Below are 56,750 nucleotides of genomic sequence, written 5' to 3' on the forward strand. Positions count from 1 at the left end.
ATGCTCATAGATTGACGCGGCGATCGTACTGCGGCCCAATGTCTCAGTGGCCAGTTGTAAAAGCAGGAGTGAAGCAAGGCCCAGCCACCACGCGGGATGCACCTTCCCGTATCCCGGCCGCGGCCATTGTGTCATCGACGATCCAAAGATCCTTCGCCACCGGCTTCGGAATGCTGAGGGGAGGGTAACCCACATGTTGGGGTCATTCGACGCCTGCGCGCCGCGACGGGCAGAATCGGTATAGGGCCACAAGCGCCGCGCCACCAAAAGCCGCACTCGCGGCTATGTGAAGCTTCGTTCGTGATACATCGCGGCTTTCTCTTCAGCTTAAATCTCCGGTAAACCGACCAGCACCTTGTCCGGCGTGATCGGAAAGCTGCGGACTCGTACGCCGCTCGCGTTGTAGACGGCGTTCGCAATGGCACCGGCGGCGCCGCAGATACCGAGCTCGCCGACACCCTTTGCCTGCAGCGGACTGCCAGCCGGATCGCGCTCTTCGACCAGAAGCACGTCGAGGTGCGGGACGTCGAGGTTCACCGGAATGTGGTACTCGGCGAAATCTGGATTGACGATGTGTCCATCCCGAGGGTCGAAGGTCAGCCCTTCGGTCAAGGCACTGCCGATACCCCAAACCATGCCGCCCATGCACTGCGACGTGGCAGTCTTCGCATTGAGCACCCGGCCGAGGGAGAACGCTCCCGTAAAACGGCGCAGCCGCACCTCTCCCGAATAAGCATTCACCCCGACTTCGGCAAAAAACGCGCCATACATGGCAGCGGAGAACGCTTCGGTAATCTTGCCGGGTTTGAAATGGCCGAGCTGGACCACATCCACGCCCCCCAGCAGATCAGAAAGAGCGACCTTGTCGGCCCCTGAGAAAGCATGCCCATCCTTCAGTTTGAGGGCTGCCTCCTCGCAGCCCAGCTTCGCTGCCAGCGCAGCGCGAACGCCTTCGCAGGCCTCGAGGACTGCCGAACCGGTGGAGCACGCCCCCCAACTCCCCCCGGAGCCGGAGCCTGGCGGAAAGCGGGTATCACCAAGCCGCACCGTGACAACAGCAGGATCGAGACCGAGCATTTCGCCGGCAATCTGGCCAAGAATCGCATAAGTGCCGGTGCCGATGTCGGTCATGTCACTGGCGACTTCGGCGGTCCCATCTGACCGCAGGGTGACGCGGGCATAGGCTTCGTTGAGATTATGCACGCGCGTTGCCGTGGCCATGCCGGTGCCGACCCACCATTCGTCCTCGCGCCGAAGGCATGGTTTACGGGGGCTCGCGTCCCATCCGAAGCGCTCTGCGCCGCGCCGCAGGCATTCCTCCAGTTTGCGAGAGCTATAGGGAGTTCCCTCGCTGGGATGCTTCTCGGGAATGTTGCGCAGTCTGAGTTCAACGGGATCGATCCCGATCGCCTCCGCCAGCTCATCCATCGCCGCTTCCAGCACCTGCATGCCGACCGCTTCACCAGGCGCGCGCACGGACCCCGCCGTCACACGGTGGATGCGACCGAGTTGCAAATCAAGCACCCGGTTCTCGCCAGCATAGAGGAATTCGCTTGCCTGCAACACCGGCTCAGCGAACTCCTCGCCCGGCAGGTTGGTAACCCAGGCCTCGTGCCCAAAGCCATTCAGTCGGCCTTGTGCATCAGCGGCAAGGCGCACGCGCTGCCGTGTTTCGGAGCGGCGCATCACGCATTGGAAAACCTGTTGGCGCAGCATGACAACACGGACAGGTCGCTTCAGTCGGATCGCCGCCACCGCTGCGGCGACACCCTCCGGGCTGATGCCAAGCTTTGAGCCAAAACCGCCGCCGACGTATGGCGAAACGAGCCGGACCTGTTCCGGATCGATGCCCAGGGCGTCGGCCAATTCCTTGCGATTGAAGCGCAGCATCTGCAAGCTGGAATGGAGCGTGAGTATCTTGCCGTCCCAATCGGCGATACTGGCGTGTGGTTCCATCGCGGCGCTGTTGTGGCCTTCCGTCGTGTACGTCACATCGACAGTATGCGCAGCTTCGTTGAGGGCTTTGTCGAGGTCGCCCTGGATGATGGGCTCCTCGAACTGCTCGAAGGCAATCGCGTCATCCTGCGCGTCCACCAGAGCAGCGGCATCTTCGCGATATTCGATCCGCAGCGCCTTGGCGGCGTGGCGGGCTTGCTCGAATGTCTCGGCGACCACCAGCGCGATTGGCTGGCCGTAGTACCGGACCTCCCGCACCTTGCGCACCGGGGACTTGCCTGCGCCGCCCTGGGCTGCCCGGGCAGTCATGCGATCGTCGCTGATGACCGCGATCACGCCCGGAAAATCACGCACAGATGACTCATCGAGGACCGTTACTTCTCCCTTGGCAATGGTCGCAGTGACCAGAACGCCCTCGATGCGGCCGTTCATACGGTATTCCGCAGCGTAAGTGGCCGTGCCCGACGTCTTGAGCGGACCTTCAGGCCGGTCGAGGGGGCGGCCGATTACCCCTTGCGCCATGGCGTCGAGGCGATTGCGCTCGTCGGGTTCATCCATGATGTAGGAGCGCGTCATGCCTGCATCCCCGTTGCTTCGCGCAGCACCGCCTTGAGCACCCGGCGCGTCATGCCAATCTTGAAATCGTTCTGGCCGTAACTACAGGCGCCATCGAGCAGCAGATCGGCGACGGCTTCGAACAGCGTGTCGGATGGTGCCTTGCCGGTAAGCAGTTCGTCCATGTCGGAATCGTGCCAGGGCTTGTGGGCCAAACCGCCGAAGGCGAGGGCGGCGCTGGCGATCCGTCCTTCGTCCATCTTCAGCACGCAGGCAATAGACACGAGCGCGAAGGCGTAGGAGGCCCGGTCGCGCACCTTGCGATAGATTTGTGTGCCGCCGACCGGGGCGGGAAGCGTCACTGCCGTGATGACATCGCCCGGCTCCAGCACGTTGTCGCGATCCGGTGTGTCACCTGGCAAACGATGGAATTCGCGCACCGGTATGCTTCGCACCGATCCGTCCGGCGCGGTCACCTCAACATCGGCATTGAGCGCGGCCAGGGCAACGGCCATGTCACCGGGATAGGTCGCGATACAGTCCTCGCTGGCGCCGAGAATCGCGTGGATGCGATTTGCGCCCTCAAGCGCACTGCAACCGCTGCCGGGATCGCGCTTGTTGCAGGCCTGATCGCGATTGTAGAAGTAGTAGCACCGTGTTCTCTGGCACAGATTGCCGCCGGTGGTGGCCTTGTTGCGCAGCTGAAAAGTCGCCCCGGCAAGGATCGCGCGGGAAAGCACCGGATAATGGCCACGAACTCTTGGATGGGCGGCGCAGGCGCTATTGGTGACCAGCGAACCGATGCGCAGGCCGGCACCCGATTGCGCGATATTTGCGAGGTCGAGCCGATTGATGTCGATGACAACCTCGGGAACCTCGATCTCCAGCTTCATCAAGTCGAGCAGATTGGTCCCGCCGGCGATGAGGCGGGCACCATCACGCGTCTGCTGGCAGGCATGCGCTACCGCTGCGGCGCGGCTATAGGTAAAAGCCCTCATCGCTTTGTCTCCAGGATTTCTGTGACGGCGTCGACAATGTTCGAATAGGCCCCGCAGCGACACAGGTTACCACTCATGCGCTCGCGTATCTCGTCTGTCGTGAGCTTAACGGGCTCGAAAAGATCGGCAGTCACAAAGCTCGGCCAGCCGTTTGCGGCCTCATCGATCATCGCCTTGGCAGAGCAGATTTGGCCCGGCGTGCAATAACCGCACTGATAGCCATCGTGCCGCACAAACGCCGCTTGCAGCGGGTGAAGGTTTGACGCGGTACCCAAGCCTTCGATCGTCGTTACCTGATCATCTTCGTGCATGACCGCGAGAGTCAGGCAGCTGTTGATGCGCTGGCCATTGACCAGAACAGTACATGCGCCGCACTGACCGTGATCGCAGCCCTTCTTGGTGCCGGTCAGGCCGCATTCGTCCCGCAGGTAGTCGAGCAGAGTGGTCCGGGGATCGCCGATGAAGTCGTGATCGGTTCCGTTGATCGTCAGTGGCATCGTTCCCTCGCGCTAGCGCCAGCCTCTCGACCGACGGCGGGCCGGACAGCATGGCAGTCAGTCAGGCCAATCCTAGCAACTTTAGCGCTGCGGGTTTGTTGCATCCGACTAACCCAGATCAATGTGCTCGCCGCAGCGACTGTATGGGTGTTGCCGAGGCGACGTAGCTCCCATTAGTCATACTAGTGGAGCCGCGTCGTCGGCTTGTTACCAAAGCCTGGTCCAACCTGTAAGTGCGCGCCGCGCGACGGTCTCAAGTGGGTGACGAGCGACTTTCGCATCAAACTCCATGCCACGGGCAGACGTCGCGCGTTCATGGGATCTGGGTGACCGCGAACTCGCCCGTTGACGCCGGGAGGCGCCCCGGCGAGACTCCCACACATGTCTGTGGTCGCATCGTTATGTTGACGAAACAAGACCAGAGGTCGCCCGTTCCTTGAAGACCAGAATAACAAGCGTGGCAGATCACATGAGATGGATAATGGCCTTCGCCTTACCGCTTCTTCTTTCCGCATGCGAAGGTCTGCCACGGGACCCGGCCGGGACCCTGGCCAGGGTCGAGAAAAACCATATCTTCACGGTTGGATTGGTGGCGGGTGCATACGAGAGTCCTGCGGCGCGAAGACTGCTGGCGGAGATCGCGAAGCGAACACGAGCGCGTCCACAAGTCATTCATGGCCCCCAGGAGGTGCTTCTTGAGCATCTTTCGCAGGGACGAGCCGATCTCGTCATCGGCTCCTTCAGCGAGGCCAGCCCGTGGGAGACCGAGATGGCTTTCGGTCCCGCGCTCGCCTCGCAAGGAGCCGGCAAGCACGCGATTGAGCTGAAGGCCGCCATGCGTAACGGAGAGAACCGGTGGATCATGCTGGTCGAGCGGGCCTCGCGGGCCGTGTCTCGTGAAGCGAGCGGCCAATGACGAATAGTCTTCCGAACGAACTACGCGACACTATGCGCGCCGCCATCAGGCTGGAGTACTGGAACCTCTTCTGGACGGCGACGATTGTAGTCGTGATGGGGCTGGTAATGGGCCAGAGCGAAACCATGAAGACGGCCTGGGTAGAGGATACGCTGGGCGTGGTCCCCCCGATAATGTTCCTTATCGCCGCAAGGATGGAACTGACGGGCAAGCGATCGAAACGGTTTCCCTTCGGCTTCGAGCGGGTGAACGGTCTTGGCTTCTTCGTCGCCGCCGTCGCCCTTACCGCGGTCGGCCTACTACTGCTCTATAACGCCGCCACCGCGCTGGTCGCAGCCGAGCACGCAACCGTCGGCTCGATCGTTCTTTTCGGCCATGACCTCTGGCTGGGATGGCTGATGATTGCGGCCCAGCTCTATTCCCTCGTTCCTCCGATGCTGATCGGGCGCAAAGAACTTCCGCTTGCCGAAAAGCTGAACGACAAGCTGCTGCACACCGATGCATTGATGAACAAGGCGAACTGGCTGACCGGAGCCGCCGGGCTCGCTGGCATCGTCGGGCTGGGCCTTGGCTGGTGGTGGGCGGATTCGGTTGCCGCCGCCATCATCTCGATCGATGTCATCAGCGACGGGGTTAAGGCGCTGCGGTCCTCGACGGCCGAGCTTGTGGACGGTTCGCCTCGTGCGCTTTCGGGCCCGGAACTGTCGGGCGATGCGCTGGCGTTGGAAGAGCGGCTTCGTAGCGAGTTCCCTTCGGCGACCATTCGTCTGCGCGAAACCGGGCGGCTTATCCGTGCCGAAGTGCATGGCGTGCACCCTCCGTGCGAGCCCAGACATCCGCGCCACTACTGGCCGAGGGGGAAAGAGCGGGCTTGGAGGCTGGCCCAGGTGAGCTTCGTTCCGCCCGATCAGGAGTGATAAGCGCGCCTGCGGCACGCTTGCTGCTTTTCGCTCATCCTTATCCAGGCACTGGTCAGGCGATGGGCCGTGCCTTCGGGATACAAAGTTTCGCGACCATGCAACGCGTTGTTCCGCAAGCTGTTTGCTATCGCAAGAGGAGAAACAGCGTGCCCGAAATCGATGGCGATGCCGCTGCAGGTCTGAAGGCGACTACGCCGTTGGCCATTCCGTCTTCCGGATGGAAGCAGATCATCATGCGGGCCTGGCGCGAGGCAAGTAGCGACAATCTGGGTTTGATAGCCTCCGGCGTTGCGTTCTGCGCAGTCCTCGCGATGGTGCCGACGCTCGGTGCCATTGTCCTCACTTATGGGCTGGTCGCGACACCGGAGACGGTGGCGTCCAACATCGCGTCGCTTACGGCGATGATGCCGCAGGAGGCGGCACGGCTTATCGGCGAGCAACTCGGCAATGTCGTGCAGACCTCCGACGGAAAGAAAGGAATAGGTCTGCTGATCGCTATGGCCATTGCCTTATACGGCGTGATGAAGGGCGCCTCGGCGCTCATTGTCGCGCTCAATATCGCCTATGATGAAGAGGAAAGCCGCAGCTTCATGCGTCTCAACCTCGTAGCTTTTGCGATCGCATCCGGAAGCGTGCTCGTCGCAATCCTCGCGATGACGGCGATCGCCGGCCTCTCGGCGTTATCCGCGCTTTCTTCATCGGCTCCCGGTTTCGTTGCCGTCCTTTTGACGATCCTTTCCTACTTGCTGGTCGGCGCTGTCGGAACGGCGCTTGCTGCGACGGTCTACCGGTACGGCCCTGACCGGGCGCAGGCCAAATGGCGATGGTTGACGCCGGGGTCGGTTTTGCGGCGGTATCATGGATGATCATGACTTTCGGGTTCGGCCTCTACGTTGCCAACTTCGGCAACTACGACGCGACCTATGGCTCGCTGGGTGCGGCGACGGTCTTGCTGACATGGCTGTATCTCTCGGCTTACGTCCTGCTCCTCGGCGCGGAACTGAATTGCGAGCTTGAGCGACAGACAGCACGCGACACGACGACTGGCCTGGAGCAAGCTTTGGGTGAGCGCGGGGCCTATGCCGCCGATACCGTCGCGCATGTCGGCTAAAATCAGCGGGGGCCGCTTGGCCTGCCTTCGCACGTGGACACCAGAAGCACTTCGGCAGCTAAGACGAGCGGAAGCGTGACTTGGGGACGTGCGTGATGCGGCAGGCGAGATCGGCCTCCCCGGAAGCCACGACGTAGTGTTCGCCGCGATCGACGATGCCGGTCGTGAAGACGACATCGCGCACGTACATCAGGTCTTCCAGGGGGCGGGTCAGCTCCGGGTTCGCTTCCAGCAGCGGCTTATGTTCTGTCCGGATCACGCTGCTGGGATCGTCCCGGTCCAGCAGCGACCAGTACGTGCGGTAGATGCCGACAATCTCGTGCGGCTCAACGCCGTGCCATAAGGTCAGCCACCCCTCGTCGGTCAGGATTGGTGGGGCGCCGCCGCCCATGCGGGAAGTGGCGATAGTCGCGGCGTGCGGGCGGATCCCCGGCCTGTGCCACGGTTTCCAGAACAGCGCGTCCGGAGAATGGGCAAGGTTTATCGACGGACCGGCGCGCCACTCGCTGCCCGGCGGATACGCGAAGTACAGATCGCCAAGCGGACGGGTCTGCGCCCAGTACTGACCGTCGATCAAACCTTCGAAAATCAGCATGTCCTTGTTCTGGTGATCGAGCACGATTGCCTCGAAACGCCAGTCAAGCCCGTTGCGAGAACTGTACAACGTCGTGGAATGCCGCTCCGGACTGACGGAACATGTGGTCATGAGATAGCGATCGCCCACACGGCTGATCCGCGCATCCTCCACGCCATAGCACTGGAAGTCGTGCGCAGGGGCAATCGCTCGATCATAATGAAAGGCCACGATCTGCAGCCCATCCGGGGACAGTTCGACCGGCAACAGCCACGAGAGCGAGGTCAGCGCCATCACCCGCCAGCCACCCCCCCGCAGCATGAACTTGCGCGGATCAGCAACGTCGGCATGCTCCAGCGGCCATGCGTCCAGCACATAGCGGCCACCATCGCCGCTGCCCGCTTCCCAGCGGATGGAGTGTATATGCCCCTTGCCGATGGGATGACGCAGTGCTTCCGCGACCCGTACCATGGCCATTAGATTGCCGTTGGGGAGGGAGGTCAGCCCCGGGTTGAAAGCGCCCAGCACGTAAGTCTCAGCGTCCAGATGTCCTGAGAGAGGCGAGCGCAACAGGTCAATGTCGTGCGGGGTGATGACCAGGCGATCGATCGCGTACCTCATTCGCCTTCCAGCGCACGGGGCACGATCGTCAGCTGCTGCACGACCGTTCGGCGCGGCTGGGTCAGCAGATAGTGGACACCGACCGCGATGTCTTCGGCGCGCAGCATGGTCTCGGCTTCGATCATTTCGCGCTGCTTTTCGTCCGGGATGTCCGGATACTGCATGTCGGCCCCTGTCTTGCCGGGCTCGACCAGCGAAACCTTGATACCCTTTGACCCAAGCTCGCGGCGCAGCGCCTCCGAAAATCCGGCAATGCCAGCTTTCATCCCCGCGTATACGGTCGATCCTGGCCCCAGCACATGGGCGCTCATCGACCCGATGAGCACGATGTCCCCCTCGCCGCGCAAGGCATGCTCGGCGGCGTGGGCGGTCATCAGATAGGCGGTGAAGTCGCTCGCGATGGCATAGCGGACCTGCGCCGCGCTCATCTCAGACAGACTGCCGGCAGCCACCGCGGAGTTGACCACCACGACGTCGGGCGACGACACGTATCTGGCAGCGGCGTCGAAGAAACGCTGCACGCCGTCAGGCTCGGCAAGATCGAGGGCAATGCCGTCACCTTCGCCGACTTCCCTGATACGCTGCAGCGCGTCTTCCAGATGCTCAGGCGTCCGGCCGCAAATGAACACCTTCACCCCCTCGCTTGCGAGCAATACCGCGATCGCCCGACCTATGCCGGTAGTCCCGCCCGATATGATCGCCTGTCGCCCCCGAAGCGAAGGCATATGGGTATGGGCATCGGCAAGGTCGGTCATGATGGCTCCTGCGTGGTGCTGACCCTTTTCAACAGCATGCAAGGCACCGCCGTTCCCGAGGTTATGCGCATTGGAGACTCACGCGCATATTTCCTGATCGCGTTTCAATGACGCCCGCTTTTTCAGGTCGTTGAGCTCGTTTGGTTCAAAATGGCGATCAGTGGCCGAATTCGCATGGCATCCTTCCGGCACCCGCGCGAACTTAGAGGCGATAGAGACCGTGGCCACAATCGGTCTATGTTCCTCTCCTCGGCGATGATGAAAGGAGCATGCGGGCGCTGGTTCGGTGATCAGTCTTCGAGACTGGCGAGCCACTCATCCACGGACAGCTCTGATGTGGCAGCAGTCTGCGCACCCAGGCTCTGCGCCATTATCTGTAGTGCCCATTTTCCCCGCTTGTCGTCTTCGGCGGCCACGGCATCTTGCGGTACCCACAGCGTGTATTCACGCATATGCGCATCCGCAGCTGTGAACAGTACGCAGATGTCGGTCGCAACGCCAGTCAGAACGAGTCGGCGCACGCCGAGCCGGGGCAGAAGCACCGGAAGATTCGTAGAGTAAAATCCGGAGAACTGCGGTTTGATGATGAAATAATCTTGATCGGACGGCTGTAGAAGCCGGGTGACCGGGTTATCGTTTTCCAAAGCTCGGGCAATCAGCCGGGAAGGCTCTGAGTGCCATTCCCCGAAATTGTCATTGACGTAGATGACCGGCCATTCACGCTCGTGAAACTGCTGGCGCAGGCGGTCCGTGGTGAGGGCCGCCCGGAGGGCTCGCGGTTCGAGATCGTCGGCGCCTGGAAAGTCGAAGCAATTGACCATGTCCAGGATCAGCAGGCCAGCGCGGCCGCCGCTCGTTTCGAGCTTGCCGGCACTCATCTCATCGTCTCTGGGGATGATGACCTGAAAGTTAAGGCCGACCTCATCAGTCAGCCCCGACCCTATGCTCTTGCGATCCGGACCGCCATGGCATCCAGCTTCGCGCGATCGTTGCCGAGCGCTTGGGCGAAGTAATCGATCTCATACTCTGCACCGCTCGCGATGCTGCGCCGGTCCGCCGCACCTCATCTCCCATGTTTTTGCCTTTCATTTTTTCCCTCTGATGCCAACCCGCTCGAGCTCGGCCGGGTTCCCCGCGCGGTTGCCGTCATCCAGGTTCCGATTGCCGGCGAGAACCCGGTCGTTGGTCGAGTTTCCTCCAAGGGGAATTTGCGGTCACCGCCATGCCTTTCTAGCGCCATGGTTCGTTTCTTCTTCTGCCTGATCCTTGATGTGAGGCTGGCAGGATTGACTGCGGCCAATTACTTCGCCCGGTTTTATCTCTCGGTAGCGGCCGTAGACGCCCGGGAACGCCGGTCTGCCCCGATCCCGTGCACTCATAACAATGCAGGCTACCCGGGTGGGGTCTCGGCAAGAAACTTCTCCGTGGCTCACTGCTTCTGGAGCGCATCGAACCGTACAGCCCCATGCTTCGCCGGGAAAAGTCGCCTGAACAGCGTGAGGAAAAATCGCTGTGTATTGAGATCGATTGGGTAGCGCGGGTTACTGGAAAGCGCATCGTTTTTTTGGTGATCGGACGATGCTCCGGCTTGGGACTACCGTGGTGCGCCGGGCACGGCGTACCGTGATCGTGCGCGATTGCTGCGAACCTCGACCACGCTCGGCTGTTCAAGAGCAAAGGTTCGAAAAGGAAATGCGATAGTGTGTGATCCGCGCAGCGGCCAGGCAGGACAACTCCACGTTTACAACGACGGCGATGTCACTCTTCATGGCGAGATTTACCCTCCCATCGGCGCAGGCAATGGTCGCGCAGCCCTGATTGTCCATGAAGCCGATGGCATCGGTGGCAATGTTCGGCATCATGCCCGCAAGCTTGCAGAGCTGGGCTACTTCGCCTTTGTAGCAGACATGCACGGCGGGGGAGCGGTCCTGGAAGGTGAAGCGATTCCGGAGGCGTTGAAGCGCTTCCGGGCCGAGCCCGATAGGCTGCGCAGTCGAGTCCAAGCCGCGCTCGCCGCGCTCAGCGACATTTCGGGACTGGAGCCTGAAGACATCGTCGGGCTTGGGTATTGCTTCGGCGGGTTCTGTGTCCTTGAGCTCGCTCGTAGCGGCGTCCCGGTTCGCGCGGTTGCAAGCTTTCATGGCCTGTTGAACACTTCTCGCCCTGCGTCGCGCGACACGCTAAAAGCGCGGATCGCGGTGTTCACGGGAGGGCTCGATCCGCTCGTGCCGCCCGACCATATCGCGGCATTTCAGGCAGAAATGGCCCTGGCAGCAGCGGACTGGCAGCTGAGTATCTATGGCCGTGCCCTCCATAGCTTCACTAACAGCTCCGTTGATGCACTTGGCGATCCGACAATGGGATATCACGCCGAAGCGGATGAGAGCTCATGGGCCGCAATGCTGCGGTTCTTTGACATTTCGTTCAAACGCTCCGACAGGGGTTGACGTCGACCGAAGGGTGGCTTGACGGGCTGTCAGGATTGCCCCGCTGAATGCATCAGACCGGGAATGAGCGGAAGCAGGTCGCTGGCAAGGAAGCCGAGGGGCGCTATTGTTTCGGCACACCGGCGTCCGGCCTCGCCATGGAGCCAAACCGCCCACAGCGCTGCGTCCAGCGGCTCGCAACCGCGGGCAAGCAACCCTCCTGCTATGCCGGCAAGCACATCGCCCGATCCGCTGGTCGCCAGCCCAGTCGTGCCTCCATTGAAGCCGTAGATTGCCCCTGAGGGATTGGCGATGGTCGTGCAGGAACCTTTGAGTACGACAACGGCATTGAACCGCCGGGCGGCGAGCATGGCGATCGAAACTGCGTCCGATGCAAGATCTGCCCCGTCAATGTCGAGCATTGCGGCGATCTCGCCGGGATGAGGGGTCAAGAGGGCAGGGCGCGTGCGTTTTTTCAGCCGGTCCGCGTGCTGCGAAAGCGACATGAGCGCGGCAGCATCGATCACAACCCTATGGTCGAGCGTAATGCTGTCGAGGAGCGTATCGACAAGGCGCGACGCGTGATGCCGGCACGACATGGCTGGACCGACCACGATTGCATCGCACTTGCCCAAGAGCGGTGAGATTTCGGACGCAGAAGCGGCGATTTCCCCTGACGCGCTGGTGGGAAGGGCGGTAATGGCCGCTTCCGGAAAGAGCGTGCCGATCATATGGGCAATCGGCGCGACAGTCGCGATCCTGACCTTGCCGGCGCCCGAACGCAAGGCGGCCTCCGCGGTGAGACGCACGCCGCCTGGTACCTCGAGACATCCACCAATGACCGTTACCCTGCCTCGGGAATTCTTGTCGACCTCGCCCGAAGGCATCGGCAACGGGTGATCGCGCAGAGTAGCACGATCCAGCGGCGCTACGACCGGCGGGGAAACGGGCGTCCCCTTGTCAGCCACGCGCAGCAACTATGGAGTCAGGCGCCCGCGTTGTTGCCGTACCTTCGCGCTTGAGAGGCGCTGTGACATTGTATCGCTGCAGGGTGAGGTGGTCATCCGCCGGCTCCAGGTTGTACTGGGTGATGCTGCAATTGGCGACATCGCCAAGCGCGTCGATCTCCAGTATTTCCGCTTCGGACAAATTCTCCAGGACATAGCGCATGCATAACACCACGACCTGGTGCGCTACGATCATCACGCGCTTGCCTGCGTAGTGCAAGGATACGGTATCCATTAGCGCGCGCAGGCGGAAAACGACATCCACCCAGCTTTCTCCGCCCGGCGGGCGATGATAGAATTTTCCGAGAACTTGCCGAAAATGAGCCTGCTCGGGCTGGAGCTCGCGAATTCCGGCGCTCGTCAACCCGTCAAGGATACCGAACTCCTTCTCGCGAAGTCGCTCGTCCAGGCAAATGCGCAGGTCTGCCGAACATCCGCCCGCCTCGCGGAAAAGTTCAGCCGACTGGACCGCGCGAAGATAGGGACTGGACAGTATAACTTCCGGCCGCTGACCTTCATGTCCGTCCGCGAACCAGTGGCCCAGCGCACGGGCCTGCTCTTCGCCCAATCTCGATAAAGGCATATCGACGTCGCGATGCTCGAGCGCGATACGGGCATGTCCCTGTGCATGAGCCTCATCGCGCGCCACGTTACCGGCGCTCTGGCCATGACGTACCAGCCATAAGGTTCTCGGCCACCGGTGTGATGCTGGCATACGTGCCATGGGGTCAGGCTCCTCAGGCTGCCAAGCTGCGATCAGTTCCGTTTGCCCAAAGTTTGGCGCGGTACCGCTCGAAGCACATCTTGCCACACAGAAGCCGGATCAGCGCGCCTTCCGCGATCGCCGCTGCGCGGTTGCCATCTTCGGATATGAGCGGTCGCAGCGCCTCTTGATTCCAGGTCTGGCTATGCTTGACATCAAGAACTGCGTGGAGATCGAAGTATCGCCGCTCTCGATTTGACAGGCCAATCCGCCGCAGGCCCTTTGCCACTAGCGCGGAACGGCCCGGAGCTGTTAGTTCGATCACCCCCAGCGCACCGACCGAATGCCACGCATAGCGTCGTGAGGTGGCCATAGCTGTCATCGCGTTCGCAAGCGCAAGGCTTTCCGGCACCGTGGATTGTATCGAGGGTGCGACATCCAGCGCTTCAGCCACAACGTGCAGCATGGGGCCGTGCATTCCCTTGGGATTGCCACAGCCCATCTCGTCCCAGTAATTGCGGGCCAGTTCCATCTTCGCCTGATCGGGGAGCTTGATCTGCGTCATCGCCACCAAGTCGTCGAAACCAGCTTCGCCCGCAGCCTCCTGCTCGAAGAACCACCTCAAATCGTCACGGGAAGCTTCCTCGGCGAGCCACGGGAATAAGGGGTCGTTCTGTCCTGGTCCGGTTTCCGCGAGGTTCTCGAACCATTTGACAAACGCGGCCGGATCAGTGGGTGCTTCCATTGCCTGCTTTTGGACGAGCCCCCTCATGTGCTCGATGAAGTCCCCTTCGAGCATCTGCATCCGCGCGTCGTTTTGGAGCTCTTCGCGCCAGTTTTGGCCGGGAAACTGCGGTGCGAGTCTTTTCCGATTCCAGACAGCCAGCGATTGCTGAAAGTCGTCGGAAAAGTAAAAATCTATCGACCGATCGGATTGGGCGGCAAAGGCCAGCATCGGGGCATTCCTCAATTTTATTGCGGTTCGTGGGTGTTCTGAAGTCATGACGAGCGGATGCGCTCATGTCCGACACCGGGGTGGATCAAGGCCGTGGCGTGCCGACGAGGTGCGTGGATGTCGGATGGACGCGGGCCTCCATTTCTCAGGCGACCTAGCGTTGACGTACGAAACCGGGATGCCGTACCGCTCCAGATCCTCGATCAGGAGATCGAGGCAAGGGGTGCGCGGTGTCGTTCCGATGAACGCCATTTCCGGGAACGCGGTGCCGAACATGGCTAGGGCGTCCCACGCCGTTCTGGAATGCTGGACGGTATGGCCTTCACGTTCAAGCCGCGCTCTTAAGGCGTTCGTTTCCTCTGGCTGCGCTGCCAGGAGAAGCACGGGTGGTGGCATGGTTGAATTTGGCATATACGGATAAATCCGCTGCGCCCCTGCCGCTCCCCCGTTCATCTGAATAGAGGTGCCGATAAGACGAGCAGACCCAGACGAAAGACAGGATGCGGCTTGCTCTACTCGCCTCTTGCTGTCTCGTGTGCCTCCCATGAGCTGAGCGCCTTGCGGCTTTTTTGGTTGACGTGCCGACCTTATCTTTGGTGCTGTGACGAGAATATTATGAGCACGGCCGGGTGGCAGCTACGTACAGGCGCGGGATATTGTTACATAGAGGCCGGGTGATAACGGGTCTCGGTGTGCGCTTCGCGCATTCACCGGGACCCGGAAGGTCTGCAGTCGGATGGCCGTCTTCGCCATTTCGGCGAGCGCACTATCCCGACCGAATTCGCGATGAGGAAAGGCTGCTGGACCAAAAAACGGTGGGGTTGGATTGTGGTGTGAAATTACGAGCTTGAAGCGGCTCAGCAGTGGCGCCCCTTCCTATGGGCAAGTCTCGCCATGATACATGAGGAGCGCTTTCGCTTGATACATTACGGCTTTCTCGCGGTGCGCGTACACTGCAGTGAGGCACCTGCCGCGCCGGAGCGCATCCTCGGCCTTTCGGGCTTCTTTCTTTGCTCTGCGCAGCAGTCGTTCAGCAGCAAGCTTCACCGGCGTCTCCTGGCGAATCAATGTCCTGATGTTAGCGTTGGATATGACGCAGGCATTTCGATAGTGCCGAGTTGACGGGCCACTGCGCCCGACTGAGGATTGAAACGATCATTCATCGATGAGAGCGGGCTGTTGAAGGGGATCGCGACTAACCGCGAGACCTGGGTATGGGGCGTCATGCTTTCTGGGGAGGAAAGCGATTGTGGCGGGTCCCAGCTTTGGTGCAGTAACAAGGGGTCCAAGAGCGATCGTAGACGTCTCGCGTCTCAAGCCGACCGATGTCAGTGATGAGCGGAACCGACTTGCCGGGCGGGCCATGCCCAGCGATCACGTGAAGATACAATCGTAAGGCCATAGTCGAAGGGGTAAATCTTCGGACTGGCTCGCTTTGTTGCTGTCTAGCGCCGCTTAGCGCGGCGACCTCTGGATGAGGATCAGCTTAAGGGAGCCTCGCGCGGCTTGCACGTTTGAAGAAACCCGCGCCCATCGGTTCTTGGCGAATGCGTCATCGAACCGAGCCGTCCCGCCGACCCGCGCTCCAAACCGTTCGGTACCGGCGCCGGTCGCAACATGACGGTGACTCGTCGCCAGCGCCGAACCCATCCCAACATAGATCAATGGCTGTTTCGGCTTTTGTTCCTAACTAAGCTTCGCTGTCAGACCCGCGAGGGTAACCGGAGTACATAAGTTGTCGTCGCACTCACCAAAAATCCTGCGTGATGCCGCTCGAGCTGCGGCGTCATTCCAGCGATCTGCATTAGGTTACTTGCAACACTCGGAGTGGGAGGCTCGTATTCGAAAAGACGCGGACGAACTTGTGTGTGTTCTGCAGGAAATGGGGTTCCGTCCCTCCAACCTGCCGAACGATTGATCTGCGAAATGGGAGCCGTCCAAGACCAGATGTGTGCCGTGGACGGTCCAAGCGGTGATATGTGGAGAAGGTCAGCCCGACCGGCGGTGAGTGGTGGAAGCGCGGTCGGGCTAGAGGATCGCATGCTTTTGTGCTTTGCCCCAACAATTCCTCAAGGACCGAAGGGTTCCCGGGGAAATCGCTCGCGTTGAAACCGCAAGTCTGAAGAGGTGTGTCGAGGTCGGAACTACCTATGGTCGGCGATTGAGGGATGCGCGTGGGTGAGCCACCTCAGCACACGCATCATCAGGTAGCCGGGATTTGCGGCGCCAACGAGGCACCGATGGTGAGGTCCGGCTGACGTGAAAAGCGATCACGGATCAATTGTCGGAGAGATTGCCGAGTGCTTCGCGGATTGCCTGATCCTTGTCGGCATCATTGATGTCGACCGAGATCGTTATCTCGCCCGCGAGCGGGGCGTCAGTGCGCTCGTCTTCCAATTGTGCGCGAGCATCTCCTCCACTGGGTCTCTTGCCTGCACTGTTGTCCTCATTGGCCGTGGTTACGAATATGTCGCTACGAGACAAGCCACCTGCTGGACGAGGCGCTCGACAGCCCGGTCAGCTTCAGCCCGCGTGGCGTAGCTCTTCTCAATGCTGTTCTGCATGTTGCGGCTCCGCGCTCAGCTTGCGACGCCGAAAGGCTGGCGCGACGGTTCGACTGTCACCGGGCGGAGTCCTTCGAGATCCTCCGGTGGCACAGGTCCATGCAGATCTGGACGAAAATGGGGGCCGGCGCGACCAGCATGTTTACGAAGAGGGGCGCGATCGAGGTCGGTCGGGGCATGGCCAACCGAAACTGCTTTGCCAGAGGACGACGAGCGAGCAAGTATTTTTTTGCCGGCATATGTGGCGAGACCCAAAAGGGCGAGCTTGCGGATCATTCCCGTTCCTTTCGTATTTGTGAGACGCTCTCGTTAAATACGCGCGGAAGCCCGAGTTCCGTGAATTGCGCCCAAGTCGGCATCCCGCATGATCAGCCGAAAGAAAGGCGTCGTTCGATCGACCCGGCTAATCCGACATTCCCGTCGACGGAGAAGCTGGCGGGGAAAGCTACTGCCTTGCCTTCCGTCAGAGCCTGACACCGGACGGGCACCTATCCGCGAATGCCTGTCGGAAAGCCGGTAGTCAGCAACCTGCCACAGCATGCTTCCTGAAACTCAGGCACTTAACCGTGCCCAACTTGTTATCCTTTGCACAAGCGGGGCTGGGCGGATGCCAATATGCCTCGCCTCAGGAGCAGTGCCCATGACGCTTTCGCCGCCGCTACCTTATTCCCCCGAGATCGAAACGTTGCAGGATGACGAGGGCGAAACGCTTGCCTCGATCAATGCTTCTTTCGACAAGATCCTTCAGACTACTTATGAAGATTATGGCCGCGCCGTGCGCGCGGTCCATGCCAAGGCGCACGGCATACTTGAAGGTACGTTCACCGTGGCCGAGGTCCTACCGCCCGAACTGGCGCAGGGGCTCTTCGCAACGCCGGGCAGCTATCGCGTCTACTTGCGCATCTCGACGAACCCCGGCGATATCCTTGACGATGCCGTGGCACTGCCGCGTGGTCTGGCTCTCAAGGTCTTGGGTGTAGAGGGCGAGCGCCTGCCCGGTGCGCAAGGATCCACGCAGGACTTCATCATGGTCAACGGCCCGGTCTTCACCGCGCCCGACGCGAAGAAGTTTGCCGGAAGCCTCAAGCTGCTTGCCAAGACGACCGACCGGGCAGAGGGAGCAAAGGTTCTGGCGTCCAAGATACTGCAGGCGGTGAATGCAATGCTGGGCGCGGTTGGCATGGAAAGCACCGCGCTCGCAGGCCTTGGGGGTGCGCCTCAGGTGCATCCGCTGGGAGAAACCTACTTCAGCGTCACGCCCTTTCGCTACGGCGAATATGTGGCCAAATTCCGGCTGCGGCCCGTCAGCGCGAACCTTACCATACTGACCGAGAGAAAAGTTCGAACGAAGGGCCATCCCAACGCCATCCGCGAGGCCGTGCGCACCGACATGGACGGTATCGATGCCGAATGGGCGTTCGAGGTCCAATTGCGACGCGACGCCAATCGCCAGCCGATCGAAGATGCCTCGGTCGAGTGGAAAGAGGATGACGCGCCCTTCATCGAAGTTGCCCGTTTGCGGGTGCCGCGTCAGGACAGCTGGGATGCCGAACGGGTGCGTGAAGTCGACGAGGCCATGCGCTTCTCGGTCTGGACGGGCCTTGCCGCGCATCGACCGCTGGGAGGCGTCAACCGTGCCCGGCGTGGCGCATATCAGCACTCTGCCGATTTTAGGGCAACTGCCAATGGCTGTCCCATGCACGAACCCACTGCTTGAAGGGATATCGGTATGGACGAACCGGCAAAGCCAAGGAATTATGACGGTGCTACCGGAGGGTGGGGTTCGCTGAAAGGTATGGTCCGGGTCGAGCGCGACGCCAAGGCCTCCCCCGCCGCACTGCGCACCCTGGCCGAGCAGAACAAGCCGGAAGGCTACATGTGCAGTTCTTGCGCCTGGGCGAAGCCTCCCAATCCCCACGTTGCCGAATTCTGCGAAAATGGCGCAAAGGCAACCGTTTGGGACCTGACTTCCGAACGGTGTACCCCCGCGTTCTTCTCCGCGCACTCCGTGATCGAACTGGCGGCATGGTCTGACCATGATCTCGAGATGGCCGGTCGTCTGAGTGAACCCATGCGCTACGATGCAAAGACCGATCGCTATGTACCCGTCTCCTGGGACGAGGCTTTCGCGGCCATCGGTCGAACCCTGCAGCGACTGGAGCCCAAGTCGGTTACATTCTACGCTTCTGGCAAGGCGGCTCTGGAGCCATCGTATCTCTATGGCGTCTTCGCGCGCATGTACGGGCACAACAATCTGCCCGACAGCTCCAATATGTGTCACGAGACGACCTCGGTCGGACTTACGAAGGTCATCGGTTCACCGGTAGGAACCTGCACGTTCGAAGATTTATCCCACTGCGATGCCATCTTCTATCTTGGGCAGAACCCCGGGACGAACAGCCCCCGCATCCTCCATCCACTCAAGGACGCAGTAGAACGTGGCTGCAAGATCATCGCGTTCAATCCCTTGCGCGAGAAGGGACTGCTCGAGTTCGTCGATCCACAAAATCCGTGGCAGATGACGCTCGGGAAGCCGACGAAGATCGCGCACCAGTTCCTGCAGGTCCGTCCGGGTGGAGACATTGCCGCGCTCATGGGCGTGTGCAAGCGCGTCCTCGAGCGCGAAGCGCGCGACGGTAATGTCCTCGATCGTGCCTTTCTGGATGAACACTGCAAGGGCGAGACCGACTTCATCGCCGAAGCCGAGGCGACCGGCTGGCCTGAGATAGAGCGCGTGAGCGGTCTGACCCGCGCTGAACTGGAGGCGGCAGGTGACGTTTATGCGGAGGCGAATAACGTTATCGGTATCTACGGCATGGGATTGACGCAGCAGGTCCATGGCTCGCAGGCAATTGGAATGCTGGTCAACCTTCTCCTCCTTCGAGGTAATATCGGTCGGCAAGGCGCCGGGTGCCAGCCCATTCGCGGGCACTCCAACGTGCAGGGCCAACGCACCGTGGGAATTTCCGAAAAGCCAGAGTTGGTGCCCTTGGACAAACTTCGTGAAATCTTCGGATTCGATCCGCCCACTGAAAAGGGTCACACGACCGTCGAATTCCTCGAAGCAGTGCTCGATGGCAGCGCCAAAGGGTTCATCGGGCTTGGCGGCAATCTGGCGCGCGCGGTTCCGGACCAGTCGCGCATTCACCCCGCGTGGCGGGATCTGGAACTGACGGTGCATATCGCCACGCGGCTCAATCGCACGCATCTGCTACCAGGCGATGAGTCTTACATCCTCCCGTGCCTCGTCCGTGCGGAGGAGGACATGCAGGAGACGGGCCCGCAGACCGTCACCATAGAAGACAGTTTCAGCCACATCTACGGGTCGATCGGTCGCCGTGAACCAGCCAGCCCGGATCTCAAATCCGAACTCGCTATCGTCGCTGCGATCGCAAAGGCCACCCTGCCGCATCATCCGCTTTGGCATTGGGACGAATGGACCGGCGACTATGGCAACGTCCGCGATCTCATCGCCCGCACTTACCCGGACCAGTTCCACGATATGAGTGCGAGGATGAACACGCCCGGCGGATTCTATCGCGGCAACCCGGCTCGCGACCGGATCTGGAAAACACAGAGCGGCAAGGCCGAGTTTACCGTGCCCGATACGCTTAGCACCAATGCCATCAAGGACGCCGCTGGACGCTACACGTTGGTTACGCTGCGCTCGAACGACCAGTTCAACACCACTGTGTACGGCCATTCGGACCGCTTGCGCGGCCTTGAAGGCTCCCGAATGATTGTGCTGATGAACCCCTTCGACATTGCGCAGGCGGGGCTGGAAGAAGGCGCGTTGGTGCAACTCGAGACAGACAGCGAAGACGGCATCAAGCGCATCGTACGCGGACTTGCGGTAACGCCTTACGACATCCCTTGTGGCAGCCTCGCCGGTTACTTTCCTGAGCTCAATCCTCTCGTACCGCTGGATCATCATGATCGCTTGTCGAAGACTCCTGCAGCAAAGGGCATTCCCGTCCAGATCCGACCAGGCTGATCGCGCGTCCGATGTAAGGGTTGTAAGGATCAGGTGGTTACGTCACTGAGGACCCGTGAGGCCATTGCACCTTCGCGTTGACACGTCTTACCATACCCCACGAAATGCTCACATGATCCGAGCCTTTCAAGGCATGGCTAGCGGCGTGCCACATCGGCGTCGCGCGCTTGAAGCTGTGCGGCATGGCCGGCCATTCCTAGCCGCACTGCGTTGACGACGGGAGGGGATCGCTGGCGCCGTCCGGTCCGCGATAAGCGCCGTTGTCTCCACCGTAGCGGAAAAAATCTCCCGTTTTAAATCTCGAAATGCTTCGGCCTTCATCTTGTCCCACACACGCCTTTTGTAGAGTCGTCAGCTCCCTACTCCCAGCAATGCTGCTCGACCTGCGCGCCTTGGCATTATACCTGCCAGGCCATGCTGCATGTCGTTCATCATCCCGGTTATGTGGTCGAAACCGACCGCACCGGCACTTTTCCGCATGACAAGTATGCGCTGGTGATGCGCGCGCTGAGCGAAAGTGGCGTCCCAATGACGGTCCATGCGCCCGAGATCATGCCAAGAGAATGGCTCGAGGCTGTCCACGACCCCGCCTATGTCGGCGAAGTCATCAGTTGCTCGTTGCCAGCGACCAAGCAGCGTCGGATCGGCTTTGCGATCGACGAGCGGATTTCCCGGCGGTCGCAACTCTCCCCCGGAGGAACATGGCTCGCGGCTAAGCTGGCGTTGCAACATGGGTATGCTGCAAATTCCGCCGGCGGCAGCCACCATGCCTTGGCCGACACTGGCGCAGGCTATTGCGTGTTCAATGATCTGGCGCTCGCCGCCAACCGGATGATCGAGGAGGGTGACGTCTCGCGCATCCTGATACTCGATCTCGACGTGCACCAGGGCGACGGCACTGCGGCCCTTACTGCAGGGCGCAGCGAAATATTCACCCTGTCCATTCATGCCGAGAAGAACTTCCCCACCCGCAAGGCCCGCTCATCACTGGATGTCGGGCTACCCGATGGAACAGGCGATGCGGTCTATCTGGAGGCTTTGGCCGGATCGCTGCCGATGGTCCTCGATCATTTCGCACCGGAACTGATCCTTCTGCAGGCCGGCGTCGACGCGCATGCAGACGACAAGCTTGGTCGGCTGTCGCTGAGCGACGGGGGCCTTGCGGAACGCGATCGATTCGTGGCGACAGAAGCCAGGCAGCGCGGCGTTCCGTTGGCGAGCACGCTGGGCGGCGGTTACGGCGCGGACCGCGAAGCCGTGGCCATGCGGCACGCCCATACGATCCTCACGCTTTGCGCCGCGATCAGCGCCGGGGATGCTGCCCGATTGCGCGGGGATAGGAGATCTTGGGCTCGGATTTCATCTCGAGATTGATCTAAAAACCGGCACCGGGCGGCACCGGGCTCGGCGGACAGCAATAGACCTCGCATCGATCGTATTGGGTGATACGCCTCGCCGCCCGTTGATCGTTTACCTAAAGGCGTGCCCGGGCTGGGCGCGAGGTATTGCAGGGGGACGATGCGCCGAACTTCAACGGCGCCGAAAATCGTTGATCACGCGGAACATGAGCGCGCCTCGTAAGGAAAGCGCTACATTCGCACTGAGATAACCTGGATGAATGACAGAACCAGCCGATGAGCCCTAACTTGGTTCAAACGCTGGAGGACGCATGTGTGAAGTAAAGCTTCGTGCCGCTACTGAAGCCGACGTTATCGCGGCACTTGGAAATACCTCGCTTTCCCATTGGCTAAAACATGAGCGTGAGATTTTGGAGGTGGTCAACCTCGTCATCCGCGAACTTGAGCCGGACGTAGCGCCTACTGGTGCAGCTGGAGACCCATACCGATTTCTCTCCCGAATCCGTTAACGCAAAGAATCGGGGCCATTGCGGGCAAACATTCGACACCCGCACGCGTGGCGCATTGAATCTGTCGCATGCGGGCAGCGTCGGGCGGTTCCGCAGGGAACTTCGCATGCCGCTATTGCACTATCGCTTAAGCGAAGGGGAAAAGTCGTGACAAGGACGAGAGTTTGCAAACATTCCATTTCAACGCCTTCAACGGAAGCGCCACGCCGGACCCAACCGGAACGGAACTGGAAGACGTAGTCGACGCAAAGTGCAATGCGATGCGGTATGTTGCGGAGATTCTCACTGAGAAGGCCTCGAAGCGACAGGGATGTGACGATCTTCGCGTTGAGGTGACAGACGACTCGGGATTGATCCTGTTCACCGTGATTGCGTCGATCATCGACGCACCCGCCATGGGAGCAAAGACGGACTGATGTCGTCAGGCGATGGTATCGCGGTTTCCATTTTCAGCGTGAGCATCGGGCCTTTCAGGAGCGCGTCGCCGAGTGCGGGCTACCTGCCTCGCGCCACTGCATAGGGGCTCTCAACCAGCAGCCGGCGCGCGAGTTTGCCGAGCAGTCGACACATCAGATGATCAGTAGGACCGAAAGCGTGAAGTAAGTGGCAGGCCCAGGTACTGGTGGAAAATAAGCCTGACACCCACGATACTGTGAACCGCTCGGGTCACATTATTTCCCGGCGCATGTACGTCGGGATATCTGGCATGCATGCTGCTCTGTCCTCTTAGAAAGGGGAGCACAGAGCCGTTTCTGAAGTGAGTAAAATGGTGGCCCAGTTCCAACGGAGGGAGTGGTGGGAGCAATAACCGGGCCACGAGGCTGCGACTGGTTTGGTCTGTTTGATTTATAAACGGGTCTTAAAGCATCCCCGTTCCCGACTCGGTCATCGGTTCGTCGCGTACTGGAAGCCCTCTGGGCCCAAGTGTCCAGCCTTTGGATGAAGGTCGTCGGCGCAACAGATCCGGCGCATCTTTTGTTGGTCAACCGGCACGCAAAATTTTTGATGATAAGTGGGTCAGGCGAGCGCCAGACCGAGTGCGATTGCCGCCACGCCAACAGCCCTGAGGACGATCCTGCCCCACAGCGGCAAACCAAAGTCGCCCATTATGGTGCTTGCCACGGCAATCACCCCGGCCGCGCTAAGTGTAAGCATTCCTGGGGACAGTGAATCGATATGTGACATGCGCCCCCTTTCACACCCGCAACCCACTACTCGTGCAGCTCTCTTATTCGGCGGCGCAATAACATAGATCATGAAGCCGGAATGCTCTTAGTCAGATCAGCGATATCGCGAGCTTGAGAGATTTTTGCCCGGTGATCGCACCTGCAAGTCAAATGAAATTCGCAGCATCAATAGGCGTGGTCTGGCATTGCCTTCGCCTTTTTCTTCCGGTCCGAGATAGAAACAACGTCCAAACCGATGCCAATTGCGCACAGCTGAACGACGATTTCTCAACCGAATCCGGCGATACAAATGTAATTGAAATCTGGCTGGACGTTTCTTGGGTTGTCCGAAGATTTTCGTCCCGTTAGAGGCGCAACCCGGACGGCACCGCGAAGCGCGACCACGCTCAGTGCCGTCCACCCCCCGATGTGATTAGATCAGTTGCGCCGTCATGACCTGCGCGATCACGTGCGCGCGATTTCGCGAACGCGTCTTGAGCCTTAAGTTCTCGACATGACGCTCGACGGTGCAGGGGGCAATTTCGAGACGAATTGCCGCCTCTTTCGCGGAGAATCCATCGGCACCAAGCGAATGACTTCGGTCTCGCGTAGAGTAAGTGTCAGCGTTGGTAGCAAAGACATGAGTGGCCCCTCATTTAAGGAGGCGGTGTTGTGCGCACGAAAACGAATTAAAGGATATCAGTATTTTTTGCAGTTAACGATAAGGTTAGGAAATGTGGCGGAAAATCGTGGATAGAATTATAGATATCGGGCGTTGTCATTAGCAAAAATACCCACTCAGTCCTCGGAGAAAACCTAATCGAGTTGATCTATGTTAATATTATTGACGCCTCGGAAAATTGGACCTGTCGATTCGTTTCGCTGTTGGGGGAAGATTCAGTGGAGGCTGAATCGTCTCATGTTGAACCTGAGAAGTGACGTGCAGGATTATTGCTGACCAATTCTCTTCTGCGTCAAAGTTTTGAGTCTGGCGGAATGCAGTCCGACGCAGAACATCGACTCAGTGGAAATCCGCTGAATTGAATACCGTAAAGCCCAGCTTCCGACGCGAGCGCAGCAGGAATGAAGTGCTACGCTCGCGTCGTAGCCAAAGGCGGTTGCGGTCGCCTTGGCCAAGCCGTTGACGGAGGCGCAGTCGGCCCATGAGATCGCGCCTCGATCATCGCAGAAATGCCATCGGCAAGTATGGCACTTCTGAATCGAGATGATAACAGAGAACTCTCGCGCCGGATTAACCCACATCAATATTGCGATGTTTAAGGTCACGAGCGGCGATCCGGCGTTTTCAAATCGAGATCGACACGGAAAGGTTGAGTCTTGGCGGACGCGGCATCGACCATTGCATAATAAACGGACAGACAATTACCGGACGGTGCCGAATGCCTCGCATTCTCGTGACATCATGCCGTTCGGGCCGCATACCAGGCTGCATAGGGTGTGTTCCGCGCCATATGGCGATTGAGGTCAGGAGCTCCGTCGTCCCACCAAACCGGTCCCCGTTCTCCCAGCAGACGCTTGGCCGCTTCCACTGCGGCGTGCGCCTGATCCTCCGCTGCCTTATCCTTTGAACGCCGGGCAGTCGCTATCGCACGGCGGGCGGTCATCAGGTCACTCACCAGTTGCGCCCGCCGGTCTTCGGGCAGGCGCGGGTCAGACAGTCGCCATAGCCTGCCGCGGACCACGAAGTAGCGTCCGTCGGGCGTGACGGGATAATTACGCGCAGTGGCCGCTCTGTCAGCCATGGCGCGTACTAACGACCGTTGCCCGCGACCGGTCCGGTCGCCGCTGCACAATCTGATATCTCAACTGTTTTTCCGGATCGGTATGTATTGACAGATGAAGCTAGGCTCGGCGGCGGCAGAGCTTCGCGTCAAATGGACGAACAGGCGCTCGCCGACCGACTGGTCCGTCAGGTAGAAAGCCTCTTCAGCTTCGTAAAGATCGTCCTTGTGCGGATCGGCCCAGTGTCTGACCGCCTTCATCGCGCGCGACTTCGCTTGGCGCTCGCTTTCCGCGACGACGAAGATGTTGCGGTGGCGTTCCGCGAACTCCCCGGGCTCATACACGCCCAGATTGACGAAATAGAGTTTCTCGGGCCCGGTGAATGGCTCGGCGCGCAGAGACACGTCGTAGCCGTCCGCGTGGGTGATATGCGCCCAGCAATCAATGTGCAGACTGCGAGGTACGCCCCACCAATCGCGACGCAGCGCCGTGTAAGTTTCCTCGATCGCATCGGCAACGACGAAACGCACGTCGTGGACTTCGATATTGGCACCTGGAAACTCGCCGCCGATGTAGATCGCAAACAGCTTCATGACACTGCCGCACTCTTGGTCTGAATTGCAGGCACAAGCGTGCCGGGTCGCTCCCGCGCGAGGGCAGCAGCAAGTTCGGCGCCTACGATGCGGCCCATCTCGCAGGAACTCGTTATACCTTGGATGAAAGGGTGCCGGCCCATGATGAACGGCAGGCTGAGGCAGAACAGCTGGTCCGTTGGAATGTCCGGCGAGATCGGGTGGAACTGGTCGTCGACAACGATCCCGCGCGAAGGGGGCCGCGAGGAACCCGCCGACGGGCTAGCTGCTACGTCGCGCACGATGCCCTGCTCACGTAGCGATGCGAATGGAAAGTCCTTGGCAGGCAGGGCGCGTTGGCCCGTCGCCTCGATGAAGACGGGGAAATGAATCTCATCGCCATCCAGGTGGAGGACGGCACCGCTTTCCGCCGCGTAGCTGTCGATCCTGTAGTCTTCTCCGACCCGCATGACATCAAGCTTGCCTGCTTTGTGAAGCGCTAGCATCCGCTTGATGGATTCATGTGGGACAGTGGCGTAATCGTCGACGAACACGGGCTTAAAAAAGCGGGAGAACCGCCGGAAATCGGCATCGTCGAGAGAGGGTATCAGGCGTTGGATGACCTCATGCATGCGCAGGATCGCGTAGCGCCAGCCAACGGTGCGACTCGCCTGATAATTCACCTGCGCTTCCGCCAGATTTCGTTCGGCCCATACGAATGGATCGGCGGCCATGCGCTCGGCAAAATAGCCATCGCAGAATTCTTCCATGCTCAGGTGCTCAAGGCCGACCTGCCGGGCATAGGCACTGTCCGCTGCGGCCAGTTCCTCCTTGAACAGGCCGAAAGCGTGATCGAGCGAATCCTGCGGCTGCGTGGCGATCAGGCTGTCGATCGCCTGGTCCGTGCAGATGGCGAGCGGTTCGTAGGGTATCGGGAAGTAGAAGTCCGCTTCGGGAAGCAGGCCCTTGCGCGACAACATCGTCATGTGGAAGCTGTCGGTGTCTGCGCCGGGCTCATAGACCAGTTCACCCTCCCTATCCTCGACGAACTCGCCATGGCTCACCGCCAGCGCCACCGCGGCGTCTATCGCGGTGAGAGATGAGCCGCGAATGCCGATCCGGCAGGCGGGGATCTTCTCGATTTCGGAAGCTGGCCAGGGGCTTAGGAAATAGCCCGGCCGCACCTCCGGCTGGTCAGGCCATTGGTGGCCCGTTGCCAGCACGACGTGGTCGAAGCGTGCCTCGAAAATACTGCCGCCCTCAGGTCGGACGAGCAGAGTCATTCCATCATCGGTGCTGATGGCGTCGACCACTTCGCACCGTGTCCGTACGTCGACCACCACTCCCGAACGCATTGCCCGTTCCAGCATCGCATGAAGCTGATCGTAAAAGTATTCGCCGAGAAGGACGCGTGGGTAGAAGGCGCGATCGTCGATTTGCTCTCGGCTGATGTGCAGTTCGACAAGCCTTTCATTGCTTTGCCGGTCAAGCCACTCGACGAGCGGCTCCTCCAGCGGCGGAATTTCAACGCTGGCTATGTTGGACAGCATCGCCGGATCGTTCCAGCCGGGCCGATAAGGCGTGCCTCGCCCGACGCTCGCCTGCTTCTCGAACAGGGTCAATTCGAACGGGCCCACTTGCTCCTGCAACAGGGCACGCAGCGTGTATATCGTGGTCGGGCCGGCGCCGACGAACGCAACGGATCGGGTCATCCCGGAAAAATGCTTAAGAGATCGGGCTGGCTCCCAAAAAAGAGCTAGATCCAGGTTAATTTGGCAGTCTTGGTGGCATGAGGCTGAAGTGCGCGTGGTGCAAACCCCGTCCCGCTCCCTATCTTGTACTCAGAGAAAGGGTACGTGGCATGGCGAACGGCTGGGCGCCCGACAGCGCCGTTCAGGATCAGATTGAGGACAGCCTCAACGATGCCGTATCGGCTGCGCGTGCCCGGCTGCCAAAGGGTCACGGAAGCGCACAGTGCGAGGAGTGCGGCGAAGCAATTCCAGAAGCAAGGCGTCGCGCAATGCCAGGGGCACGGACTTGCGTTGTCTGCCAGTCTGCACGGGATAAGCTGCCAGCCCGTTCTATGTTCAACCGACGCGGAAGCAAGGACAGCCAGCTGCGCTGACCTTGTGCCGTAACGCCGTCATTTCAATCTGTGGTAGCCTTAGCCGTCCGGACGTTGGCGCCGACTAGTGCGGGTTGATCGTCATCTGCCGCTGCAGCGGACGGCCTGCCCTGAGCGTCGGAGTTTGGCGATTGAAAGGCAGGTGAGTGCTGGTTGCGATATGATGCGCAATCCATACCCAGAAACTACGTGAGGATATAAAAGTAACATCGCTAAATGAATGATTAAATAAGCTGGTTTCAGCGAATCAACTGAAATTTTGGAAGGCGAAGTGCTTTTGAGATTGGTATTAAATCATATCCATCCATATTTATTTTACATAGTGCGTAATATGTATAGATAATTCAGAATATTTCATGAGGCGCTGTGTCCAAAGCGAGGTCTGATAATTTCAGCGCCGCTGCGTAATTGATCGATGTGATCCGACCAGTGCTGCATCATCCGTTCTCTTTCGGACCAGTACTGCCCACGGGCATAGGCTCTCCTGATAGAGTTGCCGTCTGCATGGGCCAACTGTCGCTCGATAGCGTCTGGATTCCAGATCCCCATTTCGTTGAGCAAGGTTGCTGCCAATGCTCGAAATCCATGTGCGGTCATTTGATCTTTCGCGAAGCCCAACCTGCGAAGCGCCGCGTTGAGTGTATTGTCGGACATCGGCCTGGACAGGGATCTCAGGGACGGGAAGAGGTATGAGCTGTAGCTTGCGTCATGCTCAATCTCGCCAAGGATCTCGATCGCTTGAGCGCTCAAAGGCACGGAGTGTGCGACACCCATCTTCATCTTGGGGCCTGGAATGGTCCAGACCTTTCGTTCGAGATCGAATTCCTTCCATTCGGCCCAGCGCAACTCACCAGGTCGGACAAAAACATGAGCGAGTAATCGAAGCGCCGTTCGGGTGAGGGGCATCCCGTCATAATCGTCGATGGCCCGTAGCAATGCTCCTGCCTCTTTTGATGTGGTGACCGCTGCACGGTGCTTTGTCTTCGGCGTGATAAGGGCGCCGCGAAGGTCTGCAGCTACATCTCGCCCCGCGCGGGCGCTGACAATGGCGTAACGAAAAACCTGGCTACACGCTGTGCGGATTCGGTTGGCGGTATCGTACCGCTTCGTCGCTTCGACTTTCTTGAGGGCAAGCAGCAATTCCGGTGCCGAGATTTCGGCAATCGGTCGCTTGCCAATCGATGGATAGATTTTGGCTAACAGCCACCGCGCCTTTTTTACGGTCATGGGGGCGGCGCCTTCGGTTTCGATCTTGGCGATCCACTCGTCGGCGATGGATTGGAAGGTGTTGGATGCGGCGAGCGATTGCTCGATTTTCTCGAGCCTCGCCTGCTCAAGCGGATCGATGCCTTTTGCCAGCAGGCGGCGGGCGTCTAACAGAAGGTCTCGTGCTTCACCCAGCGTGATTTCTGGCCAGCGTCCGAAGGACAGGGTACGCTGTTGGCCTCCAAAGCGATAATTCATCCGCCAGTATCGAACGCCGCTTGGCTTAACCAACAGGTAGAGCCCGTCTCGGTCGGACAGCTTGAAGGCCTTGTCTCTTGGCTTTGCGTTCTTTACCGCGATGGCGCTGAGGCCGTTTTTTCCTGACGTCTCTGGCACTGATGGACCTCCGAGCATTGTCGGGCGGGAGTCCATCATCGGGACCATCAATGGCCATGGATGCGGCTGAACCCGTCCGGATTGGAGCGGAGATTATACCAGTAAAAACGGCGGAAAACAGCCATTCTCCGGACATCCGTGGACGTCTCCGGAGAGGGGAATGGAGGCCCGAGCCGGAATCGAACCGGCGTGCAAGGATTTGCAGTCCTCTGCGTCACCACTCCGCCATCGGGCCATCCGTGTGGAGGAATGCGCGCCTAGCAACCGATCGAAGGGAGCGCAATGGGATTCGCGAAAGTTATCGGAATTTGTTTGCCGCACATCCTGGAGACTTGTGCAAAGCGGGGGTGATGCGCGGCATTTCCTGCCAGCACGTGGTCGCCTAGAGTTTCTTTGCGGGTCGGCGGGTCTGTAAGGAGCAGTGCATGATTCTCGGAGCAGTTCTTGCAGGCGGCATGTCCAGCCGCTTCGGCAGCGACAAGGCGCTTGCCCAGATCAACGGGCACTCGCTCATTTCACTGGCTGTCGACGCACTGTCGGGCTGGTGCGACCATGTCGTGGTCACAGGGCGCGAAACCGCTCCTGCGCCAACGCTCCCCGACTCGCCCAGAGCGGGAATGGGCCCCTTGGGCGGACTGGCGGCTGCTTTGCATTACGCCAGCGACGAGGGGTACGACGTGGTCCTGAGCTGCGGTGTCGACGCAGGGTTGTTACCGGAAGACCTGCCGGAACTTCTGGGCGCTGCGCCGGCATATCTTGCCGCCCAGCCGGTCATCGGCTTGTGGCCTGCCGCAACGGCAGCGCAGCTTGATGCCCTGTTGGCAAGCGACGTATCGCATTCCATGCGCCGCTTCGCGGCCCTCATCGGTGCGCGACCCGTCGAGATTTCCGCGCCGGTCGGCAATATCAACACGCCGGAGGACCTCGCGCGGATCGCGCGAGGTCTCCCTGATTGACGGCATTCTGGCCCGTCAGGCTGCCGCGTGCTGCGGAGCGCTGAGAGCGACCATATCTGCAGAGAATGTCTTTTGTGGGTCGTATTCATCCGGTGAGAGCAGGCAGTATCCGCCTGCTGCGGCCGTTTCGATGATGCCGGCCATGCCAACGAAGCTCAATTTTCGGCGCAGCCGTGACATGTGAACGGCAATGCTGTTGGTTTCAGGCACAAACCCCATGCGCCAGACGTCCTGAATGAGATCCTGCTTGCTGACAGGTTTGCCGGGCGTGTCGGCCAGTCTCCAGATCAGCGCGAATTCGCGAGGATTGAGGTTGAGCGATTTGCCGTGCCCATAAGCTTCACGCGCCAGAAGGTCGAGTTCCAGACCGCCAAGCTTGCGATGACGGGGCAACCACCGCGTCAATTGCGCCAACCTGCAGGCCCTGGCTTCGAATTCTCCGGGTTCGATGGTGCTATGAACGACTTCCCCAAACCCGGCTTGCAGCAACTCCGCGCGTTCTCCGGCAGTTGCAGAGCCTATAAGCAGAATGAAACGTCGCACATCGCTGCGTATGGAAAGCAACCTTTCCCATTCCGTAGGGTCAAGTCTGCCCGCTTGCATTATCCCTATACCGTCGTTGGACGGTTCCCCACCAAAATCCAGCGTCCAGCCGTATGCCCTCAGGTCGAACTCGATCGGGATCCTGCCCGTATCAAGCCAACGAAAATGATGCGGCACTTCCCGCCGCGAATATAGATCCGCCATTTGCCCCCCAAATCGCCGCAGTCCTGATGCGAGGGGGGCAGATGGGGCATTTTTGCCCTACGGCACAACACGTATATTATTACAGGGTTATGGGCCTGTGATAACCTGGGTGTCGTGCCGAAAAGGCCGATTTGCGCCGTTTACGCCTTAGTTTGACGGGGTGTTGACGCCCATCGAGGTAAGGTAGCGTTTCACGTTGCGCGCAGCCTGACGCAAGCGCTGCTCGTTCTCGACCATCGCGATTCTGACGAAGCCTTCGCCGTCTTCACCATAGCCGACGCCGGGGGCGACAGCGACCTCGGCATGGGTCAGCAACTGCTTGGAGAATTCGAGGCTGCCCATGTCCTTGAGCGCCGGGGGCAGGGGCGCCCAGGCGAACATCGATGCCTTGGGGGCAGGAATGTCCCATCCCGCCCGTCCGAAGGCTTCGACCATGACATCGCGGCGCTTCTGGTAAAGGTCGCGGTTGCGCTGGACGATATCCTGCGGACCGTTGAGCGCCGCGCAGGCCGCTGCCTGGATCGGCGTGAAAGCGCCATAGTCGAGATAGGATTTCACACGGGTCAGCGCCGAGATCAGCTTCTGGTTGCCGACCGCGAAGCCGATGCGCCAGCCTGCCATCGAATACGTCTTGCTCATCGAGGTGAATTCCACCGCGACGTCCTTTGCGCCCGGCACTTCCAGAATGGAGCGCGTCGGATTGCCGTCGTAGTACAGTTCGGAATAAGCGAGATCGGACAGGATCCAGACCTTGTTCTCCTTGGCCCACGCCACGAGCCGCTCGTAGAATGCAAGGTCCACCGTCTCGGCCGTCGGGTTCGATGGATAGTTGACGATCAGGATCGACGGACGCGGTACTGTGAAGGCCATCGCGCGGTCCAGCGAACGCCAGTAGTTCTCATCCGGCGTCGTCGGCACCGAGCGGATCGTCGCTCCGGCAATGATGAAGCCGAAAGTGTGGATCGGGTAGCTGGGATTCGGAGCCAGAACAACGTCACCGGGCGCGGTGATTGCGGTGGCAAGGCTGGCCAGGCCCTCCTTGGAACCCATGGTCACGACGACTTCGCGCTCAGGGTCCAGTTCCACATTGAAGCGGTTGGCGTAATAGTTCGCCTGGGCACGGCGCAGTCCGGGAATGCCCTTGGACTGCGAATAGCCGTGCGCGTCGGGCTTCTGAGCGACTTCGCACAGCTTGTCGAGCACGTGCTGCGGAGGCGGCAGGTCCGGATTGCCCATGCCAAGGTCGATGATGTCCTTGCCCGCCTGGCGTGCTGCGTGCCTCATCGCGTTCACTTCGGCGATGACATAGGGCGGCAGTCGCTTGATGCGGTAGAACTCGTCTTCCATGACCTCTGGTATCCAGTAGTTTGGGCGGCAGGATTGCCGCTCGGCCCCTGTAGGGGATTCGAGCTTCCGCGCAAATGGGGACTCGCGAAAGATAATTGCAGGAAATGTAGCGCCCAGGCGTGCAAAGGGGGCTCGACAGGAGTCCGCGGCATTGTCACCCTGCGCGCGAATCCCAAGGAGAGCGATTGCCGATGGCTACCGACGCCGACCTCATCAGCGACGTCATGAAGTCCCAGGTCCAGAGCCTGACAACCTTGCTCGGCCAGATGGTGCCGGCGGAAGGGACACCGGAAGCGGAGGCTACGGTGCAATGGGCAGAAGTTGCCGGACGGCTGCACTCCATCTGGACCGAATTCCAGGTAGAGCAACTGAGCAAGGCCGCCGCTGACAAGCCGCCTCACTTTGCAGATCCAACAAAGTGGATCGCCACGGCAGAGGGCGTGTTTCGCCAACTTCCCTGGGCTAACCCTGAAGTGCAGCAGAAGTTCTGGAATGACGGGCTGGCCCTCGTGAATGCGGTGTTCGGGCAATATGGGCTCGGCCCTCGGGCCGACGACGCAAGGGACGAGCCTGAATTGCCGCGCCGCGATCACCGCTTCGCCGATCCGGAATGGCGCCGCCAGCCATTCTTCGCGATGCTGCATCAGCTTTATCTGCTGATCAGCGAGCAAGTGACGGATATGGCCGAAGCAGTGCAGGGCCTGGAACCGGCGCGCAAGGCGCAGCTGCTTTTCGCGACACGGACAGTAGTCGATGCGCTGAGCCCTGCGAATTTTCCGCTGACCAATCCGGTCGCTCTGGCAAGGGCGTCGGAAACCCGTGGGGAAAGCCTTGTACGCGGGTTCGAGAATCTCCTTGACGACATGCGCAAGGGGCAGCTCACGCATACGCGCCCCGGTGCTTTCGTGCTGGGCGAAAACATAGCGGTCACGCCGGGCAAGGTCGTGTTTGAAACCCCGCTCTTTCAGCTCATCCAGTATACCCCTACTACCGACAAGGTCGTGAAGATTCCGTTGGTGATTTTCCCGCCGTGGATCAACCGCTTCTACATTCTTGATCTCAACGCCCGCAAAAGCTTCGTGCGCTGGGCAGTGGAGCAGGGTGTTACGGTATTCATGGTGTCGTGGAAGTCGGCGGACGCGTCGATGGCCGACCTGCTCTGGGACGATTACATCGCGGCCCAGATCGAGGCCGTGGATTTTGTATGCGCACGGTTGGCCGTGCCGTCGGCCCACACGATCGGGTACTGTGTTGCGGGTACGACGCTTGCCGCAACGCTTGCCGTCCTGGCGCGCAGGGGAGAGGCGGGCAAGATCGCCAGCGCCACTTTCTTCACCGCACAGGTGGATTTCGAGGATGCCGGAGATCTCAAGAATTTCGTCGATGATCAGCAGATCGAAACTGTCGACAGGCTTTCTCCCGAAGGTTATCTCGACGGGCGGTATCTGGCCGCGACGTTCAACATCCTGCGTGGCAATGAACTCATCTGGAATTACGTTGAGCGTAACTATCTGAAGGGGGAAGAATATCCTGCTTTCGACCTGTTGCACTGGAACGGGGATGTAACGAACCTGCCGGCTCGCTGGCACGGCAATTATCTGCGCGATCTTTATCGCGACAACCGACTGGCAGTTGCCGATTCGTTGTCCGCATGCGGTACCCCGATCGACCTGCACCGCATCGCTACTCCATGCTATATCCAGGCAGGGCGCGAGGATCATATCGCGCCGCCGGTCAGCGTCTGGAAGTTGACGCGATACCTGGCCGGGGATTGGACTTTCGTGCTGGCCGGGTCTGGCCATATTGCCGGGGTCGTCAATCCGCCCTCAGCGGGGAAGTATCAATACTGGACCAATGACCGTTCGCCCGAAAGCCTTGCCGAATTTGTAGATGGCTCGGTTGAGCATCCGGGATCATGGTGGCCGCATTGGGTGCAATGGCTCCGAAGCCTTGATCCCGCAGAGGTGCCGGCCAAAGGAAAGCGCAGGCCGGGTAGTCGAGGCGACAAGGTGATCGAGGATGCGCCGGGGCGTTACGTCGCTACGCGGTAAAAGCTCCGTTTCGGGGGTTTTACGGCGTGACCTGAGCAGCGGTGCGTGCTGACACATAGGCGTAATCTGCGTGCGACAGTGTGCAGGCGTCTGGAAGTAGCGGCGATTTTGTGCGATGCAGCATAATTGTGCGGCGCAACATAAGAGTGTTGACTTCGCGCCTGCAAAAACTTATTTTGCAACGCAGCAACGGTTTTTGCGACTCGTGGCTCTTGCGGATTTCTGGGGGTAGCGCCCGGATGGAATTCGAAGTTTTCAAACAAGGCTGGATATACAGATGGCCGACAATGAAGACCCGAAGATCAATGCCCCCGCAGTGGCGGCACCCAAGCTGCCGGAAGTCAAGGTGATGGCTCCGCCGGAGTCTGCTGCCAAGATTGCGCCGGCGCAGGATAAGCCGAAAGTGGAAGCGGTTAAGTCTGCGGTCGCTGTTCCAGTGGCGCTGAAAGCTGCTGAACCTGTCGTTGCGGCCCCGGCAAAAGCGGCTCCTGCTGCCGTTGCAAAGCCGCCACCGTCAAATGCTCCGGTTACCAAGTCTGCGGTCAAGCGATCTGCAGGAAAGGTGAAAGGCAGCATCAAAGCTGGCCCGGTCTCGTCTGCAAAGTCGAAGCCAAAGCCTGTCACATCGGTTGTTCCGGCAAAGGTCATCCCGGCCAAGCCGGCTGTAAAGGTTGCCAAGGAAGTGGGTCCGACTGTTCCTGTTCCGAAGGCGGCCTCACCTAAAGCGGCGCCCAAGACCGCACCGAAGCCCGTTTCGGGCAAGCCCGTCTTCGCAGGACTGTTTTCCAATTTCATGCTCGAGGAAACAACAATGGACATGAGCGCTAACTTCACTGGCTTCCAGGACGCCATCACCGAGGCTCAGGCCAAGGCCAAGGCTGCTTTCGAGAAGAGCACCAGCGTGCTCGGCGAAGTCAGCGACTTCGCGAAGGGCAACGTTGAAGCTGCCGTCGAATCCGGCAAAATCTACGCTGAAGGCGTGCAGGCGCTCGGTTCGGAATTCGTTTCCGAGAGCCGTGCTGCGTTTGAAAAGATGTCGGGCGACATCAAAGATCTTGCGGCTGCAAAGTCGCCCACCGATTTCTTCAAGCTGCAGAGCGATCTGGTTCGCAAGAATTTCGACACGGCCGTCGCGTACAGCTCGAAGAACAGCGAAGCCATGCTTAAGCTGATGAGCGACACGTTCGCTCCGATTTCGGGCCGTGTGAGCATCGCAGTCGAGAAGGCCCGCTCGGCCGCTCCTTTCTGATTTCAGACAGCTTTTGACTGGCCGGGCGACCTTGTCGTCCGGCCAGTCGAGCTCTCTGACAGAGAATATGGGCTGGGGTATCTTGTTATCAGGCACCTCGGTACGATATTCTGGGCACCATGATTCCCCCGATCGCCGATTCCGACCTGCTTGCCTTTTCACCCTTTCCGTCGTCGACGGTCATGGTGGGGGAAGGTGATTCCGATAACGGGGGCGGCGACGACGATCATCAGGTCGGCATTGCCACAAAAGCCCGTGCAAAGCCAAAGAAGCCAAGCCAGTTCAAAGTGCTGATGCTTAATGATGACTACACCCCGATGGAGTTCGTGGTGCTGGTCCTCAAGCGGTTCTTTCACATGGATCTTGAGCAGGCGACTCGGGTGATGCTGCATGTTCACCAGAAAGGCGTGGGCGTCTGTGGTATCTTTCCTTACGAAATCGCCGAAACCAAGGTGAACCAGGTGATGGATTTCGCTCGGCAGAACCAGCACCCGTTGCAGTGCACGCTCGAAAAAGCCTGAATACGCTCGGCCCTGGATTGGCAACCTTCTCGGTCTTTCGACGTTGGCGGTTCATGTCATGCCCGTCTGCGATGACGGCTTTGCGATTGAGCAACGGCATACGACAATTCGCTTTGCCGTCCGGGCAGGAGCCGTTAAGGGCGGGGGAGAACGGTTGAGTGACGACGTTTAAGTGAAGTTCATCAGCGCCCTGGACCGCTACATTTTCCGCCTCGTGCTGATGCCGATGCTGGGCATATTCCTGCTCGCAGCATCGTTGCTCGTGCTTGATAAGATGCTGCGGCTCTTCGATTTCGTTGCCACAGAAGGCGGGCCGATCGGTGTCGTCTTCAAAATGCTGGCGAACATGCTGCCGGAATACGCCAGCCTTGCCATCCCGCTTGGTCTCATGCTTGGTATCCTGCTGGCGTTTCGCAAGCTTGCGACCAGCAGTGAACTGGATGTGATGCGCGCAGTGGGCCTCAGCTACACCCGCATGCTGCGCGTTCCCTACATGATCACGATTGCGCTGGTGATCGCGAACTTCGCGATTGTGGGCTATCTTCAGCCGCTTTCGCGCTACTACTATGAAGAGCTCAACTACGAACTGAAGTCCGGCGCGCTCGGCGCGTCCATCAAGGTGGGCGAATTTACCGCGCTCAAGGATCGTATCGCCCTGCGCATTGATGAGAGCCGGGACGATGGGCGCAAGCTGATGGGCATTTTCGCTCGTCTGTCGAACGACAAGGGGCAGGTGCTGTCCATTTCCGCGCGGGAGGGGCGTTTTCTGGCGCTCAAGGACAATCCCGACACGATCATTTTCAGGCTTGAGCAGGGCCAGATCATCCAGGACGAACCCGGCAAACCTTCCCGCGTACTCACTTTCACGCGCCATGACTTGCCGATCGAACTGCCGGCGATCGAGAAGTTCCGTCAGCGCGGGGGTCAGGAGCGTGAATACCTTCTACCTGAACTTCTGAAGCTGGGCTGGGACAAAGACACATCAACCGAGGAACGAGCGTCCAGTCAGGCGAACTTCAACTATCGCATGGTCGAAGTGGTGATGATGCTGTTGCTGCCGTTGCTCGGCGTTGCGCTTGCAATTCCGCCCAAGCGGTCAACGTCGGCGCTGGGCCTTTTCGTGTCGATCGTGATGGTGGTCGCCTATCACAAGGTTAACCAATACGCGAATGATGTGGCATCGCTTGGGAAGATGAACCCTATTCTGGGGCTGTGGGGGCCATTCTTCGTCTTCGCCGCGATCATCTTGTGGATGTACTGGCGTGTGGCTTACGTGCCCGGTGGTCAGGCGATCGGATGGCTGGAAACGGCATCGGACAAGATCGTGAAGCGTCTGAAATCGTTGCTGCGCCGAAACCGGCGCGGACCGCTTTTGCCGACGCCGGCGGACCAGAGCTGATATGAACTTTGAATTCTTTCCGTCGCGAACGTTGACGCTCTATCTGGCGCGCCTGTTTTTGACGCGTATCGTCGCCGTGCTGATCATGCTTGTGTTGGTCCTGCAGGTCCTCGATTTGCTGGGCGAAAGTGGCGACATCCTTGCCTACAAGGGCAATGGACAGATGCAGCTGCTCTACTACGTGTCGCTGCGGATACCGCAACTGGTCGCCCGTTTCCTGCCCTACTCGGTTCTTCTGGCAACGATTATCACGCTGGCTACGCTGAACCAGAACAGCGAGGTCATCTCGATGAAGGCGGCGGGTCTTTCCGCACATCAAGTGCTGGCGCCGCTCATCCTGACGGCGTTGGTTATTTCCGGCGTGAGCCTCGCTTTCAATGAGCGCGTTGTCACACGCTCCACGCGCACGTTGGCCGCGTGGGAAGCGGTCGATTACGGACCGATCCCCAAGAACGCCAGCCCCAAGGCAAACCTCTACCTTGCCGATGGCAGAGACCTGCTTCTGGCGCAGTCGCTGTCAGGTGAGGGCAGCGGGATGACGCTGCACAGCGTGACGTATTATCACCGCGATGATAACGACATGATCGTCCAGATGCTGCGTGCTGATACCGCCACTTACGCAAATCCCGGATGGAAGCTGGATCGACCGGTCAAGTTCGAGGTGTCCGACACGTCGACCACACGGCTCGCTTCGGCGACGGTGGCGCCTGGGATCACGCCGATCAAGATTTTCGTATCCAAGGTCGACGCTGATGCGGAGGATATCTTCACCCTAACTGGTTCCATCAAGGCGGTGCGGGAGGCCGGTCAACGCACTGGCGAGTTGGATGCGGCGTGGTGGCATAAGTTGTCGGGGCCGCTGTCGTCTGCGCTGATGCCGTTGCTGGGCGCTGTCGCAGCCTTTGGTCTGGCGCGCTCCGGTGCGCTTCTGATCCGCGCAGTAACCGGCATGGCTTTGGGGTTTGCCTACTTCGTGTTCGATAACGCGGCGCTGGCGATGGGCAACTTCGGTGGCTATCCGCCGCTGATTGCGGCCTGGGCGCCGTTCCTCCTATTTGCGCTGATCGGCGAGACTGTTCTTATCCGAACCGAGGAATAAAGGGGGCAGGGCAGAGCTTCCCCCCGTTTTCTTCTCAGCGGCGCTTCATCGTACTGCGCGCCAGTCGTCCAAGCAGAGGCGTCAGGCCGGGGTAGCTCGCCTTCCCGTAGGTCGATCCCTCCTCCAGATGGCTGGTGAGACGGCGATGCGCTTCAGCCAGTGAGTGGTAAGGCATCGACGGCAGCAGGTGATGCAGCGCGTGGTAGCGCAAGCCAACCGGGGCCCACATTGCGGCAACGAAGCCAGGGGGCGGCACGTTCACCGAATCAAGATACTGCGCAGTGACCGTCATTGCTTCACCATCGTTCTCCCACAGATGCGCAACGAGCGTGCGGATCTGGTTGAGCAGCGCCGTGAGGGACACCACGCACAGCGCAATTACCAACGGCCTCCAGCCAAAGGTAAAGCTGGCGGCGATCAGGCCGATCGCCCAGACAGAGCATGCCAGTTCCTGCCAGAACACCATCCGTGCAAATGCGCCTTCGGGCTTGCGGCGCCTGTACTGCGGGTTGATGGCCAGCGCGGAGACTCGCTCCCACACCAGCGTGCGTAGCGGCGGGATCACCAGGCCAAGCGGCACCAGCACCGCGGAGCGGATCAGCAGGGCGGGCGGGAGCAGGATCGCGGTAAGTGCGAAGACCGGCAGGCTCCACGGCTTCATCAGTGCCAGCGGCAGATATTCCGGATCGTCCACAGTGCCATAACGGGTGCGGGCGTGGTGCTGGGTATGTACGCCCTCATACATGAATGAGGGGATCAGCATCGGTATGCCGACCAGCAGGTTCCAGCCGAATCGGAAGCCGGGCAGGGCATCTTTGTGGATGTGGGTCAGTTCATGGATGAACAGCAGCGCACGGTAGAGCGCCAGCGAGGAAATGATGCCCAGCAGCACCGCGAACACCGGATTGCTGACCAGAATCGCGCCTGCCAGCGCGGCATAGCCGAGCGCGGCGCTTCCCAGCATGTCGGGCCAGTAGATACCGGGGCGGGCGGCGGCGATGTCGCGCGTCAGTTCGACGGCGGCGCGCAGCATGGCCTTATCGTCGGGCATCTGCGAGTGCCACGTCGATCCCTGCACGCCATCGCGTGCATCGGAAGAGGGCAGGTTGATCGCATTCTGGGCATTCATCGTACAAGATTTCCAAAGTGTTTCCGGGCATAAGCCCGCCCGGTCGGCGCTTCCCCGCATATTGGTACGCGGTTCGGCCTAGTGCCGGGCTTGACAACGTGCCGCCATCGGCAGCACGTCGCGCTCATATTCCGTTACGCCAGAACAAAGGCAGCATCGTGGCCGAACTAGTCATCACACCGATCTCCAGCAAGGCCGACATCGCCGCTTTTGTCGATCTCGCTTATCGACTCAATGCGTCAGATCAAAACTGGGTGCCGAATCTGCGCTCGGAGGAGATCTCCAAGTTTACCCCCGGCAAGAACCCGTTTTTCGAACATGCGCGCTGTCAGCTGTTCCTGGCGAAGCGTGATGGCAGGATCGTCGGGCGCATATCGGCGCACATCGATGAACTGGCGCTGAAACAGCCGGTGGAGCAGGGCATGGGGCCCGGCACCGGAAATTGGGGCGCGATCGAAGCGGAGGACGTCGAGGTTGCCCATGCGCTGATCGCCCGTGCCGAACAGTGGCTGCGAGAACAGGGCATGACCCGCGTGCTGGCGCCGATGAACCTGTCGGTCTGGGAAGAGCCGGGCATCCAGACGGTGGGCCACGATCATCCACCGATGGTCATGATGGCGCATCACAACGCTGCCTATCAGGGCTGGATCGAGAGTCAGGGCTATGCCGTGGCCAAGACGGTCAAGACTTACGAACTTGACGTGACGAAGCAGTTCCCGCCGCTGATCCAGCGCATCGTTTCTTCGGGTGAGAAGAACGCGAAGATCAACGTGCGCAAGGCCAGCCTCAAGCACTTCGACCGCGATGCCGCGATCATCTGCGAGATCCTGAACGATGCCTGGTCGGACAACTGGGGCTTCGTGCCCTTCACCGAGAAGGAAATCGAGTACGCGGGCAAGGCGTTCAAGCCGCTGGTCCATCCCGACCTGATCCTTATCGCCGAGTACGAGGGCGAGCCGGTAGCGTTCATGATGACGCTGCCCGATCTCAACGGCATCCAGATGAAGGTCAACAAGCGCACCGGAAAGCCTTCGATCCTGGGTCTGATCAAGCTGCTGCTGTGGCTGCGCAAGCCGAACCCGGCGGATATGCGCGTGCCGCTGATGGGCGTGCGCAAGAAGCTGCAGTCTTCGCGCCTTGCCAGCCAGCTGGCTTTCATGATGATCGAGTACATCCGCCGCGCGGCGACCGCCAATTTCGGTGCGAAGCGGGGCGAGATCGGTTGGATCCTTGAAGACAATCAGGGGATGGTGGCGATCGCCGATGCCATCGAGAGCACCGTGAACCGCGAATACGTGATCTACGACAAGGCGCTCTGAGCGCGGCGAGGTTTACACGGTTTACACGGTCCAGAGGAAAACTGCGCAGGCCCCTTTTGCGGCCTGAACGCCGGATTCCCGTCGTTTTTTGGTGATGCGCCCGCTCAGAAGGTGACAGCTTTCCATCGGAGAGTGTCACCTTGTGCACCGGACTGTCACCTTGTGCGCCGGATGTGTCACCTTGCGGATGCCGTGTGTCACCTTGCAAGGTGACAGGTGTAACCTTGGTCGATCGGGGAGGCAGACGATCGGCAACGGGGATGGGCAGGGTGGCCATCGCCCGACAATAGCGCCGCGCCGCCTTTGTAGGAAAGTGGCTCCCTGCTGCCCCGGCCGCTGCCCTCCCCCGGCCGCGAACACCGCGCGCGGCAGGACGGGCGGGCTGCCGTCAGGGCTGCGCGGGGGTAGGCGGGGAAGCTGGAAGCACCGGGGGCGCCGGTGGTGCGTCGATCACGGTTGCGGGTTCATCGGCATCGCCCGCGACCGAATCGTCCACCTCTTCGGAGGGCAGGGCCGCAGGGCCGCCCGTGCGCGGCAGGCCAAGCCCGGCGTTCGGGTCCGAAAGCGATGCTTGCGACTTCACCGTATCGTAAGGCAGCATGTCGTCGCTGACCGATCGCGGCAGCAGTTCGCCGCCCGCCGCCGTCTTGGGCTGATCGTCCGCTTTCTTGCCGCAGCCGCCAAGGGCAAGCGCCGCAAGGGCGACGGGCACGAGGAAGTGAGCGGGTTTCATGCTGGGGTCTCCGGTGCGCCAGTCTCCAGTGCGCCAGTCTCCGGTGCGGTAGTCTCCGGCGTCGCGGGCGGACAGGGGCTTTCCAGCGAGGCGAGGAAGGCCGGTGCGCGCGCGATCAGGGCGGCGTCGAACGCGGCAAGGTCAACGTCCTTGCCCAGCCGCTTGAGGCTGGTGACGCCGAATTCGTCGATGCCGCAAGGCACGATGCCGGTGAAGTGCGACAGGTCGGGCGCGACGTTGACCGAGAAGCCGTGCATCGTCACCCATTTGCGGATGCGCACGCCGATCGCGCCGATCTTGGCTTCTCGTCCGTCGACGTCGGTGGTCCAGATGCCGATGCGGCCTTCGGACCGGAAGGTTTCCACGCCGAAATCGCGCAACGTCTCGATCACCCAGCCTTCCAGCCCGTGGACAAAGCCGCGCGCGTCGCGGGCGCGCTTCTTGAGGTCGAGCAGGACGTAGCCGATGCGCTGGCCGGGGCCGTGATAGGTATAGCGCCCGCCGCGTCCGGCCTCGACCACTTCGAAGCGCGGGTCGAGCAGTTCGGCGACGGCGGCGCTGGTACCGGCGGTGTAGACCGGCGGATGTTCCAGCAGCCAGATCAGTTCGCGTGCCTCTCCGGCGGCGATCCGGGCGTTTCGGGCGGTCATCTCCTCCAGCGCCTCGCGGTAGGGCACGGGCTGGGTGGAGATGCGCAGTTCGATATCGCGCAGTTCAAGATTACTGGGTAGCGAAGTCATGCCGCGTTGCGTGGCGTCATTCCATGCGGTTATCAAGAGGTATTGAGACGACCGCCCGTTCCGGCGGTATCGGGAGCACGTAATGAAGTTCGACAGCAGCCGGGCCTGGACCCAGGCATCCCAGGCAGTTTCCGCCAACCGCGAGGTCGTGCTTGCGCTGGCCGGGGTGTTCTTCCTCCTGCCGCAGCTGGTATTCTCGATCTTCTTCCCGCCGCCCGAAACCGGAGCGGGGATGAGCGAGGCGCAGATGATGACCGCCCTGAAGGGCTACTATGTGTCGATCGCGCCGGTGCTGATCCCGATGGCGCTGTTCCAGGCGCTGGGTTCGCTTTCGCTGCTGTGCCTGCTCGACAGCGACCGGCGGCCGACGGTGGGCGGCGCGATCCGCGCGGGGCTGAAGGGCGTGGTGCCCTATATTCTTGCGCAGATGCTGACGGGCATGGCGCTGGCAGTGATCGCGATGGCGGTCGCGGGCGTGCTGGGCATGGTGGGCGGCGTTGTCGGCGGGGTGATCGGGCTGGCGCTGGTGCTGGTGCTGGCCATCTTCGTGGGCGTGCGGCTGTCGATCGCCGCGCCGGTGATCGCGGTGGAGCACGTGTTCAACCCGGTGGCGGCGCTGGTGCGTTCGTGGAAGCTGACCCGTGGGAACACCGCGCGTCTGCTGGGCTTCTACGCGCTGCTGGTGATCGCGATGGTGGTGCTGCTGATCTTCGGCAACGTGCTGACCATGCCGATTGCGCTGCTGGCTCCGGGCGAAGTGGCGCGTTTCGTGGCCGCCGCCGTGGAAGCGGTGCTGGCAACCGTGATGGCGCTCTATTTCGTGGCGGTGATTGCTCAGGTCCATCGCCAGCTGGCCGGCCCTTCGGCAGAGACGCAGGCGGACCTGTTCGGGTAAAAGAAAAAGCCCTCCCGATCGGGGAGGGCTTTTCATGCCGGCCGGTGTGGCGGGCCTTTCGCTCTCAGTCTTCGTCCTTCCAACCCCACCACATGAAGCAGGGGGGGACGTTGATCGGTTCGATCGCATCGTCGATACGCTTGAAGTGGCGGGCCATGAAGCTCTTCGCCTTGGGGCGGAACTGGTAGACCAGGAACGCGCCGCCCTTGCGGATCACGCGATAGGTTGCCGCCGCGATAGCCGGGGCAACGCCTTCGGGCAGGGTGGAGAACGGCAGGCCCGACAGCACGTAGTCTGCCTTTTCGTGCCCGTGCGCGCGCACGATCTCTTCCACGTCGGCTGCCGAACCGTTCACCGCCACGAAGCGGCTGTCAGTGATCGTGCGGCGCAGGTAGTCGATGAACATCGGGTTGGTGTCGATCACCAGCAGCATGCCGTCGCGGGGCAGGCGGTCGAGCACCGGCTGGCAGAACGTGCCCACGCCGGGGCCATATTCGACGAACAGCTTCGTGTTCGGCCAGTCCACCTTCGACAGCATCCGGTTGATGGTGAAGCGCGATGACGGGACGATCGAGCCGACCATCACCGGGTTGCGGATGAATCCTTCAAGGAAGACGCCCCATGGGCCCATCCGCTGCTTGATCTTCCGCCCGATCCGCTGGGTCAGGGGCTGTCGGGCAAGCTCGGTGCTGGTCATGCTGAGGGAAGCTCTCGCAATATTGTCATGTCACGGAATTGCCATGCGGTGGCAGATTGTACCCACCATTGCAAGGCGATGGCGCGTTGCCGGAACGCGTCGGATGGGGAAACCGGGTCAGAGAATCTGGTGAACCGTGTCCTGCGGGCGACAAAGGCGCGCACCCTTGTCGGTCTCCACCAGCGGACGTTCGATCAGGATCGGTTCGGCGGCCATCGCAGCAAGCACCGTGGCGTCGTCGGCATCGGGCAGGCCGCGCTCTTCGGCGTCGGTGCCGCGTGTGCGCAGGCCCTGCTGCGGGGTGATCCCGGCATCGCGATAGAGCTGCGCCAGCTTGTCGGCGCCGGGCGGGGTCTTGAGGTATTCGATCACCTCCACCTCGACGCCGGGTGTCTCCTCCAGGATCGCCAGGGTCTTGCGCGATGTGCCGCACTTGGGGTTGTGCCAGATGGTGGCCTTCATGGGGTATCTCCTTTGGGCGATAGCGCCGGAATTCTGCCGGAGCCGCCGGGGGGCGGCGCGGCGTCGATCTTCTCTTCGCGGCGGGCGACGGCGGCGGCGCGCTGGACGGCGCGCACAAGCCGGGGCTGGACGCCGCAGCGGCACAAGTTGGGGATCGCCGCCTTCACCTCGGCCTCGCTGGGGTTGGCGTTGGCGGCCAGCAGGGCGGCGGCGCTCATGACGATGCCGGGCGTGCAGAAGCCGCACTGCACCGCCTGCTCGGCCACCATGGCCTGCTGCACCGGATGCGAACGATCGCGCGACAGCCCCTCTACCGTCGTGACGAAGCGCCCCTCGCACTCGGCCAGCGTGATCAGGCACGATCGCAGCGCGGCGCCATCGACCATGACGGTGCAGGCATGGCAATCGCCCACGCCGCAGCCGTACTTGGTGCCGGTAAGATTGGCCGCATCGCGCAGCGCCCAGAGCAGCGGGGTGCGCGGGTCCATCTCGAACTGGACGGGGCGGTCGTTGACGGTGAAGCGGGTCATGGCGTCTGCCTATCGCCATGACCCGCATCGCGGCGCAACGCAAGTCCGGTCAATTGAGGCCCAGCCGGAACCCCGCCCACAATGTACGCGGCTGGCCGAGGTCCATCGAGCCGCCTGCATTGCGCGTCACGATCGTCTCGTCAGTCAGGTTCTCGGCGCGCAGGACCAGCGCGGCGAAGCGGGTGATCGGTACTTGCGCGTAGAGGTCCAGCGTGGTCGCGGCGGGGAGGGTGTCGACCTCAAGGTCATCCTCGTACTGCGCGCCGGTGCGGCGCACGGTGGCGGCAAGGCGCCAGCCGTCGGCGGGTGCCCAGGCCACGGTGCCGCTGCCCGCCAGCTTGGGCACTTGTGCCGGGCGCATGCCGTCGAGCGCGGCCTGTGCGGCGGTGGCCTTCACCTTGGCATCGGTCCACGACAGCGAGCCGGACAGGCTGACCTTGCCCAGCTTGAGGTCGGCGCTTGCCTCGATCCCGCGCGCGCGGATCGAGGCGACGTTCTGCCGCTCGCGCGTGGTATCGTCGATGGTGACGTTGGCGATGGCGTCCTTCAGCCTGTTGTCGAAGGCGGTGAGCGACAGGTTCAGCGCGTCGGAAGGATGAAAGTCCACGCCCGCCTCATAGCCGCGCAGGCGTTCGGGCTTGAGGGCGGCGTTGGCGTTGGTGGTGATCGGGAACACCACGAAGGGGCGGTACAGTTCATTCAGCGTCGGCAGGCGCAGCCCGGTGTAGGCGGCGGCGCGCAGCGAGACGGCGGTGGTGGCGTTCCAGACGATGCCGCCGCGGCCGTTGGCGTTCCACCCGTCGCGGTCTGCATAGCGGGTGTCCTGCGTCACCACGCCCGCAGCGCTGGTCGAGCGGTAGTATCCGTCCGTGATAGTCCAGCGATCAAGGCGGCCGCCGGCGGTCAGCACGAACTGGCCGATGGTCCAGTCATCCTCGATGTAGAAGCCAAGGTCGGACTGCCTGCCGCCCGCCTTGCGGTATGCGGTGGCAAGGCCGGTGGTGGCGTTATAGGGCGATTCCACAAGGTTACCGCGCGAAAGCTTCACGTCGGTGCCGATGCGCAGCACGTGGTTTTCGCCAACCGGCGGGCGCAGTTCGGCCTTGCCGCCCACGGCCAGCGTGGGGGTCTTCGCCTGATCGAGCGTCTTTTTATAGCTGGTTGAGCTGATCACGATGTTCGAGAAATCCTGCGCCTGCACGAAGCCCAGCACGTCGAACTGCCAGTCGCCCCGTCCCACGAAGCGCAAAGAGCCCTGCTGGCCCGACGAGGTCGAATCCGCGCCCTTGAAGCGCAGCGTCCGGGCATCGTCGTAGACGAGGCCGGATGCCTGAATTTCGACCGTGTCGGTCAGCGGCGCGACGGCGCGCAGCGAGCCGGACAGGCTTTCGTACTTTGCCCGCGCGGTTGCATCCACGCGCTGGTCCTTGGGAGTGGTCCAGAAGCCCTGGCCGCGATCCCACTGCACCCCCGCAACGACGAAGCCTTCGCCAAGGCGCGGCGCAAGGGTGAGCGACCCTTGCGTTTCCCCGCGATTGTTGACCAGCGCCTGCGCAGCCACCGGGCCCAGTTCGTCGGGACCGGCGCTTTCCATTTCGATCGTGCCCGATACCGCGCCCATGCCGAACGCCCCCATGCCGCCGCCGCGCGTCACCCTGACGGCGCCAAGCCGATCGGGGGTCAGGGCGCTGAGCGGGATGTAGCCGAAGAACGGGTTGGCCACCGGCACCCCGTCAAGCAGCACCTGCGCGCGGCTGGAGGCGTTGCCGCCCAGAGCGCGCAAGGTCACGCCCTGGTTCGAAGGGTTGGAGGCGCGGCTGTCGGACCGGCGAAACTGCTGGAACCCCGCCACGGAAGCCAGCACGTCCTCGACCCGGCCAGAAGCGCTGGAGACCAGCTTGTCACGCGCGATCGTCCGGACATCGTAGGCGGGCGTCGCCGGACCTTCGGCAAGGCCGCGTCCGGTAACGACGATGGGTTCGCGCGGGGCTGCGTCATCGTCTTCGGCCAGCGCGGGATGCGCCAGTGTGATCAGCGGCAGGGCAAGAAGGGATCGGGCGGTGCGACGGCGAATCGTTATCATTGTTTTCCAGCTTCAAGGCATCGTTCTCCGCCCCGAAATGTCCAGCAAGGCGTCGGGACTGGCAAGACGGGCAAGGGGCGGGCAAGGGGCGGGCAAGGGGCGGGCAAGAGGCGCGCAACCCCGAGGGATGGCACGGCTGCCCTTTCCCCCAGAGTGCTCGGGGAAAGGCGCGTTATTCGGCGGTGCCGATTTCCAGCTTCAGCGCGGTCAGCCCTTCGACCGTGCCTTCCAGCACGTCGCCTGCTGCAACCGGGCCAACGCCTGCGGGCGTGCCGGTGTAGATCAGGTCGCCGGGGGCAAGGTGGTAGAGGCGCGAAAGATCGGCGATCAGTTCGGGGATCGACCAGATCATGTCCAAAAGCACGCCGTCCTGCTTCACCGCGCCGTTCTGCGCCAGTGTGATGCGCTGTTCGCCGGGCGCAAAGGCAGCGGCGGGGGTGATCGGGGCGATCACGGCGCCGTTTTCAAAGTCCTTGCCGGTGTCCCAGGGATAGCCCTTGGCCTTGGATGCGTTCTGCAGGTCGCGACGGGTCATGTCGAGGCCGCAGGCATAGCCGTAGACCACGCCCATCGCCGCTTCGGGAGCGATACGGAACGCGGGCGCGCCGATGGCGACGACCAGTTCCATCTCGTAATGGCAGTTTTCGGTGCCCGGCGGATAGGGGATCGTACCGCCATCAAGGCAGAGGGCCGCAGGGGCCTTGTTGAACCAGATCGGCGCTTCACGGTCCACCGCGTTGCCCAGTTCCAGCGCGTGAGCGGCGTAATTGCGCCCGACACAGAAGATGCGGCGCACCGGATAGGCGCCCTCTTCGCCGACGACGGGCACGGCGGGGGCGGCGGGAAGGTCGAAAAGCAGGGTCACGGGGCTGGGTTCTCCTTTGTGGCAAGCGGCATAGGCCGCCCGGTCGCACAGGGAAAGCGCTCTCTCGGATAGGGGGCTTGTGGTCGGCGCAAGCGCGCATAGATTGGCGGCGTGACGAGCGAACAGTATCTTTCGGGCCGCATCCTGCTGGCGATGCCGGGCATGTTCGATCCGCGCTTCGAGCGTTCGGTGAACGTGATGTGCGTGCATGATGAAAACGGCGCGCTGGGCGTGGGCATCGGCCACGTGCGCGAAGGCGTGCGCTTCCATGACGTGCTGGAGGAGCTGGGGCTTGACCCCGGCGTTTCGCCCAATCGCGAAATCATGCACGGTGGCCCGGTGGAGCCGGGGCGCGGCTTCATCCTCCATTCCACCGACTGGGGTGGCAGCGACACTATCGCAGTGGCGCCGCTTTGCGCCCTCTCCGCCTCGATGGACGTCCTGCGCGCGATTGCGGCGGGGCAGGGGCCGTCGCAGTGGCTGATGGCGCTGGGCTATGCCGGATGGGGCGCGGGCCAGCTTGAGGGCGAGATGCGCCATCACGGCTGGTATGCGGCCGAAGGGCACCGCGAAGTGCTGTTCGCCACGCCGCCGGAAGGGCGCTGGTCGGCCACATGGCGGGCCGAAGGGATCGATCCGGCGCTGCTTTCCAACGAGACGGGGCGGGCTTAGGCGCCTTCAAGATCCGGTGGCAAGATCCTCCGGCCGGTCCACGTCGAAGTGGATCGCGGGGGAAGGAACGTCGACCAAGGCCACGTCGCTTCGGCTGCGCAGCAGGCGGCCCGCGCCTGCGTCGCCGGTCAGCGCGGCGATGGCCGGGAAGGCGGCGGCAGAGAGCAGTACGGGGTGGCCGGGCCGGCCGCCATGGCAGGGCATCGCGGCATAGCCATCGCCGATCGCGGCAAAGAGCATCGGCGCCACTTCTGCGGGAATGCGCGGCATGTCGCCCAGGAACACGAAGGCGGCTTCGGCCTGTCCTGCCGCTGCGATGCCTGCCCTGAGCGTGGTCGACAGGGCATCGCTTTCCAGCCGCAGCGCCTCCACCGCAGGCGCGCCGGGCCATTCGCCCATGTCGAGGTCGGGGCGGGTGACCACGATCACCCGGTCGACCGGCGCTGCCCGCGCGGCGCGGATCGCGTGATGAAGCAGCGGCGCACCGTCCAGCGGGGCGCTAAGCTTGTCGCTGCCGAAGCGGGTCGCGCGGCCGGCGGCCAGCACCAGCGCGACGGCGTTCACGCCCGCTCCCGCGCAGGGTTCAGCGCCTGCATGATCTCGGCAATGATGCCGGTGGCGACTTCCCACGGTGATTTGCCAAGGCCGGGAACGCCGGGGGACAGTTGCAACCGCGCCAGTTCGTCTGCCGTGGCGCCCGCCGCTTCCAGCGCGCCAAGGCGCTGGGCGGCGCGCGATTTCGCGCCGATCATGCCGACATAGCCCGCCCCGCCGCGCAGCGCGGCAAGACAGCCGCCAAGGTCATGGTGATCCTCGTGGGTGGCGCCCAGATAAGCGGTCCAGCGATCGACCTTGAGATGGGCCAGCGCCTGTGCCGGCTCCTCTCGCAAGTAGCGCGATACCGGGAAGGGCGGCGGTGCGTGGGGGCCGCCGGGACGCAGCAGGATCGTCTCGAACTGCGCCATCGCGCCCAGTCTGGCGGCGGCCAGCGCGCCGGGATCGCCGCCAGACACGATCAGGCGGCGCGGCGGATCGTAGCGGCGGGCGATGCGCAGCGGCTCTTCGCACAGGTCCATCAGCGGCCCTTCGGCCTCGGCCACGTGCTGCGTCTTCCCGTCACTGGTCCAGATGCAGGTGCGGCGCTGTGCGGCGTTGTCCAGCAGCGCCATGGCGGCGGGGGCATCGGGCGCGATCCGTTCCAGCAGGACATGCAGGGCGCCGCCGCAGCGCAGGCGTAGATCGATCCACGGGCTGCCCATGCCATAATGCAGGCGCCGGGGCGCTCCATCGACAAGCACTTGCGCCGCATGATTGGCGACGTCGCCCTCGATGCAGTCGCCCGAAAAGTAGCCGCTTGCCGCGATCTGCCCGTCGGCGCCGGGGGTGAACAGCATCTGCGCGCCGGGCCCGCGCGGGGCGCTTCCCGCAACCTTGTAGAGCGTTGCCAGCGCCGCCGGACGCCCCGCCTCAAGCGCTGCGCGCAGCGCCGGTCGCACGTCGTCCACCCAGCCGAATTCGGGCCAGTCCGCATCCTCGATCATGCCGCCGAGCACCGGGTCTGCGGCTTCGGTCGTCATCACGCCGTCTCCGCAGGGATCTCCGCTAAAGTCTCCAGCGTGTCGCCCACAAGCGGCGCGATGACCAGCCGGTGCAGGATCGTTGCCACCTCTTCCGGGCTGCGGGCAGAGGCAGGCTCTGTCCCCTGCGACAGCCACCATGCAAGAATGTCGATGGTGGCGCCCGTGCCGTGGATGGTGCCAAGGTCCGAGGGAAGCCAGGGGTGACGGGATTCCGTGTTGGCGGCCAGCGCGAGCGCCTGACGGATGAATTCCTCGCGCACGATGCCGGCCGCGCCGCCGGTCAGCAGCGCGGCCCACAGCATCGCGTGTTCGTGCACGTGACGGCAGACTTCAAGCGTCGATTCGAAGCTGTTGGCGGCGTAGAGGATCGGGATCGTGCGGCCCAGCAGATCCTCGATCTCGTGCGCGGCGACATCGGCCAGCAGCGCTTCCTTGGTCGGGTAATGCCGGAAGAACGTGGCGTAGCCGGTTCCCGCCCGCGCGCTGATCTCGCGGATGGTCAGCTGGTCGAACGGCTTTTGTTCAAGCAGCGACAGCAGCGCCGAAGTCAGCGCCTGTCGCGAACGTACTTGCCGGGCATCGGTAGGGGCCTCTCGCTTGAGGCCGGTCAGGCTGGTGTCCATGATACGATGCGTATCATTGCGACGCAGGCGTGTCTAACCGCTGAGGCCCTGAGCAGCCTGCAACGCAGCGTTGAGGGTTATCCTTCGCCGATGCGATCCGCGAACAGCAGGCGTCCGCCGGACAAGTGCCAGAGCGCTTCGTTGAAATTGGCATCGCTCATCGCGAAGCAGCCTTCGCTGCGGCCCAGCTTGCCCCACTTGTCGATCATGTTCTGCGCGACGTACCATGCCGGATGCATCACGATCGCACGGGGCAGGGCCATCGAATTGTCGTTGTCCAGCCCGACAAGGCGGATCGAGGTGCCGTACTTGCCCTTGTACCACTCCGCCGTGAGGTAGGCCCCGCGTGAGGTGGCCTCGGAGCCGGGCACGTTGGAGAAGCTTTGCAGCCAGCCGCTGTGCGCCGGATCAGAACCGCGCCCGTGAGCGACGAGGAACGAGCGCAGCGTGCCGTTTTCAAGGTTGGCGAAGTGAAGCCGGGGCTTCCACGAAGGCTGGTCGAAATCGACGATGCCGACCACGTCGGCGCGCCACAGGTGATTGCGCACGCGGGCCGCCTGCTTCGAGGCGACGGCCATCACCCGCCGTTCGTACAGCGTAAGGCCCGTGGGCGCGGCCGGAACCGAGGTCAGGCTGTTCTGGAAGGAACCCGCAAGCGGCGCAACGCCTTCACCGGGAACGATACCGGGCAGGAGGGCATCGGGGGGCACGCCTTCGGAAGCGAATACCCGTGTTGGCAAGGCCAGACCGATACCGGCGGCAAGGCCACCCTTGATAATTTTCCGTCGACTATGTGCGCGATCCATGGTGGCGGTAATACCACGATCGGTCCCGGTGATCCACCGTCCCATCGCGAAGGACGGACGGCGGCGGAGCGTTCCGGCGCAAAAAACGTTCAGTCGGGCCGCAGCTTGCGCGCGTCCCGACCGGAAACGTCAGGCAAGGCTTCAGGCGACCACCTTCAGCGTCTTGCGCTGGTGCTGGGCAATCCAGTCTTCCAGCACCGGCGCGATTCGCGTGCGCCACTTGCTGCCGTTGAAGATGCCGTAATGGCCCACTTCGGCGGCGAGGAAATACTTCTTGCGCTTTTCGGGCAGGTGGCTGGCAAGGTGCAGCGCGGCGCGGGTCTGGCCGATGCCCGAGATATCGTCTTTCTCGCCCTCGATCGCCAGCAGCGCGGTGTCGCGGATGCCCGAAAGGTCGATCCGTTCGCCGCGATGGACGAATTCGCCCTTGGGCAGCGAGTGCTTCTGGAACACGTGCTCCACGGTCTGGAGGTAGAAATCGGCGGTCATGTCGCAGACGGCGCGGTATTCGTCATAGAATGCCTTGGTCGCCGCCGCGCTGTCTCCGTCGCCCTCGACCATGTGCTTGAACATGCCGTAATGGCTCATCATGTGGCTGCCCAGGTTCATCGCCATGAACCCGGCCAACTGCAGGAAGCCCGGATAGACACGCCGTCCGCCGCCCGGATACGTCATCGGCACGGTGGCGATGACGTTCTGTTCGAACCATGCCAGCGGCTGCTGCATCGCCACGTCGTTGACGCTGGTGGGCGCTTCGCGCGTGTCGATCGGGCCGCCCATCATGGTAAGAGTGGCGGGGCGGCAGGGGTGCTCCTTTGCGCCCATGATCGCGGTTGCGGCATAGGCCGGGACTGAAGGCTGGCACACGGCGAGGACGTGCGTGCCCGGCCCGATGTGCTCAAGGAACGAAACCACGTAGTCGATGTAATCGTCCAGATCGAAGCGGCCCGCGCTCATCGGCACCAGCTTCGCGTCGGCCCAGTCGGTGATGTAGACCTGCGCACTTTCGGCCATGCGCGCCACCGTGCCGCGCAAAAGCGTGGCGTAGTGTCCGCTCATCGGAGCCACGATCAGCAGCTTGGGCGCATCCGGGGCAAGTCCGGGGTGATCGAATCGCAGCAGGTTGCCGAAGGGCTTGTGCAGCACGATCGATTCGGTGATCGGCTGGACCTTGCCGTCGACGGTCACCGTCTCGATGTCGAAAGCGGGCTTTCCGCGCGGTGAAGCGGCGTGGGCGAAGACGTCCAGCGCCGATGCCATGATCGGGCCAAGGCCCGAATAACCGAATGGAAGCGAGGGGTTGGTCAGCAGTTCGGCGCCGACCGAAGCCCATGCGGCGGCGCTGCTCATCATGGCGCGCTGCAATTCGTAGGCATTGTAGAGCAAGTCGATTCTCCTGACCGTTTCGGGGGCGGACTCGGCCTTTGTACAGGGTTCTTATGGCATGATTTACGGAAATAGATGTTAATGTTGCAACGCGGCAATTCCGATTTCAGGCAGGTGATCTTCGCAGAAGAAGCACGTTTGGCCGCGAATCGGGCAGGTTGGTGTTGTGGCGATGCAGCGGGCGGCATCGATGGCGCCGCCGGCCGCATCCCCGTCAGTGAATCAAAGCTGACCCCGCTCACGGAAGCCTTTTCCTGAAGCGCGCGACGCTGTAAGGCGCGGCGCCATGGATGGGACGCAAGGCAATTTCGCGGCACTGGAAACCATGGCTGAAGAGCCGAAGCGGCAGCGCCGCAGTCTCGGCCCGCTGCGCATGGTCTGGCGCGAGATGCTCAAGTATCCGGGGCGCATGGCCACGGCGGGCCTGGCGCTGATCACAACGGCGACGTCCACCCTCGCGATTCCCTATGGTTTCCGGCAGATCATCGACAAGGGCTTTGCGCAAGGCGCGGACCCGGCCGCGATCCGATCCTGGTTCCTGATGCTGATGGTCGTGGTCGTCGTGCTCGCCATCGCCACCGCGATCCGGTTCTATTCGGTGTCCTGGCTGGGCGAGCGTGTCGTCGGCGATATCCGCCTGCGCGTGCAGCGCCATCTGCTGACCCTTGCGCCCAGTTTCTTCGAAGAGAACAGCCCCAAGGAAATCTCCTCGCGCATGACCGCCGACACCGCGATCATCGAGCAGATCGTGGGCACTACCGTTTCGGTCGCGCTGCGCAATGCGATCATGGCGCTGGGCGGGGTGATCTATCTCTTCGCGCTGGAGCCGGGGCTGACGGCGGGGCTGGTCATCGCCATTCCGGTGGTGATCCTGCCGATCGCCGCCTTCGGCCGCCGCTTGCGCGCTGTTTCGCGGTCCAGCCAGGACCGGGTGGCCGATATCGGCGCGCTGACCGCCGAAGTGCTGGGTGCATTGAAGGTCGTGCAGGCGTTCAATCAGGAAGGGCGCGAACAGGGGCGCTTTGCCGCCGCAGTGGAGCGCACGTTCGACACCGGCAAGCATCGCATCATGATCCGCGCGATCATGACGGCGGTGATCATGTTCCTGATCTTCGGGTCGATCACCCTGATCATGTGGCGCGGCGCGATCGGCGTGGCCGAGGGCACCATCACCGGCGGCACCATCGCCGCTTTCGTGGTGACGGCGGGAATCGTCGCGGGTGCGTTCGGTTCGCTCACCGAGGTTTACGGCGATCTTGTGCGCGGTGCCGGCGCGGCCAGTCGTCTGGCCGAACTGTTGAGCGAGCATCCCACCATTGCCCCTCCGGCGCGCGCGCTGGTGATGCCCAGTCCGGCACGCGGCAAGCTGGCGTTCGAACGCGTGACCTTCCGCTATCCGGCGCGGCCCGAACTGCCCGCGCTGCACGATTTCAGCCTGACCGTGGAGCCGGGAGAGACCGTTGCCATCGTCGGCCCTTCGGGGGCGGGCAAATCCACCCTGTTCCAGCTGGCCGAGCGGTTCTACGATCCGCAGGGCGGCGCCATCAAGATCGACGGCGTGCCGCTGGTTTCCGCCGATCCGGCCGAGGTCCGCGCCCGTATCGCGCTGGTCCCGCAGGAAGGCGTGCTCTTTGCCGCCTCCGCTCGCGACAACTTGCGCTACGGCAACTGGCAGGCCGATGACGAAGCGATCTGGCAGGCGGCCCGCGCCGCCAATGCCGAAGGCTTCCTGCGCGCCTTGCCGCAGGGGCTCGACACGTTCCTTGGCGAAGACGGCGCGCGCCTTTCCGGCGGCCAGCGCCAGCGCATCGCCATCGCCCGCGCGCTGCTGCGCGACGCGCCGATCCTGCTGCTGGACGAGGCCACCAGCGCGCTTGACGCCGAAAGTGAGCGGCTGGTGCAGGACGCAGTGGAAACACTGATGGCGCAGCGCACCACGCTGGTCATCGCCCACCGCCTTGCCACCGTGCGCAAGGCGGACCGCATCGTGGTTATGGACGGGGGGCGCATCGTCGAGCAGGGCACGCACGAAAGCCTGACCCGCGCGGGCGGCCTTTATGCCCGGCTGGCCTCGCTGCAGTTCGATAATCCCCCCATCATACCGCACGGCTGAACGGTCACTGCTTTTTCGCTGGCGTTGCGCGCGCGTGTAACTAAGTTACGCGCCATCGTCGGTCGTTCTGATCCGGCCGAAATATCCTGTCGCATCCCCCTTCCGAAAAGGTCACGACATGCTTCGCATCTCCGGCAGGGCGCTTCTTGCAAGCGCCGCGCTTTCCGTTTTCGCCTTCACCGCTCCCGTATCCGCGCAGGATGCCGCTCAGAATGCCGCACAGGCCGCTGGCCCGGCTGCGAAGCCTTCGCTGGCGCCGTCTTCGGACTGGGGCAAGTTCGGCGTCCAGACCCAGTGGATCGACAAGACCGCCAAGCCGGGCGACGATTTCGACGCCTATGTGAACGGCATCTGGAACAAGACCGCCGAACTGCCGGCCGACCGTACCCGCTGGGGCTCGTTCATCGAACTGAACGACCTGTCGGAGCAGCGCGTCCACGGCATCCTGGACGAACTCGAAGCCGCGAACCCGGCCCCCGGTTCGGACGGTGCGCGCATCGCGGCGGCCTACAAGGCGTTCATGGACGTCGATGCGATCAACAAGGCGGGCCTCGCCCCGGCGCGCCCGTATCTTGACCGGATCATGGGGGCGAAGACGGCGGCTGACGTGGCGAGCCTGTTCGGCGCACCGGGCTATGCCTCGCCGATCAGCCTCTATGTCGGCGCGGACGACAAGCAGAGCGATATCTACGCGCTCAACGCCAATATCGGCGGCATGGGCCTGCCTGATCGCGACTATTACCTGAAGACCGACGCGCGCTCGGTGGAACTGCGTGACAAGTACAAGGCGTACCTGACCTTCCTGCTCGGCAAGGCCGGTTACGCGGACCCCGCCGCCGCCGCTACGGCAGTGCTGGCGCTGGAAACGCAGCTTGCCCGCGCCGACTGGGACCGCGCCGCCGCCCGCAACCCGGACCTCACCTATAACAAGGTGCCCGTGGCCGAGTTCGAAGGGCTGGGCGCGCCCGGCACCGTCAAGGCGTTCCTGGCTGCCGTCGGCGCCGAAAAGGCAAGCTACGTCCTGGTCGGAGAGATGCCGCCGACGGCTGAGGAGTACAAGAAGGCCGGGATCGACCCCGCCAAGGCCGGCGCGCAGTTCGGCCCCGGCATGCCCGCCGTGG

At 62.0% G+C, this 56,750-nt stretch carries 51 protein-coding genes, 1 tRNA gene and 1 pseudogene (1 of these 53 running past the window's edge); 21 read left to right on the plus strand and 32 right to left on the minus strand.

Going from position 1 to position 56,750, the window contains the following annotated elements; translation table 11 throughout:
• Window positions 1-327 precede the first annotated feature (327 nt).
• The 3 genes from A8V01_RS04955 to A8V01_RS04965 are packed head-to-tail and all read right to left on the minus strand — an operon-like array spanning window position 328 to window position 4,006.
• Entirely contained in the window at window positions 328-2,532 is a 2,205-nt protein-coding gene (locus tag A8V01_RS04955) for a xanthine dehydrogenase family protein molybdopterin-binding subunit (RefSeq protein WP_103094830.1), read from the minus strand.
• The gene (locus A8V01_RS04960) at window positions 2,529-3,509 is read right to left on the minus strand and encodes an FAD binding domain-containing protein (protein WP_103094831.1); all 981 of its coding nucleotides are present in this window, start codon (window positions 3,507-3,509) and stop codon (window positions 2,529-2,531) included. The genes A8V01_RS04955 and A8V01_RS04960 overlap by 4 nt, the downstream gene beginning before the upstream one ends.
• Entirely contained in the window at window positions 3,506-4,006 is a 501-nt protein-coding gene (locus A8V01_RS04965; protein WP_103094832.1) for a 2Fe-2S iron-sulfur cluster-binding protein, read from the minus strand. Before A8V01_RS04965 ends, A8V01_RS04960 begins: the two co-directional genes overlap by 4 nt.
• A gap of 481 nt (window positions 4,007-4,487) precedes the next feature.
• Here A8V01_RS04965 and A8V01_RS04970 point away from each other — a divergent pair, with 481 nt between their 5' ends.
• From A8V01_RS04970 to A8V01_RS04980, 3 genes and pseudogenes are all read left to right on the plus strand, one after another.
• On the plus strand, window positions 4,488-4,922 hold the full coding sequence (locus tag A8V01_RS04970) for a hypothetical protein (protein ID WP_103094930.1): 435 nt from the start codon (window positions 4,488-4,490) through the stop codon (window positions 4,920-4,922).
• On the plus strand, window positions 4,919-5,839 hold the full coding sequence (locus A8V01_RS04975; RefSeq protein ID WP_103094833.1) for a cation efflux transmembrane domain-containing protein: 921 nt from the start codon (window positions 4,919-4,921) through the stop codon (window positions 5,837-5,839). The genes A8V01_RS04970 and A8V01_RS04975 overlap by 4 nt, the downstream gene beginning before the upstream one ends.
• A 314-nt stretch (window positions 5,840-6,153) precedes the next feature.
• Window positions 6,154-6,953: pseudogene (locus tag A8V01_RS04980) on the plus strand (YihY/virulence factor BrkB family protein).
• Between the two features lie 58 nt (window positions 6,954-7,011).
• Here A8V01_RS04980 and A8V01_RS04985 read toward each other — a convergent pair.
• The 3 genes from A8V01_RS04985 to A8V01_RS04995 all read right to left on the minus strand — a co-directional run bounded on the left by A8V01_RS04985 (window position 7,012) and on the right by A8V01_RS04995 (window position 9,781).
• Window positions 7,012-8,148 (minus strand): glycoside hydrolase family 130 protein, encoded by a 1,137-nt coding sequence (locus A8V01_RS04985; protein WP_103094834.1) that lies wholly within the window; start codon window positions 8,146-8,148, stop codon window positions 7,012-7,014.
• Entirely contained in the window at window positions 8,145-8,903 is a 759-nt protein-coding gene (locus A8V01_RS04990) for an SDR family oxidoreductase (RefSeq protein WP_103094835.1), read from the minus strand. The genes A8V01_RS04985 and A8V01_RS04990 overlap by 4 nt, the downstream gene beginning before the upstream one ends.
• Window positions 8,904-9,193: 290 nt before the next feature.
• Entirely contained in the window at window positions 9,194-9,781 is a 588-nt protein-coding gene (locus A8V01_RS04995) for a cysteine hydrolase family protein (protein ID WP_103094836.1), read from the minus strand.
• 822 nt (window positions 9,782-10,603) lie between these two features.
• Here A8V01_RS04995 and A8V01_RS05000 point away from each other — a divergent pair.
• The gene (locus tag A8V01_RS05000; protein ID WP_170065836.1) at window positions 10,604-11,350 is read left to right on the plus strand and encodes a dienelactone hydrolase family protein; all 747 of its coding nucleotides are present in this window, start codon (window positions 10,604-10,606) and stop codon (window positions 11,348-11,350) included.
• A gap of 29 nt (window positions 11,351-11,379) precedes the next feature.
• Here A8V01_RS05000 and A8V01_RS05005 read toward each other — a convergent pair whose 3' ends face one another.
• The 4 genes from A8V01_RS05005 to A8V01_RS05035 all read right to left on the minus strand — a co-directional run bounded on the left by A8V01_RS05005 (window position 11,380) and on the right by A8V01_RS05035 (window position 16,834).
• Complete coding sequence (locus A8V01_RS05005) at window positions 11,380-12,216, minus strand: NAD(P)H-hydrate dehydratase (protein WP_103094838.1); 837 nt, start codon at window positions 12,214-12,216, stop codon at window positions 11,380-11,382.
• Between the two features lie 73 nt (window positions 12,217-12,289).
• Window positions 12,290-13,051, minus strand: coding sequence for a histidine phosphatase family protein (locus tag A8V01_RS05010; protein ID WP_103094931.1), 762 nt, complete (start codon window positions 13,049-13,051; stop codon window positions 12,290-12,292).
• A gap of 22 nt (window positions 13,052-13,073) precedes the next feature.
• A complete protein-coding gene (locus A8V01_RS05015) occupies window positions 13,074-13,994 on the minus strand; it encodes an iron-containing redox enzyme family protein (protein ID WP_103094839.1) in 921 nt (306 codons plus the stop codon).
• Window positions 13,995-16,573: 2,579 nt separating this feature from the next.
• A complete protein-coding gene (locus tag A8V01_RS05035) occupies window positions 16,574-16,834 on the minus strand; it encodes a hypothetical protein (RefSeq protein WP_146037187.1) in 261 nt (86 codons plus the stop codon).
• 364 nt (window positions 16,835-17,198) lie between these two features.
• Here A8V01_RS05035 and A8V01_RS05040 point away from each other — a divergent pair, with 364 nt between their 5' ends.
• From A8V01_RS05040 to A8V01_RS05055, 4 genes are all read left to right on the plus strand, one after another.
• Window positions 17,199-18,275, plus strand: coding sequence for a catalase family protein (locus A8V01_RS05040; RefSeq protein ID WP_103094843.1), 1,077 nt, complete (start codon window positions 17,199-17,201; stop codon window positions 18,273-18,275).
• A 12-nt stretch (window positions 18,276-18,287) separates the two neighbouring features.
• Entirely contained in the window at window positions 18,288-20,552 is a 2,265-nt protein-coding gene (locus tag A8V01_RS05045; RefSeq protein ID WP_103094844.1) for an FdhF/YdeP family oxidoreductase, read from the plus strand.
• A gap of 414 nt (window positions 20,553-20,966) precedes the next feature.
• Complete coding sequence (locus tag A8V01_RS05050) at window positions 20,967-21,926, plus strand: histone deacetylase family protein (protein ID WP_103094845.1); 960 nt, start codon at window positions 20,967-20,969, stop codon at window positions 21,924-21,926.
• Between the two features lie 657 nt (window positions 21,927-22,583).
• Window positions 22,584-22,835 carry a DUF6894 family protein gene (locus tag A8V01_RS05055; protein WP_103094846.1) on the plus strand — a complete coding sequence of 84 codons (252 nt, stop codon included), beginning with the start codon at window positions 22,584-22,586 and terminating at the stop codon, window positions 22,833-22,835.
• Window positions 22,836-23,436: 601 nt separating this feature from the next.
• Here the strand turns inward: A8V01_RS05055 and A8V01_RS28475 are convergent.
• The 5 genes from A8V01_RS28475 to A8V01_RS05075 form a co-directional block, all read right to left on the minus strand.
• On the minus strand, window positions 23,437-23,604 hold the full coding sequence (locus tag A8V01_RS28475) for a hypothetical protein (protein WP_170065837.1): 168 nt from the start codon (window positions 23,602-23,604) through the stop codon (window positions 23,437-23,439).
• 414 nt (window positions 23,605-24,018) lie between these two features.
• Window positions 24,019-24,138, minus strand: a complete 120-nt coding sequence (locus A8V01_RS29695; RefSeq protein WP_146037189.1) for a hypothetical protein — start codon at window positions 24,136-24,138, stop codon at window positions 24,019-24,021.
• 868 nt (window positions 24,139-25,006) lie between these two features.
• Complete coding sequence (locus tag A8V01_RS05065; RefSeq protein ID WP_103094847.1) at window positions 25,007-25,348, minus strand: hypothetical protein; 342 nt, start codon at window positions 25,346-25,348, stop codon at window positions 25,007-25,009.
• 60 nt (window positions 25,349-25,408) lie between these two features.
• Complete coding sequence (locus A8V01_RS05070; protein WP_103094848.1) at window positions 25,409-25,921, minus strand: DUF1543 domain-containing protein; 513 nt, start codon at window positions 25,919-25,921, stop codon at window positions 25,409-25,411.
• Window positions 25,918-27,612, minus strand: coding sequence for an FAD/NAD(P)-binding protein (locus tag A8V01_RS05075; RefSeq protein ID WP_103094849.1), 1,695 nt, complete (start codon window positions 27,610-27,612; stop codon window positions 25,918-25,920). The genes A8V01_RS05070 and A8V01_RS05075 overlap by 4 nt, the downstream gene beginning before the upstream one ends.
• A gap of 149 nt (window positions 27,613-27,761) precedes the next feature.
• On the opposite strand from A8V01_RS05075, the gene A8V01_RS05080 reads away from it, so the two are divergent.
• Window positions 27,762-28,025, plus strand: a complete 264-nt coding sequence (locus tag A8V01_RS05080; protein WP_103094850.1) for a DksA/TraR family C4-type zinc finger protein — start codon at window positions 27,762-27,764, stop codon at window positions 28,023-28,025.
• Window positions 28,026-28,379: 354 nt separating this feature from the next.
• Here A8V01_RS05080 and A8V01_RS05085 read toward each other — a convergent pair whose 3' ends face one another.
• Window positions 28,380-29,645 (minus strand): tyrosine-type recombinase/integrase, encoded by a 1,266-nt coding sequence (locus A8V01_RS05085; RefSeq protein WP_103094932.1) that lies wholly within the window; start codon window positions 29,643-29,645, stop codon window positions 28,380-28,382.
• A 143-nt stretch (window positions 29,646-29,788) separates the two neighbouring features.
• Window positions 29,789-29,862 (minus strand) — tRNA-Cys (locus A8V01_RS05090).
• Between the two features lie 190 nt (window positions 29,863-30,052).
• On the opposite strand from A8V01_RS05090, the gene mobA reads away from it, so the two are divergent.
• Entirely contained in the window at window positions 30,053-30,583 is a 531-nt protein-coding gene (gene mobA / locus A8V01_RS05095) for a molybdenum cofactor guanylyltransferase (RefSeq protein ID WP_103094851.1), read from the plus strand.
• A gap of 15 nt (window positions 30,584-30,598) precedes the next feature.
• On the opposite strand, the gene A8V01_RS05100 is transcribed toward mobA, so the two are convergent.
• Together A8V01_RS05100 and A8V01_RS05105 are read right to left on the minus strand one after the other, a co-directional pair.
• Entirely contained in the window at window positions 30,599-31,330 is a 732-nt protein-coding gene (locus tag A8V01_RS05100) for a winged helix family transcriptional regulator (RefSeq protein ID WP_170065838.1), read from the minus strand.
• Between the two features lie 147 nt (window positions 31,331-31,477).
• Window positions 31,478-32,677: an LL-diaminopimelate aminotransferase gene (locus A8V01_RS05105; protein WP_103094852.1), complete on the minus strand. Its 1,200-nt coding sequence runs from the start codon at window positions 32,675-32,677 to the stop codon at window positions 31,478-31,480.
• A 191-nt stretch (window positions 32,678-32,868) separates the two neighbouring features.
• Between A8V01_RS05105 and A8V01_RS05110 the strand changes: the two genes are divergently transcribed.
• From A8V01_RS05110 to lptG, 5 genes are all read left to right on the plus strand, one after another.
• Entirely contained in the window at window positions 32,869-34,728 is a 1,860-nt protein-coding gene (locus A8V01_RS05110; RefSeq protein ID WP_103094853.1) for a PHA/PHB synthase family protein, read from the plus strand.
• 277 nt (window positions 34,729-35,005) lie between these two features.
• Window positions 35,006-35,977 carry a phasin family protein gene (locus tag A8V01_RS05115; protein ID WP_103094854.1) on the plus strand — a complete coding sequence of 324 codons (972 nt, stop codon included), beginning with the start codon at window positions 35,006-35,008 and terminating at the stop codon, window positions 35,975-35,977.
• A gap of 182 nt (window positions 35,978-36,159) precedes the next feature.
• Complete coding sequence (gene clpS, locus A8V01_RS05120; protein ID WP_103094934.1) at window positions 36,160-36,498, plus strand: ATP-dependent Clp protease adapter ClpS; 339 nt, start codon at window positions 36,160-36,162, stop codon at window positions 36,496-36,498.
• Between the two features lie 172 nt (window positions 36,499-36,670).
• Window positions 36,671-37,897 carry an LPS export ABC transporter permease LptF gene (lptF, locus tag A8V01_RS05125; protein WP_103094855.1) on the plus strand — a complete coding sequence of 409 codons (1,227 nt, stop codon included), beginning with the start codon at window positions 36,671-36,673 and terminating at the stop codon, window positions 37,895-37,897.
• Between the two features lies 1 nt (window position 37,898).
• Complete coding sequence (gene lptG, locus A8V01_RS05130; RefSeq protein ID WP_103094856.1) at window positions 37,899-38,996, plus strand: LPS export ABC transporter permease LptG; 1,098 nt, start codon at window positions 37,899-37,901, stop codon at window positions 38,994-38,996.
• Between the two features lie 34 nt (window positions 38,997-39,030).
• Here lptG and A8V01_RS05135 read toward each other — a convergent pair whose 3' ends face one another.
• On the minus strand, window positions 39,031-40,125 hold the full coding sequence (locus tag A8V01_RS05135) for a fatty acid desaturase family protein (RefSeq protein WP_103094857.1): 1,095 nt from the start codon (window positions 40,123-40,125) through the stop codon (window positions 39,031-39,033).
• A gap of 158 nt (window positions 40,126-40,283) precedes the next feature.
• Between A8V01_RS05135 and A8V01_RS05140 the strand changes: the two genes are divergently transcribed.
• Window positions 40,284-41,444, plus strand: a complete 1,161-nt coding sequence (locus tag A8V01_RS05140; protein ID WP_103094858.1) for a GNAT family protein — start codon at window positions 40,284-40,286, stop codon at window positions 41,442-41,444.
• Window positions 41,445-41,832: 388 nt separating this feature from the next.
• On the opposite strand, the gene A8V01_RS05145 is transcribed toward A8V01_RS05140, so the two are convergent.
• Together A8V01_RS05145 and lipB are read right to left on the minus strand one after the other, a co-directional pair.
• Window positions 41,833-42,177 (minus strand): hypothetical protein, encoded by a 345-nt coding sequence (locus A8V01_RS05145; protein ID WP_103094859.1) that lies wholly within the window; start codon window positions 42,175-42,177, stop codon window positions 41,833-41,835.
• Window positions 42,174-42,917: a lipoyl(octanoyl) transferase LipB gene (gene lipB, locus A8V01_RS05150; protein ID WP_103094860.1), complete on the minus strand. Its 744-nt coding sequence runs from the start codon at window positions 42,915-42,917 to the stop codon at window positions 42,174-42,176. The genes A8V01_RS05145 and lipB overlap by 4 nt, the downstream gene beginning before the upstream one ends.
• A gap of 82 nt (window positions 42,918-42,999) precedes the next feature.
• Here lipB and A8V01_RS05155 point away from each other — a divergent pair, with 82 nt between their 5' ends.
• A complete protein-coding gene (locus tag A8V01_RS05155) occupies window positions 43,000-43,812 on the plus strand; it encodes a DUF7847 domain-containing protein (RefSeq protein ID WP_103094861.1) in 813 nt (270 codons plus the stop codon).
• Between the two features lie 64 nt (window positions 43,813-43,876).
• Here A8V01_RS05155 and A8V01_RS05160 read toward each other — a convergent pair whose 3' ends face one another.
• The 5 genes from A8V01_RS05160 to A8V01_RS05180 all read right to left on the minus strand — a co-directional run bounded on the left by A8V01_RS05160 (window position 43,877) and on the right by A8V01_RS05180 (window position 48,449).
• Window positions 43,877-44,509, minus strand: a complete 633-nt coding sequence (locus A8V01_RS05160) for a class I SAM-dependent methyltransferase (protein ID WP_103094862.1) — start codon at window positions 44,507-44,509, stop codon at window positions 43,877-43,879.
• Between the two features lie 117 nt (window positions 44,510-44,626).
• The gene (arsC, locus tag A8V01_RS05165; protein WP_103094863.1) at window positions 44,627-44,971 is read right to left on the minus strand and encodes an arsenate reductase (glutaredoxin); all 345 of its coding nucleotides are present in this window, start codon (window positions 44,969-44,971) and stop codon (window positions 44,627-44,629) included.
• On the minus strand, window positions 44,968-45,501 hold the full coding sequence (locus tag A8V01_RS05170) for a (2Fe-2S)-binding protein (protein WP_103094864.1): 534 nt from the start codon (window positions 45,499-45,501) through the stop codon (window positions 44,968-44,970). The genes arsC and A8V01_RS05170 overlap by 4 nt, the downstream gene beginning before the upstream one ends.
• A gap of 49 nt (window positions 45,502-45,550) precedes the next feature.
• A complete protein-coding gene (locus A8V01_RS05175; protein WP_103094865.1) occupies window positions 45,551-47,584 on the minus strand; it encodes a TonB-dependent receptor in 2,034 nt (677 codons plus the stop codon).
• Between the two features lie 172 nt (window positions 47,585-47,756).
• Entirely contained in the window at window positions 47,757-48,449 is a 693-nt protein-coding gene (locus tag A8V01_RS05180; protein WP_103094866.1) for a fumarylacetoacetate hydrolase family protein, read from the minus strand.
• 111 nt (window positions 48,450-48,560) lie between these two features.
• Here A8V01_RS05180 and A8V01_RS05185 point away from each other — a divergent pair, with 111 nt between their 5' ends.
• Window positions 48,561-49,121, plus strand: coding sequence for a YqgE/AlgH family protein (locus A8V01_RS05185; protein ID WP_103094867.1), 561 nt, complete (start codon window positions 48,561-48,563; stop codon window positions 49,119-49,121).
• 6 nt (window positions 49,122-49,127) lie between these two features.
• Here A8V01_RS05185 and A8V01_RS05190 read toward each other — a convergent pair whose 3' ends face one another.
• From A8V01_RS05190 to A8V01_RS05210, 5 genes are all read right to left on the minus strand, one after another.
• Window positions 49,128-49,685 carry a nucleotidyltransferase family protein gene (locus A8V01_RS05190; protein WP_103094868.1) on the minus strand — a complete coding sequence of 186 codons (558 nt, stop codon included), beginning with the start codon at window positions 49,683-49,685 and terminating at the stop codon, window positions 49,128-49,130.
• A complete protein-coding gene (locus tag A8V01_RS05195) occupies window positions 49,682-50,698 on the minus strand; it encodes an XdhC family protein (RefSeq protein ID WP_103094869.1) in 1,017 nt (338 codons plus the stop codon). The genes A8V01_RS05190 and A8V01_RS05195 overlap by 4 nt, the downstream gene beginning before the upstream one ends.
• On the minus strand, window positions 50,698-51,324 hold the full coding sequence (locus tag A8V01_RS05200) for a TetR/AcrR family transcriptional regulator (protein WP_103094870.1): 627 nt from the start codon (window positions 51,322-51,324) through the stop codon (window positions 50,698-50,700). Before A8V01_RS05200 ends, A8V01_RS05195 begins: the two co-directional genes overlap by 1 nt.
• Before the next feature lie 77 nt (window positions 51,325-51,401).
• Complete coding sequence (locus A8V01_RS05205) at window positions 51,402-52,130, minus strand: murein L,D-transpeptidase catalytic domain-containing protein (RefSeq protein WP_245892340.1); 729 nt, start codon at window positions 52,128-52,130, stop codon at window positions 51,402-51,404.
• Between the two features lie 141 nt (window positions 52,131-52,271).
• Window positions 52,272-53,516 (minus strand): polyhydroxyalkanoate depolymerase, encoded by a 1,245-nt coding sequence (locus A8V01_RS05210; RefSeq protein WP_103094871.1) that lies wholly within the window; start codon window positions 53,514-53,516, stop codon window positions 52,272-52,274.
• Between the two features lie 81 nt (window positions 53,517-53,597).
• Here A8V01_RS05210 and A8V01_RS28480 point away from each other — a divergent pair, with 81 nt between their 5' ends.
• The 3 genes from A8V01_RS28480 to A8V01_RS05220 all read left to right on the plus strand — a co-directional run.
• Window positions 53,598-53,774, plus strand: a complete 177-nt coding sequence (locus tag A8V01_RS28480; RefSeq protein WP_170065839.1) for a hypothetical protein — start codon at window positions 53,598-53,600, stop codon at window positions 53,772-53,774.
• A 67-nt stretch (window positions 53,775-53,841) separates the two neighbouring features.
• Window positions 53,842-55,629, plus strand: coding sequence for an ABC transporter transmembrane domain-containing protein (locus tag A8V01_RS05215; RefSeq protein WP_103094936.1), 1,788 nt, complete (start codon window positions 53,842-53,844; stop codon window positions 55,627-55,629).
• Window positions 55,630-55,747: 118 nt separating this feature from the next.
• Window positions 55,748-56,750, plus strand: partial view of a M13 family metallopeptidase gene (locus tag A8V01_RS05220; protein ID WP_103094872.1) — the start only. The gene runs 1,163 nt beyond the window's last position; only the first 1,003 of its 2,166 coding nucleotides appear in the window; its start codon is at window positions 55,748-55,750; its stop codon lies beyond the right edge, outside the window.

This window comes from Novosphingobium guangzhouense (assembly GCF_002896965.1).
Taxonomy (GTDB): domain Bacteria; phylum Pseudomonadota; class Alphaproteobacteria; order Sphingomonadales; family Sphingomonadaceae; genus Novosphingobium; species Novosphingobium guangzhouense.

Excerpts from the sequence above, each read along its gene's own strand:
- A8V01_RS05115 (WP_103094854.1), top strand. The coding sequence starts at position 35,006 with ATGGCCGACAATGAAGACCCGAAGATCAATGCCCCCGCAGTGGCGGCA.
- lipB (WP_103094860.1), bottom strand. The coding sequence starts at position 42,917 with ATGACTTCGCTACCCAGTAATCTTGAACTGCGCGATATCGAACTGCGC.
- A8V01_RS05065 (WP_103094847.1), bottom strand. The coding sequence starts at position 25,348 with ATGGCTGACAGAGCGGCCACTGCGCGTAATTATCCCGTCACGCCCGAC.
- A8V01_RS05160 (WP_103094862.1), bottom strand. The coding sequence starts at position 44,509 with ATGACCAGCACCGAGCTTGCCCGACAGCCCCTGACCCAGCGGATCGGG.
- A8V01_RS05155 (WP_103094861.1), top strand. The coding sequence starts at position 43,000 with ATGAAGTTCGACAGCAGCCGGGCCTGGACCCAGGCATCCCAGGCAGTT.
- A8V01_RS05045 (WP_103094844.1), top strand. The coding sequence starts at position 18,288 with ATGGACGAACCGGCAAAGCCAAGGAATTATGACGGTGCTACCGGAGGG.
- A8V01_RS04975 (WP_103094833.1), top strand. The coding sequence starts at position 4,919 with ATGACGAATAGTCTTCCGAACGAACTACGCGACACTATGCGCGCCGCC.
- A8V01_RS04970 (WP_103094930.1), top strand. The coding sequence starts at position 4,488 with ATGGCCTTCGCCTTACCGCTTCTTCTTTCCGCATGCGAAGGTCTGCCA.
- A8V01_RS05040 (WP_103094843.1), top strand. The coding sequence starts at position 17,199 with ATGACGCTTTCGCCGCCGCTACCTTATTCCCCCGAGATCGAAACGTTG.
- A8V01_RS05050 (WP_103094845.1), top strand. The coding sequence starts at position 20,967 with ATGCTGCATGTCGTTCATCATCCCGGTTATGTGGTCGAAACCGACCGC.
- A8V01_RS04995 (WP_103094836.1), bottom strand. The coding sequence starts at position 9,781 with ATGAGTGCCGGCAAGCTCGAAACGAGCGGCGGCCGCGCTGGCCTGCTG.
- A8V01_RS04960 (WP_103094831.1), bottom strand. The coding sequence starts at position 3,509 with ATGAGGGCTTTTACCTATAGCCGCGCCGCAGCGGTAGCGCATGCCTGC.
- A8V01_RS05010 (WP_103094931.1), bottom strand. The coding sequence starts at position 13,051 with ATGCCAGCATCACACCGGTGGCCGAGAACCTTATGGCTGGTACGTCAT.
- A8V01_RS04955 (WP_103094830.1), bottom strand. The coding sequence starts at position 2,532 with ATGACGCGCTCCTACATCATGGATGAACCCGACGAGCGCAATCGCCTC.
- A8V01_RS04965 (WP_103094832.1), bottom strand. The coding sequence starts at position 4,006 with ATGCCACTGACGATCAACGGAACCGATCACGACTTCATCGGCGATCCC.
- A8V01_RS05175 (WP_103094865.1), bottom strand. The coding sequence starts at position 47,584 with ATGATAACGATTCGCCGTCGCACCGCCCGATCCCTTCTTGCCCTGCCG.
- A8V01_RS28480 (WP_170065839.1), top strand. The coding sequence starts at position 53,598 with ATGTTGCAACGCGGCAATTCCGATTTCAGGCAGGTGATCTTCGCAGAA.
- A8V01_RS05080 (WP_103094850.1), top strand. The coding sequence starts at position 27,762 with ATGGCGAACGGCTGGGCGCCCGACAGCGCCGTTCAGGATCAGATTGAG.
- A8V01_RS04990 (WP_103094835.1), bottom strand. The coding sequence starts at position 8,903 with ATGACCGACCTTGCCGATGCCCATACCCATATGCCTTCGCTTCGGGGG.
- A8V01_RS05100 (WP_170065838.1), bottom strand. The coding sequence starts at position 31,330 with ATGGCGGATCTATATTCGCGGCGGGAAGTGCCGCATCATTTTCGTTGG.
- A8V01_RS05070 (WP_103094848.1), bottom strand. The coding sequence starts at position 25,921 with ATGAAGCTGTTTGCGATCTACATCGGCGGCGAGTTTCCAGGTGCCAAT.
- A8V01_RS05215 (WP_103094936.1), top strand. The coding sequence starts at position 53,842 with ATGGCTGAAGAGCCGAAGCGGCAGCGCCGCAGTCTCGGCCCGCTGCGC.
- mobA (WP_103094851.1), top strand. The coding sequence starts at position 30,053 with ATGATTCTCGGAGCAGTTCTTGCAGGCGGCATGTCCAGCCGCTTCGGC.
- A8V01_RS05015 (WP_103094839.1), bottom strand. The coding sequence starts at position 13,994 with ATGCTGGCCTTTGCCGCCCAATCCGATCGGTCGATAGATTTTTACTTT.
- arsC (WP_103094863.1), bottom strand. The coding sequence starts at position 44,971 with ATGAAGGCCACCATCTGGCACAACCCCAAGTGCGGCACATCGCGCAAG.
- clpS (WP_103094934.1), top strand. The coding sequence starts at position 36,160 with ATGGTGGGGGAAGGTGATTCCGATAACGGGGGCGGCGACGACGATCAT.
- A8V01_RS05145 (WP_103094859.1), bottom strand. The coding sequence starts at position 42,177 with ATGAAACCCGCTCACTTCCTCGTGCCCGTCGCCCTTGCGGCGCTTGCC.
- A8V01_RS05200 (WP_103094870.1), bottom strand. The coding sequence starts at position 51,324 with ATGGACACCAGCCTGACCGGCCTCAAGCGAGAGGCCCCTACCGATGCC.
- A8V01_RS05170 (WP_103094864.1), bottom strand. The coding sequence starts at position 45,501 with ATGACCCGCTTCACCGTCAACGACCGCCCCGTCCAGTTCGAGATGGAC.
- A8V01_RS05195 (WP_103094869.1), bottom strand. The coding sequence starts at position 50,698 with ATGACGACCGAAGCCGCAGACCCGGTGCTCGGCGGCATGATCGAGGAT.
- A8V01_RS05135 (WP_103094857.1), bottom strand. The coding sequence starts at position 40,125 with ATGAATGCCCAGAATGCGATCAACCTGCCCTCTTCCGATGCACGCGAT.
- A8V01_RS05035 (WP_146037187.1), bottom strand. The coding sequence starts at position 16,834 with ATGATCCGCAAGCTCGCCCTTTTGGGTCTCGCCACATATGCCGGCAAA.
- A8V01_RS05075 (WP_103094849.1), bottom strand. The coding sequence starts at position 27,612 with ATGACCCGATCCGTTGCGTTCGTCGGCGCCGGCCCGACCACGATATAC.
- A8V01_RS28475 (WP_170065837.1), bottom strand. The coding sequence starts at position 23,604 with ATGTCACATATCGATTCACTGTCCCCAGGAATGCTTACACTTAGCGCG.
- A8V01_RS04985 (WP_103094834.1), bottom strand. The coding sequence starts at position 8,148 with ATGAGGTACGCGATCGATCGCCTGGTCATCACCCCGCACGACATTGAC.
- A8V01_RS05085 (WP_103094932.1), bottom strand. The coding sequence starts at position 29,645 with ATGCTCGGAGGTCCATCAGTGCCAGAGACGTCAGGAAAAAACGGCCTC.
- lptG (WP_103094856.1), top strand. The coding sequence starts at position 37,899 with ATGAACTTTGAATTCTTTCCGTCGCGAACGTTGACGCTCTATCTGGCG.
- A8V01_RS05110 (WP_103094853.1), top strand. The coding sequence starts at position 32,869 with ATGGCTACCGACGCCGACCTCATCAGCGACGTCATGAAGTCCCAGGTC.
- A8V01_RS05205 (WP_245892340.1), bottom strand. The coding sequence starts at position 52,130 with ATGGATCGCGCACATAGTCGACGGAAAATTATCAAGGGTGGCCTTGCC.
- A8V01_RS05005 (WP_103094838.1), bottom strand. The coding sequence starts at position 12,216 with ATGCCTTCGGGCGAGGTCGACAAGAATTCCCGAGGCAGGGTAACGGTC.
- A8V01_RS05105 (WP_103094852.1), bottom strand. The coding sequence starts at position 32,677 with ATGGAAGACGAGTTCTACCGCATCAAGCGACTGCCGCCCTATGTCATC.